Raw genomic sequence first — 56761 nt, forward strand, 5'->3', positions numbered from 1 at the left:
GGGGCCCCGGGCGGGGGGCGGCCCCCGGCCCCCCCCCCCCCGCCGCGGGGGGGGGGGGCCGCCCCCCCGGCCCCCCGGGGGGCGCGCGGGGGGGGGGGGGGGGGGGGGGGGCCGGGGGGGGCCGGCCCGGGCCCTCCTCGGTGATCCTCTGGGGCCCGCCCGGCATCGGCAAGACGACCCTCGCGTACGTCGTCAGCCAGGCCACCAACAAGCGCTTCGTCGAGCTCTCCGCGATCACGGCCGGGGTCAAGGAGGTGCGGGCCGTCATCGACGGAGCCCGCCGCGCGTCCGGCGGCTACGGCCAGGAGACCGTCCTCTTCCTCGACGAGATCCACCGCTTCAGCAAGGCCCAGCAGGATTCCCTCCTCCCGGCCGTCGAGAACCGCTGGGTCACCCTCATCGCGGCCACCACGGAGAACCCGTACTTCTCGGTGATCTCCCCGCTGCTCTCCCGCTCCCTCCTGCTCACCCTCCAGGCGCTCACCGACGACGACCTGCGCGGTCTGCTGCGCCGCGCGCTCACGGACGAGCGCGGTCTCGGCGGGGCCGTCGCGCTGTCCGAGGACGCGGAGGCGCACCTGCTGCGGATCGCCGGCGGCGACGCGCGGCGGGCGCTGACCGCCCTGGAGGCGGGCGCCGGGGCGGCGATCGCCAAGGGCGAGGCGGAGATCGGCCTGCAGACGCTGGAGGAGACGGTCGACCGGGCGGCGGTGAAGTACGACCGGGACGGGGACCAGCACTACGACGTGGCCAGTGCCCTGATCAAGTCGATCCGCGGCTCGGACGTCGACGCCACGCTGCACTATCTCGCCCGGATGATCGAGGCGGGGGAGGACCCGCGGTTCATCGCGCGGCGACTGATGATCTCGGCGAGCGAGGACATCGGGCTGGCGGATCCGACGGCCTTGACGACGGCGGTCGCCGGTGCGCAGGCGGTCGCGATGATCGGCTTCCCCGAGGCGCGGATCACGCTCTCCCAGGTCGCCATCGCCCTGGCGCTCGCGCCCAAGTCCAACGCGGCGTACCTCGCGATCGACGCGGCGCTGGCGGATGTGCGGGCGGGGCTGGCGGGGCCGGTGCCGGCGCATCTGCGGGACGGGCACTACAAGGGGGCGGAGAAGCTGGGGCATGCGCAGGGATATGTGTATCCGCACGATCTGCCGGGGGGCATCGCGCGGCAGCGGTATGCGCCGGAGGCGGTGCACGGGAAGGAGTATTACCGGCCTACGCGGTACGGGGCGGAGGCGCGGTACGCGGATGTGGTGGAGCGGGTGCGGCAGCGTTTGAAGGGGGAGTGAAGCCCCTGGCCAGCCCTTTCACTCTCGCCGCGCTCTGCGCGGGGCAACGCGGCCGCGCCGCGTCAGTCCTCAATCGCCGGACGGGCTGAATCAGCCCGTCCGGCGTGAACGGGGGGAGGGGCGCCTTCACTCCTCCGCCGCGTCGAAGAGGCGGTGCATCGCCCGGCGCAGGCCCACCACGTTCCGTACCGGCTCCGGGAATTCGAAGCGGGCGTCGAAGGAGCGGTCGGCCAGGGATCCCTCGCCGCGGCCGTGCGTGAAGCGGACCCGCAGGCCGAAGCGGTCCAGCGCCAGCGGCACGGCCCGGTCGTCCGGCCCCGCGGCCTCCCGGCGCTCGCCCAGCAGCCGCCACAGGGAGCGCACCTGGTCGCCGTGGCCGGAGTGCAGGTGCTGGAGCAGATCCGCCTCGTACTCGACCAGTGGATCCGGGTCGGCCTCGGCGAACGCTCCGGGTTCGACGCGCTCCGCGCCCCACAGGTCGTCCACGGACGCCTCGCCCAGCTCCAGCCGGAGCATCATGTGACCGGGCTCGGCGACGCCGGGCACGCAGGTGATCCAGCCCGAGAGCCAGGCCCGGCCGCGGATGCGGTTGGGGACGGAGACCGGGGCCACGTCGGTGATCTCCAGTACGGCCGGGAGGTCGTCGTCCTGGGCGTGGGTGGCCGTGCGGACGACCGGGGACGCGGCGGGGAACGCCAGGAACACGTCGCCGTCGCGGCCCACGCTGCGGGCCTCGGGGGAGAGCTGCTCCGGGCGGGCGGACTCCAGCCCGGGAACGAGCAGTACCGCGGAGCATGTACTCTGTACGAGAGTTCGTGTGCGCTCGGCTGCTGACGGCATCCGCGCGATTTCAAGTCCGCTGGGACGCGGCTGACCACGATCTGATCGGACCTCCGTCGCACCGACGCCATCAGGCGCGTCGGCCTTCTTCGTGTTGTCCGTGACGTGACTGGTGTTCCCCGGGCGAGACATGCGATCTCCTTGAGTAAGGTGAGCCTAACCTAACCTATTTCGGAGGTCTGGAGAACGTGCCTAACCAGTCGCGTCCCAAGGTCAAGAAGTCTCGTGCGCTCGGCATCGCGCTGACGCCGAAGGCCGTCAAGTACTTCGAGGCCCGCCCCTACCCGCCGGGCGAGCACGGCCGTGGCCGCAAGCAGAACTCGGACTACAAGGTCCGTCTGCTCGAGAAGCAGCGTCTGCGCGCCCAGTACGACATCAGCGAGCGCCAGATGGCGCGCGCCTACGACCGCGCCAAGAAGGCCGAGGGCAAGACGGGCGAGGCGCTGGTCATCGAGCTCGAGCGTCGTCTCGACGCCCTGGTTCTGCGTTCGGGCATCGCCCGCACCATCTACCAGGCCCGTCAGATGGTCGTCCACGGCCACATCGAGGTCAACGGCGGCAAGGTCGACAAGCCGTCCTTCCGCGTCCGTCCCGACGACGTCGTGATGGTCCGCGAGCGCAGCCGCTCCAAGACCCTCTTCGAGACGGCCCGCGCCGGTGGCTTCGCCGCCGAGGGTGAGACCCCGCGCTACCTCCAGGTCAACCTGGCCGCGCTGGCCTTCCGCCTGGACCGCGAGCCGAACCGCAAGGAGATCCCGGTGATCTGCGACGAGCAGCTCGTCGTCGAGTACTACGCCCGCTAATTCCGGACGTAGCACCTCTTTCTCCGGCCGGCCCGCCGCCTCCCGCCCCCGTGGCGCGCGAAGCGGCGGGCCGCCGTGCTTTTCCGGACGGGCACGGCTCCGAACGGGCACGGACGCCTCCGCCGGGGCCGAAACGGAGCGGGGCCGAAACGGAGTACGGGAGGTCACCCCCGGCGCGATAAGGTCGGTATCCGACGTTCTACGTATGTGACCAGCTGTGTGACCAGCGACGACGAGCAGGGAGCGGTGCAGTGTCCGGTGGAGAGGTGGCCGGGATCCTCGTGGCCGTCTTCTGGGCGATCCTGGTGTCCTTCATCGCCCTGGTCCTGGTCCGTCTGGCACAGGCCCTGAAGGCCGCCACCAAGCTGGTCGCCGACGTCACCGAACAGGCCGTCCCGCTCCTCGCCGACGCCTCGGCGACGGTCCGCTCCGCGAACACCCAGCTCGCCCGCGTCGACTCGATCGCCGCGGACGTCCAGGAGGTCACGGCCAACGCCTCCGCGCTGTCCTCGACCGTCTCCTCCGCCTTCGGCGGTCCCCTGGTCAAGGTCGCCGCCTTCGGCTACGGGGTGCGGCGGGCGATCGGCCGCAAGGGCGGCCCCGCGGAGCCCGAGCGGGTTGCGTTCACCGGTAGGACCGTCGGCAAGAAACTGCCGTCCGCCCGGCGCGGCGGCCGCCGTACCCGTGGGAAGGGTTGACCGAGAAATGTTCCGCCGTGCTTTTTGGTTCACGACCGGTGTGGCCGCCGGTGTGTGGGCCACCACCAAGGTCAACCGCACCCTGGACAAGCTCACGCCCGAGAGCCTGGCGCTCCAGGCCGCCGACCGTGCCGTGCTCGCCGGCCGGCGCGTCAAGCTCTTCGCCCTCGACATCCGCGACGGCATGGCACACCGCGAGGCGGCGCTCAAGGACGCGCTCGGCCTGGCGGCCGCGCCGGAGCCCGAGCCCCGGGCGCTCCCCGGGCAGCGGCCGCACCTCGTGGTCGTCGAACAACAGCATCCCCATCACTCGCTCACCCGGAAAGAGGACCACTGATGGAGTCCGCCGAAATCCGCCGCCGCTGGTTGCGCTTCTTCGAAGAGCGCGGTCACACCGTCGTGCCGTCGGCGTCGCTCATCGCGGACGACCCGACGCTGCTCCTGGTCCCCGCCGGCATGGTGCCCTTCAAGCCGTACTTCCTCGGTGAGGTCAAGCCGCCGTTCAGCCGTGCCACCAGCGTGCAGAAGTGCGTCCGTACGCCGGACATCGAGGAGGTCGGCAAGACCACCCGGCACGGCACGTTCTTCCAGATGTGCGGCAACTTCTCCTTCGGCGACTACTTCAAGGAGGGCGCGATCAAGCTCTCCTGGGAGCTGCTGACCACCCCGGTGGACGGGGGCGGCTTCGGGCTGGACCCCGAGAAGCTCTGGATCACCGTCTACCAGGACGACGACGAGGCCGAGCGGATCTGGCGCGACGTGGTCGGCGTCCCCGCCGAGCGCATCCAGCGCCTGGGCAAGAAGGACAACTTCTGGTCCATGGGCGTCCCCGGCCCCTGCGGCCCCTGCTCCGAGATCAACTACGACCGCGGCCCCGAGTTCGGCCCCGAGGGCGGCCCGGCCGTCAACGACGAGCGGTACGTGGAGATCTGGAACCTGGTCTTCATGCAGTACGAGCGGGGTGCCGGCGACGGCAAGGAGGACTTCCCGATCCTCGGCGACCTCCCCGCCAAGAACATCGACACCGGTCTCGGCCTCGAGCGCCTCGCCATGATCCTCCAGGGCGTGCGCAATATGTACGAGACCGACACCCTGCGCGTGGTCATCGACAAGGCCACCGAGCTGACCGGTGTCCGCTACGGCGCCGCCGACGCCTCCGACGTCTCGCTGCGCGTGGTCGCCGACCACATGCGCACCTCCGTGATGCTCATCGGCGACGGCGTCACCCCCGGCAACGAGGGCCGCGGCTACGTCCTGCGCCGCATCATGCGCCGAGCCATCCGCAACATGCGGATGCTGGGCGCCACCGGCCCCGTCGTCGCCGACCTGCTCGACGTGATCATCAACACGATGGGGCAGCAGTACCCGGAGCTCGTCTCGGACCGCAAGCGCATCGAGACCGTCGCGCTCGCCGAGGAGGCCGCCTTCCTCAAGACCCTGAAGGCCGGCACCAACATCCTCGACACCGCCGTCACCGAGACCAAGGCCACCGGCGGCAAGATCCTCGCCGGCGAGAAGGCGTTCCTGCTCCACGACACCTGGGGCTTCCCCATCGACCTCACCCTGGAGATGGCCGCCGAGCAGGGCCTCTCCGTGGACGAGGACGGCTTCCGCCGCCTGATGAAGGAGCAGCGGGAGCGCGCCAAGGCCGACGCCAAGGCCAAGAAGACCGGCCACGCCGACCTGTCCTCCTACCGCGAGGTCGCCGACGCCTCCGGCGCCACCGACTTCACCGGCTACCTCACCACCGAGGGCGAGTCGACGGTCGTCGGCCTGCTCGTGGACGGCGTGCCCTCGCCCGCCGCCACCGAGGGCGACGAGGTCGAGGTCGTCCTGGACCGCACCCCGTTCTACGCCGAGGGCGGCGGCCAGCAGGCCGACCAGGGCCGCATCAAGCTCGACACCGGCGCCGTGATCGAGGTCCGCGACGTGCAGAAGCCGGTCCCCGGCGTGCACGTGCACAAGGGCGTCGTCCAGGTCGGCGAGGTGACCGTGGGCGCCTCCGCCTACGCCGTCATCGACGTCCGGCGCCGCCGCGCCATCGCCCGCGCCCACAGCGCCACGCACCTCACCCACCAGGCGCTGCGCGATGCCCTGGGCCCGACCGCCGCCCAGGCCGGTTCGGAGAACGCCCCGGGCCGCTTCCGCTTCGACTTCGGCTCCCCGGCCGCCGTGCCGGGCAGCGTCCTCACGGACGTCGAGCAGCGGATCAACGAGGTCCTCTCGCGCGAGCTGGAGGTCCACGCCGAGATCATGAGCCTGGACGAGGCCAAGAAGGCCGGCGCCATCGCCGAGTTCGGCGAGAAATACGGCGAGCGGGTCCGCGTGGTGACCATCGGCGACTTCTCCAAGGAGCTCTGCGGCGGCACGCACGTCGCCAACACCGCCCAGCTGGGCCTGGTGAAGCTCCTCGGCGAGTCCTCGATCGGCTCCGGCGTGCGCCGTGTCGAGGCCCTCGTCGGCGCCGACGCGTACAACTTCCTGGCCAAGGAGCACACGGTCGTCGCCCAGCTCACCGAGCTGGTCAAGGGCCGTCCGGAGGAGCTGCCGGAGAAGATCTCCGGGATGCTCGCCAAGCTCAAGGACGCCGAGAAGGAGATCGAGCGCTTCCGCGCCGAGAAGGTGCTCCAGGCCGCCGCCGGGCTGGCCGAGGGCGCCAAGGACGTCCGCGGCGTCGCCCTGGTCACCGGCCGGGTGCCGGACGGCACGGGCGCCGACGACCTGCGCAAGCTGGTGCTCGACGTCCGCGGCCGGATCAACGGCGGCCGCCCGGCCGTCGTCGCCCTGTTCACCGTGGCGGGCGGCCGTCCGCTGACCGTCATCGCCACCAACGACGCCGCCCGCGAGCGCGGCCTCAAGGCCGGTGACCTGGTGCGCACCGCGGCCAAGACGCTCGGCGGCGGTGGCGGCGGCAAGCCGGACGTCGCCCAGGGCGGCGGCCAGAACCCGGAGGCCGTGGACGAGGCCATGGCCGCCGTCGAGCGCCTCGTCGGGGAAGCGGCCTGAGCGTGCGACGAGGCAGACGCATCTCCGTCGACGTCGGGGACGCCCGGATCGGGGTCGCCTCGTGCGACCCCGACGGGGTCCTCGCCACCCCGGTCGAGACCGTGCCGGGGCGGGACATCCCCGCCGCGCACAAGCGGCTGGTGGCGGTGATCGAGGAGTACGAGCCCATCGAGGTGGTCGTCGGCCTGCCCCGCTCGCTCAGCGGGCGGGAGGGGCCGGCGGCGGCCAAGGTGCGCACGTTCGCCAAGGAGCTGGCCCGGCGCGTCGCGCCGGTGCCGGTCCGGCTGGTGGACGAGCGGATGACCACGGTCACCGCGGCCCAGGGGCTGCGCGCCTCCGGCGTGAGCGCCAAGAAGGGGCGGTCCGTCGTCGACCAGGCGGCGGCCGTGATCATTCTGCAGAACGCGCTGGAGACCGAACGGGTGTCCGGCCACCCTCCGGGCGAACCCGTCGAAGTGGTCATCTAATCGCGATACGGTAACCTTCCGCGCGACATGGCAGCTGTTCGAACGCCATCCATTCCGGACCAGACGATCGGACCCGCGCCCCTTGGGGGGCGCCCGGCTGCCGCTGTGCGGCTCTAGGGGATTGATGACTGAGTACGGCCGGGGTTCCGGCTCCCAACCGTGGAATCCCGGCGACCCCCACTACGGGGACCAGGGATACGAGGGCGGGCAGTATCCCCCTCAGCAGGCTCAGCAGCAGCCCTATTACGGGCAGCAGCAGTACGCCGAGCAGCAGCAATACGGCTGGGACACGGCACAGGGCGGGGGCGGCCACGCGGGCGGCTCCGACGGCCAGGGCGGCTACTACGGCGCCGGGTACCCGCAGGCGTACGACACCGGTCAGCACCCCCACCTGCAGGGACAGCAGCCGTACGACACGGGGCAGCATCCGCACGTGCAGGGCGGGCAGCAGTACGACACCGGTCAGCATCCCCATCCGCAGGGCCAGTCGTCGTACGGCACCGGTCAGCAGCCCCACGTCCCGTACGACACGGGGCAGCAGCGGTTCCCGCAGCAGCCGGCCCCGGTCCAGGAACCGCCCGAGGACTGGTCGGACGGCTCCTCCACGGGCACGCAGCCCTTCCTCGCCAAGGAGGAGGCCCCGGCTCCCGCGGTGTCCTCCCCGGCCATAGACCTCCTGCCCGGCGGTGGCGCCGACGAGGGGGACGACGAGCCCCGGCGCGGCCGGCGCGGCGGCAAGGCCAAGAAGGCGCCCAAGCGCCGCAGCGGAACGGCCTGTCTGGTGGTCGCCGTCGTGCTCCTCGGCGCCGTCGGCGGCGGGGGCTACCTCGCCTACGACTACTGGCAGACCAACTACGGCCCCGCGCCCGACTACGAGGGCGAGGGCTCGGGCCAGGTGCAGGTGGAGGTCGCGAAGGGATCGGGCCTCACCCAGATCGGTGATGCTCTCCAGAGGAAGGGCGTCGTCAAGAGCTCCCGCGCCTTTACCGAGGCTGCCAACGGCAAGCTCATCCAGCCGGGCACGTACACCCTGAACAAGGAGATGTCCGCCGCCTCCGCCGTCACGATGATGACGGACGCCAAGAACCTGCTGACGCTGCGCGAGGGCATCCGCGCCTCCGCCGTCTACACCGCGATCGACCAGAAGCTGGAGCTCAAGCCGGGCACCACCAAGGAGGTCGCGCACAACCAGGTGAAGAACCTGGGCCTGCCGGCCTGGGCCACCGCCTCGTCCGAGGTCAAGGACCCGCTGGAGGGCTTCCTCTTCCCGTCGCAGTACAACGCGGGCAAGGGCACCAAGCCGGAGGAGATCCTGCGGCAGATGGTCGCCCGCGCGGTGAAGAACTACGGCGAGCAGGACCTGGAGGGCAAGGCCAAGGAGCTGGGCCTGAAGTCCCCGCTGGAGGTGATCACCGTCGCCAGCCTCGTCCAGGTCGAGGGCAAGTACAAGCACGACTTCGACAAGATCGCCCGGGTCATCTACAACCGGCTCAAGCCGGACAACAAGGAGACCAACGGCAAGCTGGACTTCGACTCCACGGTCAACTACGCCAAGAGCCAGTCCACCCTGGACATCGGCTCCGTCAACGACCTGCGCCAGTTCAAGCACCCGTACAACACCTACTACATCCAGGGCCTGCCGCCGGGGCCGATCAGCAACCCCGGCATGGACGCCCTGAAGTCCGCGCTCGAACCCGCCTCCGGTCCCTGGTACTACTTCGTCTCGATCAACGAGAACGAGACGCTCTTCGCGGTGAGCAACGCGGAGCACAACAAGAACCGGGATCGGTACAACCAGGAGCGCAAGAAGGCCGGCCAATGACCACACGCCAGCGCGCAGCCGTACTCGGCTCGCCCATCGTCCACTCGCTGTCCCCGGTCCTGCACCGGGCCGCCTACGCCGAACTGGGCCTGGGGGAGTGGACGTACGAACGATTCGAGATCGACGAGGCCGCGCTTCCCGGCTTCGTGGCCGGGCTCGGCCCCGAGTGGGCGGGCCTCTCGCTGACCATGCCGCTCAAGCGCGCGATCATCCCGCTGCTGGACGAGGTCAGCGCCACCGCGCGGTCCGTCGAGGCGGTCAACACGGTGGTGTTCACCGAGGACGGCCGCCGGGTCGGCGACAACACCGACATCCCCGGGCTGGTCGCGGCGCTGCGCGAGCGCGGCGTGGAGAAGACCGCCTCGGCCGCCGTCCTGGGCGCCGGCGCCACCGCCTCCTCGGCGCTCGCCGCCCTGGCCGGGATCTGCTCCGGCGAGGTGACCGCCTACGTCCGCAGCCCGGAGCGGGCCGCCGAGATGCGGCAGTGGGGCGAGCGGCTCGGGGCGGACGTGCGCGTCGCCGACTGGTCGCGGGCCGCCGAGGCGTTCGAGGCGCCGCTGGTGATCGCCACCACCCCCGCGGGGGCGACGGACGCCCTGGCCGACGCCGTCCCCGAGCACGCGGGCACTCTCTTCGACGTGCTCTACGAGCCCTGGCCGACGCCGCTGGCCGCGGCCTGGGCCCGGCGCGGCGGCACCGTCCTCGGCGGCCTCGACCTGCTCGTCCACCAGGCGGTGCTCCAGGTCGAGCGGATGACCGGGGTGCCGCGGGCGCCGCTGGCCGCGATGCGCGCGGCGGGAGAGGCGGCCCTGGCGGCGCGCTGACGTCCCGTCGGCCGCCCCGGTCCGGCGGGGAGCCGCATTCCCGTCCGGCGAAGATCGGCAGGAAAGCGCCAGAAAAGGACCGGCCTCCGGGAAACCGCCCGGGACATGGGAGGATCGGGGATGGCGGCCCGCACCGCGGGTCGGTCGTGCCGCCGCACGTTCGAAGGCGCGAGCAGGAGGAGTTCCGTTGAGCAGGTTGCGCTGGCTGACGGCCGGGGAGTCGCATGGCCCGGCACTGGTGGCGACGCTGGAGGGGCTGCCCGCAGGCGTTCCGGTGACCACCGAGATGGTGGCGGACGCGCTCGCGCGGCGTCGGCTGGGCTACGGCCGCGGCGCCCGGATGAAGTTCGAGAAGGACGCGGTGACGTTCCTCGGCGGCGTCCGCCACGGGCTGTCGATGGGCTCCCCGGTCGCGGTCATGGTGGGCAACACCGAGTGGCCCAAGTGGGAGAAGGTCATGTCGGCCGACCCGGTCGACCCGGCGGAGCTGGCCGACATGGCCCGCAACGCCCCGTTGACGCGGCCCCGTCCGGGCCACGCCGACCTGGCGGGCATGCAGAAGTACGGCTTCGACGAGGCCCGTCCGATTCTGGAGCGTGCCTCGGCGCGCGAGACCGCGGCGCGCGTCGCGCTGGGCGCGGTCGCCCGCTCCTTCCTGAAGGAGGCGGCCGGCATCGAGATCGTCTCGCACGTGGTGGAGCTGGCCTCGGCCAGGGCTCCCTACGGTCTCGTCCCCAAGCCCTCCGACGTCGAGCGGCTGGACGCCGACCCGGTGCGCTGCCTCGACCCGGACGCCAGCAAGGCGATGGTCGCCGAGATCGACCAGGCGCAGAAGAGCGGCGACACCCTCGGCGGCGTCGTCGAGGTCGTCGCCCACGGCGTCCCGGTGGGCCTGGGCTCGCACGTGCACTGGGACCGCCGGCTGGACGCCCGGCTGGCCGCGGCGCTCATGGGCATCCAGGCGATCAAGGGCGTCGAGCTCGGCGACGGCTTCGCGCTGGCCCGGGTGCCGGGTTCGCAGGCGCACGACGAGATCGTGGGCACCGAGGACGGCATCCGCCGCACGTCCGGCCGCTCCGGCGGCACCGAGGGCGGCCTGACCACCGGTGAACTGCTGCGCGTCCGCGCCGCGATGAAGCCGATCGCCACCGTCCCCCGGGCGCTGGCCACCGTCGACGTCGCCACCGGCGAGGCGGCCAAGGCGCACCACCAGCGCTCCGACGTGTGCGCCGTGCCGGCCGCCGGCATCGTCGCCGAGGCCATGGTGGCGCTCGTGCTGGCCGACGCCGTCGTGGAGAAGTTCGGCGGCGACAGTGTCGGCGAGACCCGCCGCAACGTGCGGAGCTACCTCGACAACCTGGCGATCAAGTGACCGGTCCCACCGGTCCCGTCGCCGTCCTGGTCGGCCCGCCCGGCGCGGGCAAGTCCACCATCGGCGCCCTGCTCGCCGAGCGGCTGGGCACCGGCTACCGGGACACCGACGCCGACATCGAGCGGACGGCCGGCAAGCCCATCCCGGAGATCTTCATCGACGAGGGCGAGCCGCACTTCCGCGCGCTGGAGCGGCAGGCCGTCCGCGCCGCCGTGGCCGAGCACTCCGGAGTGCTCGCCCTCGGCGGCGGGGCGGTCATGGACCCGGACACCCGGGCCCTGCTCAAGGGCCTGCCCGTGGTCTTCCTCGACGTCGAACTGGCGGACGCCGTCCGCCGGGTGGGCCTGGACAAGCCGCGCCCGCTGCTCGCCATCAACCCCCGTCAGCGGTGGCGGGAGCTGATGGAGGCGCGCCGCCCGCTCTACCACGAGGTCGCCCGCGCCGTCGTGGCCACCGGTGACCGGACGCCCGTCCAGGTCGCCGAGGCCGTGCTCGAGGCGCTGGGGCTGCCCCGCACCACCGGCACCACCGCACCGGACACCACGCAGTCTCCGGACACCACGCAGTGAGGAACGCATGACGGACGCCCCCACCCGTATCCAGGTCGCCGGCAGCGCGGGCACCGCGCCGTACGAGGTCCTGGTCGGCCACCGGCTGCTGGGCGAGCTGCCCGGCCTCATCGGCCGCGACGCCAAGCGCGTGGCCGTGCTGCACCCCGAGGCGCTCGCCGAGACCGGCGAGGTGCTGCGCTCGGACCTGGCCGCCCAGGGCTACGAGGCCATCGCCATCCAGGTGCCCAACGCCGAGGAGGCCAAGACCGCCGAGGTCGCCGCCTACTGCTGGAAGGCGCTCGGCCAGTCCGGCTTCACCCGTACCGACGTCGTCGTCGGCGTCGGCGGCGGGGCCACCACCGACCTGGCCGGTTTCGTGGCCGCCACCTGGCTGCGCGGGGTGCGCTGGATCGCGGTGCCCACCACCGTGCTGGCGATGGTGGACGCCGCGGTCGGCGGCAAGACGGGCATCAACACCGCCGAGGGCAAGAACCTCGTCGGTGCCTTCCACCCGCCGGCCGGGGTGCTGTGCGACCTGGCCGCGCTGGAGTCGCTGCCCGTCCACGACTACGTCAGCGGCCTGGCCGAGGTCATCAAGGCCGGCTTCATCGCCGACCCGCGGATCCTGGAGCTGATCGAGGCCGATCCCGAGGCCGCCCGCACCCCGGCCGGCCCGCACACGGCCGAGCTGATCGAGCGCGCGATCCGGGTCAAGGCCGAGGTCGTCTCGCAGGACCTCAAGGAGTCGGGCCTGCGCGAGATCCTCAACTACGGCCACACGCTGGCCCACGCCATCGAGAAGAACGAGCGCTACAACTGGCGGCACGGCGCGGCGGTCTCCGTCGGCATGGTCTTCGCCGCCGAACTCGGCCGGATCGCGGGGCGGCTGGACGACGCGACGGCGGACCGGCACCGCGCGGTGCTGGAGGCCGTGGGCCTGCCGGTGACCTACCGCGGCGACCAGTGGCCCAAGCTGCTGGAGACGATGAAGATCGACAAGAAGACCCGGGGCGACCGGCTGCGCTTCATCGTGCTGGACGGGCTGGCCAAGCCGGTGGTGCTGGAGGCTCCGGACCCGGCGATGCTGCTGGCCGCACACGCGGAGATCGCGGCGTGAGCGCGCGCAGGGTGCTGGTGCTGAACGGCCCCAACCTGGGCCGGCTCGGCTCCCGCGAGCCCGATGTCTACGGGGCCACGTCCTACGCCGGGCTGGTGGAGGAGTGCACGAAGCTGGGCGCCGAGCTCGGCTTCGCGGTCGAGGTCCGGGAGACCAACGACGAGGGCGAGATCATCCGCTGGCTGCACGAGGCGGCCGACGGGCGGCTGCCGGTCGTCATCAACCCCGGTGCGTTCACGCACTACTCGTACGGGATGCGGGACGCGGCGGCGCAGCGGACGGCTCCGCTGATCGAGGTGCACATCTCCAACCCGTACGCGCGGGAGGAGTTCCGGCACACGTCGGTCATCGCGCCTGTCGCCTCCGGCACGGTCGCCGGTTTCGGGATCGGTTCGTACCGCTTGGCGTTGCGGGCGCTGGCGGAGGAACTGGCGGGCTGAGGTTGGGCGTTGGGGGGATTGTGCCCCTGTCCCGCCCTTTCACCGTTTCTTCGCGCTCCGCGCGGGTGTCCTTCGCCCGAAGGGCGAATGGGGTCCGGGGTCTCCCCGGGAAACGGCGCAAGGGCGGGGCTGGGGCAAACTGACCCCCGACGGCCACCACCCGCACGAGACGGAGTACCACCGGATGCAGCACCCCCCGATGCCGGCCGTGCCGCCCCCGCCGAGCCCGAGCCCCGGCCCCCTCGTCGGACCTCCGCCCGTCGCCGTCCTCCTCATCGGCCCGGCCGGTGCCGGGAAGACCACCGTGGCCCGTCACTGGGCCGACAACCGTCACGCCCCCACCGCCCACATCAGCCTCGACGACGTCCGCGAATGGGTGCGCGCGGGCTTCGCCGACCCCCAGTCGGGCTGGAACGACCACTCCGAGGCCCAGTACCGCCTCGCCCGCCGCACCTGCGGCTTCGCCGCCCGCAACTTCGTCGCCAACGGGATCTCCTGCATCATCGACGACGCCGTCTTCCCCGACCTGCCCGCCGTCGGACTCGGCGGCTGGCAGCGGCACATCGGCCCGGGCCTGCTGCCCGTGGTGCTGCTGCCGGGCCTCCAGGTGGTCCTGGAGCGCAACGCCGAGCGCACCGGCAACCGCCGCCTCGGCGACGAGGAGGTCGCCCGTATCCACGGCCGGATGGCCGGCTGGTACGGCTCCGGGCTGCCCATCATCGACAACTCCCAGCAGGACGTCGCCGCCACGGCCCGCCTCCTGGACGAGATCGTCGCCCGCGCCCTGGCCGCCCCGCCCCGCTGGTAGCGGCCCGGGCGGATGCTCCGGAGAGGCCGGTTCCGGCCGCCGATCGTAGGCTCGGAGCTATGTCCGACGTGTACGCGGCGCGGCGCGCACGGCTGCTGGAGCGGTGCGTGGCCGGCGGCGGCGACGCCGCCCTGGTGACCGGCGGGGCCAATGTGCGCTACCTCGCGGGCCGGGTGCCGGCCGGATCGGCCCTGCTCGTCGGGCCCGGACACGACCTGCTGCTGTGCGTCTCGGATCCGTTCGACGACGGCTCGGGCGCCCGGCCGGCCGGGGACCTGCGGGTCTTCGTGCTGCCGAGCGTCGAGGGAGACCCGGCCGTGGCGGCCGCGGAGCGCGCGGAGGCAGCCGGAGCGCGGATCCTGGCAGTGGAGGAGCACCACCTGACCGTCCTGCGCCACCGCGCCCTGCGCTCGGTCGCCCCCGGACTGCGTCTGGAGGACCTGGGCCCGGCCGTGGAGCAGCAGCGGCTGGTCAAGGACGACGAGGAGATCTCCTGTCTGCGCATCGCCGCCGAGATCGCCGACCAGGCGCTGGGGGAGCTGCTGGAGTCGATCCTGGTGGGCCGCACCGAGCGCCATCTGGCGCTGGAGCTGGAGCGGCGGCTGGTGGACCACGGCGCGACCGGGGCCGCGTTCGCCACCTCGGTGGGGACGGGGCCGGACTCGGGGCTGATGGGCCACGTGCCCTGCGACCGCCGGGTCGAGGAGGGCGACTTCCTCACCGTCTGCCTGGGCGCCGATTACCACGGCTACCACAGCGAGGTCGCCCGTACCTTCGTCATCGGGACGTCCCCCGCGGACTGGCAGATCGAGCTGTACGAGCAGGTCTTCGCGGCCCAGCGGGCCGGGCGGGAGGCACTCGTGCCCGGCACGCCGTACCGTGAAGTGGACCGCGCGGTGCGCCGGGTGCTGGACGCCGCGGGCCATGCCGAACGGCTCGGTCCGTGGGTCGGTCACGGCGTGGGACTCGAAAACGGCGAGGACCCTCGGCTGGCGCCCTCGGCCATGGGTAAACTGGACGCTTGCGTGCCGGTCACCGTAGATCCGGGGGTACACCTCCCGGGGCGGGGCGGCGTCCGGATCGATGACACGCTCGTCGTCCGCCCCGAGGCGGACGGCGGTCCCGAGCTACTCACCATCACGACCAAGGAGCTGCTCGCGCTGTAGCGCGTGCCTCTTCGGGGTCGCAGCTTCAGTCCAGGAGATTCCGCAACCGTGGCTTCCACGAACGACCTCAAGAACGGCATGGTGCTCAAGCTCGAAGGCGGCCAGCTCTGGTCCGTCGTCGAGTTCCAGCACGTCAAGCCCGGCAAGGGCCCCGCCTTCGTGCGCACCAAGCTCAAGAACGTGCTGTCCGGCAAGGTCGTCGACAAGACCTTCAACGCCGGCGTCAAGGTCGAGACGGCCAACGTCGACAAGCGCGGTATGCAGTTCTCGTACATGGACGGCGACTACTTCGTCTTCATGGACATGGACACGTACGACCAGCTGCACATCGACCGCAAGACCGTCGGTGACGCCGCCAACTTCCTGATCGAGGGCTTCGAGGCCGTCGTCGCGCAGAACGAGGGCAGCGTCCTCTACGTCGAGCTCCCGGCCGCCGTCGAGCTCACCATCCAGCACACCGACCCGGGCGTCCAGGGCGACCGCTCCACCGGTGGCACCAAGCCCGCCAAGCTGGAGACCGGCTACGAGATCCAGGTCCCGCTGTTCATCAGCACGGGCGAGAAGATCAAGGTCGACACGCGCACCGGCGATTACCTCGGCCGGGTGAACAGCTAACCGTGGCCGCTCGCAGCAACTCCCGGAAGCGTGCCTTCCAGATCCTCTTCGAGGCCGACCAGCGCGGCGCGACCGTGCTGGACGTGCTCGCGGACTGGGTCCGGCACTCGCGCTCCGACGACCGGCAGCCGCCCGTCAACGAGTACACGATGCAGCTGGTCGAGGGGTACGCCGAGCACGTGACCCGGATCGACGAGCTGATCGCCACCTACGCGGTCGGCTGGGACCTCGACCGGATGCCGGTCGCCGACCGGAACATCGTCCGGCTCGGTGCCTACGAGCTCATCTGGGAGGACGGCACCCCGGACGCCGTGGCGATCGACGAGGCGGTGCAGCTCGCCAAGGAGTTCTCCACGGACGAGTCGCCGGCCTTCGTCAACGGTCTGCTCGGCCGCTTCAAGGAACTGAAGCCGGGCATCCGCCGCGCATGACGCCGAAACGCCGCTGGGCGGGAAACCGAAAGGTTTCCCGCCCAGCGGCGTTCGTATGAGGCAAGTGCGCCGAGCGCTATGCGTCCTCGTGCTGGACGGCGCGGCGCGCGTCCGCGTCGAGCACGCCCCAGCTGATGAGCTGCTCGGTGAGCACCGAGGGCGACTGGTCGTAGATCACGGCGAGGGTGCGCAGGTCGTCCTGGCGGATCGACAGCACCTTGCCGTTGTAGTCGCCGCGCTGGCTCTGGATGGTCGCCGCATAACGCTGGAGGGGGCCCGCCTTCTCGGCCGGGACGTGGGCGAGGCGCTCCAGGTCCAGGACCAGCTTCGGCGGGGGCTCCGCGGCGCCGCCGGGCGTCGTGCCGGGCAGCAGCTCCTGCACGGGCACCCCGTAGAAGTCGGCCAGCTCGGCCAGGCGCTGCACGGTCACGGCACGGTCGCCGCGCTCGTACGAGCCCACCACCACGGCCTTCCAACGACCCTGCGACTTCTCCTCCACGCCGTGGAGAGAGAGACCCTGCTGGGTGCGGATGGCGCGGAGCTTGGCCCCGAGCTGTTTGGCGTATTCGCTGGACATAAAGCTCCCGGACGCTGTATCGACGTGCGGCGGGTCTGTTGACTGCCGCGCGGCTGGTAACTCACTGTGAGGTTACGCAGCGTAATCTGGCTTCGTCAAGCCGAATGGTTCACCGCTTCCGCCGTCAGGGGGTGGGTCGGGGTGCTCCGACGGTGCTGGTAGGGTGGATCCCGCAATTCCGACGTCCTTTAATGTCCGTCCCGTGAGGCGGAGAAGGAGGTCCGTTTCTTATGGACACCACCGTATCCGCGGCTGGTCCCGCGCGCCCGGTGCTCGAAGCACCGGACATCGCCAGGGTCCTCACCCGCATCGCCCACGAAATCGTCGAACGCGCCAAGGGCGCCGATGACGTGGTCCTCCTCGGCATTCCCACCCGAGGCGTTTTCCTGGCCCACCGACTGGCCGTCAAGCTCGCCGAGATCACCGGCAGCACCGTGCCCGTGGGCTCCCTCGACATCACCATGTACCGGGACGACCTGCGCCTGCGCCCCGCCCGGGCGCTCGCCCGCACCGAGATCCCCGGCGAGGGCATCGACGGCCGGCTCGTGGTCCTGGTCGACGACGTGCTCTTCTCCGGCCGCACCATCCGCGCCGCGCTCGACGCCCTGAACGACATCGGGCGCCCCCGCGCCGTCCAGCTCGCGGTCCTCGTGGACCGCGGCCACCGCGAACTGCCGATCCGCGCCGACTACGTCGGCAAGAACCTCCCCACGTCGCTGCGGGAGACGGTCAAGGTCCAGCTCACCGAGGAGGACGGGCGCGACAGCGTGCTCCTCGGCGTGCGCGCGGCCGCCCCGGCCGACGGGCAGTAGCCCCCTTTTCGCGAGCCCTCGGGGCGAGGCGGCGGTTCCGCCTGCCCCGACCCGGCCTCCCGCACACCCTCACACCACGGAGCACCGGATGCTGCACCTCTCCGGGGGGAGCCCCCGTACCCGCGGCCACCTCGTCTCGGCCGCCGACCTCACCCGTGACGACGCCGTCCTGATCCTCGACACCGCCGAGGAGATGGCCCGGGTCGCGGACCGGCCGATCAAGAAGCTGCCGACCCTGCGCGGCCGTACGGTCGTCAACCTCTTCTTCGAGGACTCGACGCGGACCCGCATCTCCTTCGAGGCGGCCGCCAAGCGGCTGTCCGCCGACGTCATCAACTTCTCCGCGAAGGGCTCCTCGGTCTCCAAGGGCGAGTCCCTCAAGGACACCGCCCTGACCCTGGAGGCGATGGGCGCGGACGCCGTCGTCATCCGCCACCACGACTCGGGCGCGCCGCACCGGCTGGCCACCTCCGGCTGGATCAACGGCTCGGTGGTCAACGCTGGCGACGGCACCCACGAGCACCCCACCCAGGCCCTGCTGGACGCCTTCACCCTGCGCCGCCGCCTGGTCGGCCCCGACGCGGGCCTCGGCCGGGACCTGGCCGGGCGGCGGGTCACCGTCGTCGGCGACATCCTGCACAGCCGGGTCGCCCGCTCCAACGTCCACCTGCTGACCGCCCTGGGCGCCGAGGTCACCCTGGTCGCCCCGCCGACCCTGGTGCCCTTCGGCGTCGAGTACTGGCCCTGCGAGGTCTCCTACGACCTCGACGCCGTGCTGCCCAAGTCCGACGCGGTGATGATGCTGCGCGTCCAGCGCGAGCGCATGAACGCGGCCTTCTTCCCCACCGAGCGCGAGTACGCCCGCCGTTACGGCCTCGACGGGGAGCGCATGGCGCGGATGCCCGAGCACGCCATCGTCATGCACCCCGGCCCGATGAACCGCGGCATGGAGATCACCGCCGAGGTCGCCGACTCCGGCCGCTGCACGGCCGTCGAGCAGGTCACCAACGGCGTCTCCATCCGCATGGCCGTCCTCTACCTGCTGCTCGGCGGCTCCGAATCCGCCGTGACCAACTACCGCACCGAGGAGAGCAAGTAATGAAGACCCTGATCCGTGGTGCGAAGATCCTCGGCGGCGAGCCGCAGGACGTCCTCGTCGACGGCGAGACCATCACCGAGGTCGGCACGGGCCTGAGCGCCGAGGGCGCCCAGGTGATCGAGGCCGGCGGCAAGGTCCTCCTGCCGGGCCTGGTGGACCTCCACACCCACCTGCGCGAGCCCGGCCGCGAGGACTCCGAGACCGTCCTCACCGGCACCCGCGCCGCGGCCGTCGGCGGCTACACCGCCGTCCACGCCATGGCCAACACCTTCCCCGTCGCCGACACCGCCGGCGTCGTCGAGCAGGTCTGGCGGCTGGGCAAGGAGTCCGGCTACTGCGACGTCCAGCCCATCGGCGCCGTCACCGTCGGCCTGGAGGGCAAGAAGCTCGCCGAGCTCGGCGCGATGCACGACTCCGCCGCCGGCGTGCGGGTCTTCTCCGACGACGGCAAGTGCGTGGACGACGCCGTGATCATGCGGCGCGCGCTGGAGTACGTGAAGGCCTTCGACGGCGTCGTCGCCCAGCACGCCCAGGAGCCCCGGCTCACCGAGGGCGCCCAGATGAACGAGGGCATCGTCTCCGCCGAACTCGGCCTGGGCGGCTGGCCCGCCGTCGCCGAGGAGTCGATCATCGCCCGCGACGTCCTGCTCGCCGCGCACGTCGGCTCCCGGCTGCACGTCTGCCACCTCTCGACGGCCGGCTCCGTGGAGATCGTGCGCTGGGCCAAGTCCAAGGGCTGGAACGTCACCGCCGAGGTCACCCCGCACCACCTGCTGCTGACCGACGAAATGGTGCGTTCCTACAACCCCGTCTACAAGGTGAACCCGCCGCTGCGCACCGAGGCCGACGTCATGGCCCTGCGCGCCGCCCTCGCCGACGGCACCATCGACTGCGTGGCCACCGACCACGCCCCGCACCCGCATGAGGACAAGGACTGCGAGTGGGGCGCCGCCGCCATGGGCATGGTGGGCCTGGAGACCGCGCTCTCCGTCGTCCAGCACACGATGGTGGACACGGGCCTGCTGGACTGGGCGGGCGTCGCCGACCGGATGTCCTTCACCCCGGCCCGCATCGGGCGCCTCGCCGGCCACGGCCGTCCCGTCGCCCCCGGTGAGCCCGCCAACCTCACCCTGGTCGATTCCGCATACCGTGGACCCGTGGACCCCGCGGGCTTCGCCTCCCGCAGCCGCAACACGCCCTACGAGGGCCGCGAGCTGCCGGGTCGCGTCACCCACACCTTCCTGCGGGGCCGGGCGACGGTCGTGGACGGGAATCTGACGTGACACCTTTGATCACCACCCTGGCGGACGAGCAGAAGTCGGAGGCGGTCACCGACTGGGCGGCCAGGGCCGGCTGGGTCGTCGGACTGCTGCTCTTCGTCGCGCTCCTGTACTGGCTGATGCGCGAGGGCTGGAAGTGGCGCGGCACGCTCCAGGGCGACCTGCCCGAGCTGCCGGCCGTTCCGGACGAGCCGGGGGAGGCCCGCCTGACGATGGCCGGCCGCTACCACGGCTCCACCACCGCCGGCCAGTGGCTCGACCGCATCGTCGCCCGCGGCCTGGGCACCCGCAGCCGCGTGGAGCTCACCCTGACCGAGCAGGGCCTGGCCGTCGTCCGGCCCGGCGCCGAGGACTTCTTCGTCCCCGCCGCCGGCCTGCGCGGCGCCCGCCTGGACAAGGGCATCGCCGGCAAGGTCCTCGCCGAGGGCGGCCTGCTGGTCGTCACCTGGCGGCATGGCGACAAGGAGATCGACTCCGGTTTCCGCGCCGACCACCCGGCCGAGCACGCCGCCTGGGTCGAGGCCCTCACCTCCCTGAACAACAGCACTACGGAAGGCGCACGATGACGACCTCCACCCCGGGGAGCAGGATCCCCGCCGTACTCGTCCTGGAGGACGGCCGCACCTTCCGCGGCCGCGCCTACGGGGCCGTGGGGGCGACCTTCGGCGAGGCGGTGTTCTCCACCGGCATGACCGGCTACCAGGAGACCCTGACCGACCCGTCGTACCACCGCCAGGTGGTCGTCATGACCGCCCCGCACGTCGGCAACACCGGCGTCAACGACGAGGACCCGGAGTCCGCGCGGATCTGGGTCTCCGGCTACGTCGTCCGCGACCCCGCCCGCGTCCCGTCCAACTGGCGCTCGCGCCGCTCCCTCGACGAGGAGCTGCGCAAGCAGGGCGTCGTCGGCATCAGCGGGGTGGACACCCGGGCGCTCACCCGCCACTTGCGCGAGCGCGGCGCCATGCGCGTCGGCATCTTCTCCGGCAACGCGCTGCCCGACGAGGGCACCATGCTCGCCGAGGTCCGCCAGGCCCCGGAGATGGCCGGCGCCGACCTCTCCGCCGAGGTGGCCACCAAGGAGACGTACGTCGTCCCGGCCATCGGTGAGAAGAAGTTCACCGTCGCCGCGATCGATCTGGGCATCAAGGGCATGACCCCGCACCGGATGGCCGAGCGCGGCATAGAGGTCCACGTGCTGCCAGCGACGGCCACCGCCGAGGACGTCTACGCGGTCGCCCCCGACGGCGTGTTCTTCTCCAACGGCCCCGGCGACCCGGCGACCGCCGACCACCCGGTCGCGGTGATGCGCGAGGTGCTGGACCGCGGGACCCCGCTGTTCGGCATCTGCTTCGGCAACCAGATCCTCGGCCGCGCGCTGGGCTTCGGCACCTACAAGCTGAAGTACGGCCACCGGGGCATCAACCAGCCGGTGCAGGACCGCACCACCGGCAAGGTCGAGATCACCGCGCACAACCACGGCTTCGCCGTCGACGCCCCGCTCGACGGACCGGCCGAGACCCCCTACGGCCGCGTCGAGGTCTCCCACGTCTGTCTGAACGACGACGTGGTCGAGGGCCTCCGGCTGCTCGACCGGCCCGCCTTCAGCGTCCAGTACCACCCCGAAGCCGCAGCGGGACCGCACGACGCGGCCTACCTGTTCGATCGCTTCGTCTCCCTGATGGAGGGCCAGCGTGCCTAAGCGCACCGACATCCAGTCCGTCCTGGTCATCGGCTCCGGCCCGATCGTCATCGGCCAGGCCGCCGAGTTCGACTACTCGGGGACCCAGGCCTGCCGCGTCCTGAAGTCCGAGGGCCTGCGGGTCATCCTGGTCAACTCCAACCCGGCCACGATCATGACCGACCCCGAGATCGCCGACGCCACGTACGTCGAGCCGATCACCCCGGAGTTCGTCGAGAAGATCATCGCCAAGGAGCGCCCCGACGCGCTCCTGCCCACCCTCGGCGGCCAGACCGCGCTCAACACCGCCATCTCCATGCACGAGAACGGCGTGCTGGAGAAGTACGGCGTGGAACTCATCGGCGCCAACGTCGAGGCGATCCACAAGGGCGAGGACCGCGACCTGTTCAAGGGCGTCGTCGAGGCCGTCCGCGCCAAGACCGGCCACGGCGAGTCCGCCCGCTCGGTCATCTGCCACTCCATGGACGAGGTGCTGGCGGGCGTGGAGACGCTGGGCGGCTACCCCGTCGTCGTCCGCCCCTCCTTCACCATGGGCGGCGCCGGCTCCGGCTTCGCCCACGACGAGGACGAGCTGCGCCGTATCGCCGGCCAGGGCCTCACGCTCTCCCCGACCACCGAGGTGCTCCTGGAGGAGTCCATCCTCGGCTGGAAGGAGTACGAGCTGGAGCTGATGCGCGACAAGCACGACAACGTCGTGGTCGTCTGCTCCATCGAGAACTTCGACCCGATGGGCGTGCACACCGGCGACTCCATCACCGTCGCCCCGGCGATGACGCTGACCGACCGCGAGTACCAGATCCTGCGGGACGTCGGCATCGCGATCATCCGTGAGGTCGGCGTCGACACCGGCGGCTGCAACATCCAGTTCGCCGTCAACCCCGACGACGGCCGGGTCATCGTCATCGAGATGAACCCGCGCGTCTCCCGCTCCTCCGCGCTCGCCTCCAAGGCCACCGGCTTCCCGATCGCCAAGATCGCGGCCCGCCTCGCCGTCGGCTACACGCTGGACGAGATCCCCAACGACATCACCGAGCAGACCCCGGCGTCCTTCGAGCCCACGCTCGACTACGTCGTGGTCAAGGCGCCCCGCTTCGCGTTCGAGAAGTTCCCGGCCGCCGACGCCACGCTGACCACGACCATGAAGTCGGTCGGCGAGGCCATGGCCATCGGCCGCAACTTCACCGAGGCGCTGCAGAAAGCGCTGCGGTCGCTGGAGAAGAAGGGCTCGTCCTTCGACTTCGTCTCCGCGCCCGGCGACAAGGCGGCGCTGCTGGAGAAGGCGGCGGTCCCGACGGACGGGCGGATCAACACCGTCATGGCCGCCGTCCGGGCCGGCGCCACCCAGGAGGAGGTCTTCGAGGCCACCCGCATCGACCCCTGGTTCGTCGACCAGCTCTTCCTCCTGAACGAGATCGCCGAGGAGCTGCGCGCGGCGGCCGAGCTGGAGCCGGCCCTGCTGGCCGAGGCCAAGCGGCACGGCTTCTCCGACGCGCAGATCGCCGCCGTCCGCGGCCTGCGCGAGGAGGTCGTGCGCGAGGTCCGGCACGCCCTGGGCGTGCGCCCGGTCTACAAGACGGTGGACACCTGCGCCGCCGAGTTCGCCGCGAAGACCCCGTACTTCTACTCCTCCTACGACGAGGAGAGCGAGGTCGCCCCGCGCGAGAAGCCGGCCGTGATCATCCTCGGCTCGGGCCCCAACCGCATCGGCCAGGGCATCGAGTTCGACTACTCCTGCGTCCACGCCTCGTTCGCGCTCAGCGACGCCGGGTTCGAGACCGTGATGGTCAACTGCAACCCGGAGACCGTCTCCACCGACTACGACACCTCCGACCGGCTCTACTTCGAGCCGCTCACCCTGGAGGACGTCCTGGAGATCGTCCACGCCGAGCAGGCGGCCGGCCCGGTCGCGGGCGTCGTCGTCCAGCTCGGCGGGCAGACCCCGCTGGGCCTGGCCCAGGCGCTCAAGGACAACGGCGTGCCGATCGTCGGCACCTCGCCCGAGGCCATCGACCTGGCCGAGGAGCGCGGCGCGTTCGGCCGGGTGCTCACCGAGGCGGGGCTGCCGGCGCCCAAGTACGGCACGGCCTTCTCCTTCGAGGAGGCCAAGGACATCGCCGCCGAGATCGGCTACCCGGTCATGGTCCGCCCGTCCTACGTGCTCGGCGGCCGCGGCATGGAGATCGTCTACGACGAGCCCTCGCTCGCCGGCTACCTGGAGCGGCACGCCGGTCTGATCTCCGAGCACCCGGTCCTCATCGACCGCTTCCTCGACGACGCCATAGAGATCGACGTGGACGCCCTCTACGACGGCCACGAGCTCTACCTCGGCGGCGTCATGGAGCACATCGAGGAAGCCGGCATCCACTCCGGCGACTCCGCCTGCGCGCTGCCCCCCATCACCCTGGGCGGCCACGACATCAAGCGGCTGCGCACCTCGACCGAGGCGATCGCCGCGGGCGTGGGCGTCCGCGGCCTGATCAACATCCAGTTCGCGATGGCCGGGGACATCCTCTACGTCCTGGAGGCCAACCCGCGCGCCTCCCGCACGGTGCCCTTCACCTCCAAGGCGACCGCCGTACCGCTGGCCAAGGCCGCCGCGCGGATCTCGCTGGGCGCCACCATCGCCGAGCTGCGCGCGGAGGGCCTGCTCCCGGCGGAGGGCGACGGTGGCACGCTGCCGATGGACGCGCCGATCTCCGTCAAGGAGGCCGTGATGCCCTGGACGCGCTTCCGCGACCCGTCCGGGCGCGGCGTGGACACCGTCCTGGGCCCGGAGATGCGCTCCACCGGCGAGGTCATGGGCATCGACAACGTCTTCGGCACGGCGTACGCCAAGTCGCAGGCCGGCGCCTACGGCGCGCTGCCCACCAAGGGCCGGGCGTTCGTCTCGGTCGCCAACCGCGACAAGCGCGCGATGATCTTCCCGGCCCGCGAGCTGGCGGCCCAGGGCTTCGAGCTGCTGGCCACCTCCGGCACGGCCGAGGTCCTCAAGCGCAACGGCATCAACGCCACCGTGGTCCGCAAGCTGTCCGAGGGGCCGGGCCCCAACGGCGAGCGGACGATCGTCCAGCTCATCCACGACGGTGAGGTCGACCTGATCATCAACACCCCCTACGGCACCGGCGGCCGCCTCGACGGCTACGAGATCCGCACCGCCGCCGTCGCCCGGGCGGTGCCCTGCCTGACCACCGTCCAGGCCCTCGCCGCCGCGGTCCAGGGCATCGACGCCCTCACCCGCGACGAGGTGGGCGTCCGCTCCCTCCAGGAGCACGCGGAACAGCTCACCGCCGCCCGCCGGGCGTAACGGCACGAAGGACGAGGAGGGGGACACCGGGAGGTGTCCCCCTCTCCATGACCCCCGAAGGCTGGACATGTACCGACTCTTCTTCGACCTGATCTTCAAGCGCATGGACCCCGAGAAGGCCCACCACCTGGCCTTCGGCTGGATCCGCGCCCTCGCCCGGATCCCCGTCCTGCGCACCTTCGCCGCCGCCGTCCTCGCGCCGCGGCACAAGGAGCTGCGCACCGAGGCCCTCGGCCTGCGGATGCACGGGCCCTTCGGCCTGGCCGCCGGCTTCGACAAGAACGCCGCCGCGATCGACGGCATGGCGATGCTCGGCTTCGACCACGTCGAGATCGGCACCGTCACCGCCCAGCCGCAGCCCGGCAACCCCAAAAAGCGGCTCTTCCGGCTGGTCGCCGACCGGGCCCTGATCAACCGGATGGGGTTCAACAACGACGGCTCGGCCGCCGTCGCCGCGCGCCTCGCCGCCCGCGAGGCGGTCTTCCGGACCACCGTCGGCGTCAACATCGGCAAGACGAAGATCGTCCCCGAGGACGGGGCCGTCGCCGACTACGTCGCCTCCACCGAGCGCCTGGCCGCCCACGCCGACTACCTGGTCGTCAACGTCTCCTCGCCCAACACGCCGGGGCTGCGCGACCTCCAGGCCGTGGACCACCTGCGCCCGCTGCTGACCGCCGTCCGCGAGGCCGCCGACCGCACCGTCACCGGCCGCCGCGTGCCGCTGCTGGTCAAGATCGCACCCGACCTCGCCGACGAGGACGTGGACGCCGTCGCCGACCTCGCCGTGGAGCTCGGCCTCGACGGCATCATCGCCACCAACACCACCATCGCCCGCGACGGCCTCGGGCTGCGCACCCCCAAGCGCACCGTCGAGGCCATCGGCGCGGGCGGCCTGTCGGGCGCCCCCCTCAAGGAGCGCTCGCTGGAGGTCCTGCGCCGGCTGTACGCCCGCGTCGGCGACCGGATCACCCTCGTGGGCGTGGGCGGCGTCGAGACCGCCGACGACGCCTGGGAGCGCATCCTGGCCGGCGCCACCCTGGTCCAGGGCTACAGCGCCTTCATCTACGAGGGCCCCTTCTGGTGCCGCCGGATCCACCGCGGCCTCGCCGAGAAGCTGGCCGCCAGCCCGTACGCCACCCTCGCGGAGGCGGTGGGGGCCGCCGCCCGGGAGAAGTCGGCGTGACCCGGCCGGCCACGGGTGTGGGCAGTCGTTCCGCAGGGCGGAACGGGTGGGCACCCCCGACCACCGGCCCGCACCTGATCACCGCGCCCCAGACCACCGGAGGAACCCTGTGACCCACCCCGCCGAACCCTTCGGCGCCCGCCTGCGCCGCGCCATGGACGAGCGCGGACCGCTGTGCGTCGGCATCGACCCGCACGCCGCGCTGCTCGAAGCCTGGGGCCTCGGCGACGACATCGCCGGCCTGGAGCGCTTCGCGCACACCGTCGTGGAGGCGCTCGCCGACCGCGTGGCCGTCCTCAAGCCGCAGTCCGCCTTCTTCGAGCGGTTCGGCTCGCGCGGCGTCGCCGTCCTGGAGCGGACCGTGGCCGAGGCCCGCGCCGCCGGGGCCCTGGTGCTCATGGACGCCAAGCGCGGCGACATCGGCTCCACCATGGCCGCCTACGCCGCCACCTACCTCGACCCGGCCTCCCCGCTGTTCTCCGACGCCGTGACCGTCAGCCCGTACCTCGGCTACGGCTCGCTGCGCCCCGCGCTGGACCTGGCCCGCGAGAGCGGCACCGGCGTCTTCGTGCTCGCCCTGACCTCCAACCCGGAGGGCGCCGAGGTGCAGCACGCCGTGCGCGCCGACGGCGCGAGCGTCGCGGCGACGATGCTCGGCCACCTGCGCGCGGAGAACGCGGGGGCCGCGCCGATGGGCTCGTACGGCGCGGTCGTCGGGGCCACGCTGTCCGGCAGCCTCGCGGCGGCTCGGGCCGGTCTGGCCATCAACGGCCCGCTGCTCGCCCCCGGGATCGGCGCCCAGGGCGCCACCGCGGCCGATCTGCCGAAGGTCTTCGGCCCGGCCGTCCGCGACGTCGTCCCCAACGTCAGCCGCGGCGTGCTGCGGCACGGGCCCGACGCGGCGGCCCTGCGGGCGAGCGCGGAGCGGTTCGCCGACGAGGTCCGTGAGGCCGTGGCGGGGGCCGCCTGAGGACCTCCGAGGAGGGTCCTGCCGGGAAATTGATGGCCGGTATGTCTGGAAAAGTCCTGGTCGGGCAAGGCTGACCAGGACTTTTCCGCTGTTCTCGCTGACTGGAGCGGGATCGGCCGCTAGTCTCCGACAAGAGCGAACGTGCAAGCGCGTTGCTCGTTGCTCCCCAGGTGTGGGCCGACTAGGTTCTCACCGGTCCTTATCCGACAGTTCGACATCCGAGGTGACGTAGGCGTGGCTCTTCCGCCCCTTACCCCTGAACAGCGCGCAGCCGCGCTCGAAAAGGCCGCCGCGGCTCGCCGGGAGCGCGCCGAGGTCAAGAATCGGCTCAAGCACTCCGGCGCCTCGCTGCACGAGGTCATCAAGCAAGGCCAGGAGAACGACGTCATCGGCAAGATGAAGGTCAGCGCCCTCCTGGAGAGCCTCCCCGGTGTGGGCAAGGTCCGCGCCAAGCAGATCATGGAGCGGCTCGGAATCTCCGAGAGCCGCCGTGTGCGCGGTCTCGGCACCAACCAGATCGCCTCCCTGGAGCGGGAGTTCGGCAGCAGCGCGGCCTGATTTCCCAGGCACTCCCGGAAACCGGGATAATCGCTCCATGAGTACTGCAGTCTCCCGGGGGACGTCCCCCGTCCCCCCGGCCAGACGCCCGCGGCTGACCGTGCTCTCCGGCCCCTCCGGGGTCGGCAAGAGCACGGTCGTCGCCCACATGCGCAAGGCCCACCCCGAGGTATGGCTCTCGGTCTCCTGCACCACCCGCAAGCCGCGCCCCGGCGAGCAGGACGGTGTCCAGTACTTCTTCGTCAACGACGAGGAGTTCGACAAGCTGGTCGCCAACGGCGAGCTGCTGGAGTGGGCCGAGTTCGCGGGCAACCGCTACGGCACCCCGCGCCGGGCCGTCCTCGACCGCCTGGAGGCCGGGGAGCCGGTCCTCCTGGAGATCGACCTCCAGGGCGCCCGGCAGGTCCGCGCGTCCATGTCCGACGCGCAGCTGGTCTTCCTCGCCCCGCCCGGCTGGGACGAGCTGGTCCGCCGGCTGACCGGCCGGGGCACCGAGTCGCCCGAGGTCATCGAGCGGCGGCTGGCGGCGGCCCGCACGGAGCTGGCGGCGGAGTCGGAGTTCGACACCACGCTGGTCAACACCTCCGTCGAGGACGTGGCCCGTGAGCTGCTAGCCTTGCTGCGCTGAACATCTTTCTTCACCCCCATCGGAAGGCAGAGAGTGTCCTCTTCCATTACTGCGCCCGAGGGCATCATCAACCCGCCGATTGATGAGCTGCTCGAGGCAACCGACTCGAAGTACAGCCTCGTGATCTACGCCGCCAAGCGCGCGCGCCAGATCAACGCGTACTACTCGCAGCTCGGCGAGGGCCTGCTGGAGTACGTCGGCCCGCTGGTGGACACCCACGTCCACGAGAAGCCGCTCTCCATCGCGCTCCGCGAGATCAACGCGGGTCTGCTGACCTCCGAGGCCATCGAGGCCCCGGCGGCGTAAGCAGCGATCGTCTTCACCAAGGGCCCGGCAGCACGGCTGCCGGGCCCTTGGTGTGTCATAGAGCTTGTAGGGAACGAGAGTGCGGGGAGCAACCGGCATGGACAAGCCGAAGGTCGTCCTGGGGGTCAGCGGCGGGATCGCCGCCTACAAGGCGTGTGAGCTGCTGCGCAGACTGACGGAGTCCGGGCACGACGTACGCGTGGTGCCCACCGCGTCCGCCCTCAACTTCGTCGGCGAGGCCACCTGGTCCGCGCTGTCCGGCCACCCCGCGGTCACCCAGGTGTGGGAGTCGGTCCACGAGGTCCCGCACGTGCGGATCGGGCAGGAGGCCGACCTCGTCGTGGTCGCCCCGGCCACCGCCGACATGCTGGCCAAGGCCGCCCACGGACTGGCCGACGACCTGCTGACCAACACCCTGCTCACCGCCCGCTGCCCGGTCGTCTTCGCGCCCGCGATGCACACCGAGATGTGGGAGAACCAGGCCACCCGGGAGAACGTGGCCACGCTGCGCCGACGCGGCGCCGTGGTGATCGAGCCCGCCGTCGGCCGGCTCACCGGCGTGGACACCGGCAAGGGCCGGCTGCCCGACCCCGGCGAGATCTTCGAGGTCTGCCGCCGGGCGCTGGCGCGTGGGACGCACGCCGCCGACCTGGCCGGCCGCCACGTCGTCATCAGCGCGGGCGGCACCCGCGAGCCGCTGGACCCGGTGCGCTACCTGGGCAACCGCTCCTCGGGGCGGCAGGGGTACGCCCTGGCCCGGACGGCCGTCGCCCGGGGCGCGCGGGTGACGCTCGTCTCGGCCAACACCGAGCTGGCCGACCCGGCGGGGGCGGACGTGGTGCGCGTCGGCACCGCCGTCCAGCTGCGCGAGGCGGTGCTCAAGGCCGCCGAGGACGCGGACGCCGTGGTGATGGCGGCCGCCGTCGCCGATTTCCGGCCCGCCCACTACGCCACCGGGAAGATCAAGAAGAAGGACGGCGAGGAGCCGGCGCCCGTGGAGCTCATCCGCAACCCGGACGTCCTCGCCGAGCTGTCGGCCGAACGGGCGCGTCCCGGCCAGGTCGTCGTGGGTTTCGCCGCGGAGACCGACGACGTGCTGGCCAACGGCCGGGCCAAGCTCGCCCGCAAGGGCTGCGATCTGCTCGTGGTGAACGAGGTGGGGGAGGAGCGCACCTTCGGCTCGGCCGAGAACGAGGCCGTGGTGCTCGCCGCCGACGGGAGCGCCACCGAGGTCCCGTACGGCCCGAAGGAGGCCCTCGCCGACGTCGTCTGGGACCTGGTTTCGGAGCGCCTGGGCTGATGTGATCGCAAGTATTCCTGGGGCGGCAGTGGCAAGTGTCACAGGCTGTGGCGTCAGTGATCCGTGACGGGAGGTTCGCCTCGGCCCGAGGGCGGATAAACTGACACCGGTTCCGCGTCGAGCGCAGCTCTCGGCCCGGGCCGTCAAATGATCAGCCAGCAGCCGCTGCAACCCCAGGGAGCGATGTGTCCCGCCGCCTGTTCACCTCGGAGTCCGTCACCGAGGGTCACCCTGACAAGATCGCTGACCAGATCAGCGACACCATTCTCGACGCCCTCCTGAGGGAGGACCCGACGTCCCGCGTCGCCGTCGAGACCCTGATCACCACCGGCTTGGTGCACGTCGCCGGTGAGGTCACGACCAAGGCCTACGCGCCGATCGCGCAGCTGGTGCGCGACAAGATCCTCGAGATCGGTTACGACTCGTCGAAGAAGGGCTTCGACGGCGCCTCCTGCGGCGTCTCGGTGTCCATCGGCGCGCAGTCCCCGGACATCGCGCAGGGTGTCGACTCCGCCTACGAGACCCGCGTCGAGGGCGACGAGGACGAGCTCGACAAGCAGGGCGCCGGCGACCAGGGCCTGATGTTCGGCTTCGCCTGCGACGAGACGCCCGAGCTCATGCCGCTGCCCATCAGCCTGGCGCACCGGCTTTCCCGCCGTCTGACCGAGGTTCGCAAGAACGGGACCATCCCGTACCTGCGCCCCGACGGCAAGACCCAGGTCACCATCGAGTACGACGGCAACAAGGCCGTCCGCCTCGACACCGTGGTCGTCTCCTCGCAGCACGCGTCCGACATCGACCTGGACTCGCTGCTCGCGCCCGACATCCGCGAGTTCGTCGTCGAGCACGTGCTCAAGGAGCTCGTCGAGGACGGCACCAAGCTGGACACCGACGGCTACCGCCTGCTGGTGAACCCGACCGGCCGCTTCGAGATCGGCGGCCCGATGGGCGACGCCGGCCTCACCGGCCGCAAGATCATCATCGACACCTACGGCGGCATGTCCCGCCACGGCGGCGGCGCCTTCTCCGGCAAGGACCCGTCCAAGGTCGACCGCTCGGCCGCCTACGCGATGCGCTGGGTCGCGAAGAACGTCGTCGCGGCGGGGCTGGCTGCCCGCTGCGAGGTGCAGGTCGCGTACGCGATCGGCAAGGCGGAGCCGGTGGGTCTGTTCGTCGAGACCTTCGGCACGAACACGGTCGAGACCGAGAAGATCGAGTCCGCCGTCGCCGAGGTCTTCGACCTCCGCCCGGCCGCGATCATCCGCGACCTGGACCTGCTGCGTCCGATCTACGCGCAGACCGCCGCGTACGGCCACTTCGGCCGTGAGCTGCCCGACTTCACGTGGGAGCGCACGGACCGCGTGGACGCGCTGCGCAAGGCTGCGGGGCTGTAGTTTCTTGGGGTTGTGAACGGCCCGGGGTGCGTTTGGCGCCCCGGGCCGTTCGCGTTGTTGGAGTGCCCCGGCCCCGCCCTTTCGCCGTTTCCCGGGGAGACCCCGGACCCCGTCCGGCGCTTGAGGACCAACGCGGCGCAGCCGCGTCGCCCCCGCGCGGAGCGCGGTGAGAAACGGTGAAAGGGCGGGGCAGGGGCAAACCCCCTTCCGGGCACCCGGCCGCCACTGTCAGCGCCCTCTGCTAAGACTGGAGCCGTGAGCAGCGACAACGACCCGCAGGCCGAGCAGCTCGCCCTGATCAGGGAGAGCGTGCGCAAGGCCAAGGCGCCCCGTGCCAAGCCGCGCACCTGGCGTGGGGCCGAGCTCGCCAAGGAGCGGCCGGTCGCCCGCGTGCTGGTCGACAAGGGGCCGGTGCATCTGGACAAGCTGTGGGACTACGCCGTCCCGGCCGAGCTGGACGCCGACGCCCGACCCGGCGTCCGCGTCCGCGTCCGCTTCGGCGCGGGCACGCGGAACGTCAGGGACGGCCGGAGGGAAGGCGGCGGTCTCCTCGACGGCTTCATCGTGGACCGGGTGGACGAGTCGGAGTACCGCGGACCGCTCGCCGCCATCGCCCAGGTGCTGTCGCCCGAGCCTGTGCTCGGCCCGCAGCTGCTGAGCCTGTGCCGGGCCGTGGCCGACCGGTACGCGGGCTCCCTCGCCGACGTGCTGCAGCTGGCCGTGCCGCCCCGGCACGCCCGCATCGAGGCGGAGCCCCCACTGGCCCCGCTGCCGCCCCCGGCCGAGCCCGGGCCCGGCAGCTGGGAGCGCTACCCGACGGGCCGGGCCTATCTGGACGCGCTCGCCCGGGGCGACTCCCCGCGCGCGGTGTGGACGGCGCTGCCCGGCCCCCACTGGGCCGAGGAGCTCGCCCGCGCCGCCGCCGTGGCGCTCGCCTCGCGGCGCGGCGCGCTGATCGTCGTCCCCGACGGACGGGCCGCGGCCCGGGTGGACGCCGCGCTGACCGGGCTGCTCGGCGAGGGCCGGCACGTGCTGCTCACCGCCGACACCGGGCCCGAGGAGCGCTACCGGCGCTGGCTGGCGGTCAACCGCGGTGCCGTACGGGCCGTGGTCGGCACGCGCGCGGCGATGTTCGCCCCGGTGCGCGACCTCGGGTTCGTCGCGATCTGGGACGACGGCGACTCCAGCCACAGCGAGCAGCACGCGCCCCAGCCGCACGCCCGGGAGGTGCTGCTGCTGCGCGCGGCGCAGGAGAAGGCGGCGTTCCTGCTGGGCGCCTTCGGCTGCACGGTCGAGGCCGCGCAGCTGGTCCGCACCGGCTGGGCCCTGCCGCTCGCCGCGGACCGCGAGCGGATACGGGCCGTCGCTCCCCTGGTCCGCACGGTGGGCGACGGCGATCTCGCCCGGGACGAGGCGGCGCGGGCCGCCCGGCTGCCCTCGCTCGCCTGGCGGGCCGCCCGTGAGGGGCTCCGGGACGGACCGGTCCTGGTCCAGGTGCCGCGCCGCGGTTACGTCCCCCGCCTCGCCTGCGAGCGCTGCCGCGAGCCCGCACGCTGTGGACACTGCGCGGGTCCCCTGGAGGCGCGCGGCGACGACGGCGCCCTGCACTGCGGCTGGTGCGGGACCGAGGCCCGCGACTGGCACTGCCCGGAGTGCGGCGGCACCCGGCTGCGCGCCCAGGTCGTGGGTGCCCGGCGCACCGCCGAGGAGCTGGGCCGGGCGTTCCCCGCCGTGCCCGTGCGCACCTCCGGGCGCGATCACGTGCTGGACACCGTGCCGGGCACGCCCGCGCTGGTCGTCGCCACGCCCGGCGCCGAGCCGGTCGCCGAGGGCGGCTACGCGGCGGCCCTGCTGCTGGACGGCTGGGCCCTGCTCAACCTGCCGGACCTGCGGGCCGGGGAGGAGGCACTGCGCCGCTGGCTGGCGGCGGCCGCGCTGGTGCGGGGGCAGGAGTCGGGCGGCCGGGTCGTCGTCGTGGCCGAGCCCACGCTGCGTCCCGTGCAGGCGCTGGTGCGCTGGGATCCGGCGGGGCACGCGGTGCGCGAGCTGGCGGAGCGGGAGGAGCTCGGCTTCCCGCCCGTGTCGCGGATGGCGTCCGTCAGCGGTCCCGCGGAGGCCGTCGCGGAGTTCCTCGAGCTCGCGGAGCTGCCGGAGGGCGCCGATGTGCTCGGGCCCGTCCCGGTGCCCGCGGCGGTCGCGGGGCGGCCGCGCCGGGCCGGCGACGCCCCGGTGGGGGAGCGGTGGGAGCGCGCGCTGGTGCGGGTGCGCCCCGGCCGGGGAGCGGCCCTGGCCGCCGCGCTCAAGACCGCCCAGGCGGTGCGGCTGACACGGCGGGAGGGCGCCCCCGTGCGGCTGCGGATGGACCCGCCGGACATCGGCTGAGCCCGACGGCCAGGCCGTGTCCGATGGCTGTCGACACCGCCGCCTCGCCGGAACGGATGCTCCCTGTGAGGCAGTCGGCAGCTCACGAGGCCTGCCGCGTGACGCGGGCGGGCTCGCCCGGCGGCAGCTCAAGAGCCATCGGACAGGCCCTGGGCCGCCGGTGGCCTCAGCCGTTGCGCGGGCCGGGGAAGGCGCTGGGGCGGGGCTCCTCGCGGAGCGAGCCGGAAGGCTGGCCGGGGACCGAGCGGGCGGCCGGCACCACCGGCACCGCCCCCGCGGCGACCGGCGCGTTCTGCTCCGCCGCCGCGTTGTCCGCGGAGTTCTGGCCGTTCGCCCGGCGGGCCCCGTAACGGCGGTGCACCGCCTGCTTGGTGACGCCCAGCGCCGAACCCACCGCGTCCCACGAGAAGCCCAGCGAGCGGTCGAAGTCCACCGCCGCCGTGACCAGCGTCTCGACGCTGTCCCGCAGCTCCTGCGCCAGCCGGACGGTCGGCGCCGGGGCCCGGCCGTAGACCACGAAGCCCGCGGAGGGACCCGTACGGCGTGGACGGTAGACATTGCCCAGCTGAGCGGTCAGGGTACGCAGCGCGTCCACCTGTCGGCGGACCCGCTCGATGTCCCGGACCAGAAGATGCAGGCTGGCTCGCGCCTGGGCGTCATGGGTGGCGTGGTCGGGCATCAACAAGCCTCTCGGACCGGCGGTGAACGGGACGCGGGGGAAGGAGAGTTGACGACCGACGACAGCGGGCCGCGGCCGCGGCCCGCTGCTGTCCGGTCAATCTCTCTTGACCCAACGATTGACCCAACGCGCCAAGGCCGGACGGGTCACGGTATGGGGGCGCACATCCGCCGGAATGAGGCGTGCGCTGCCCCGCGCGCCCCTTGCGTACGGGCCCGCCCCTAGACTGGTGCGCCGTCCCGCTCGGCGCGTGAGAGGTAGTGTTCGCCACCCATGAGGCTTGTCTTCGCCGGTACCCCCGAGGTCGCCGTCCCGGCCCTCGACGCCCTGCTCGCCTCCGACCGCCACGAGGTCGTCGCCGTCGTCACCCGGCCCGACGCCCCCGCCGGACGCGGCCGCCGCATGGTCGCCAGCCCCGTCGCCGAGCGCGCGGAGGAGGCCGGCATCGAGGTGCTCAAGCCGAACCGCCCGCGTGACGAGGACTTCCTCGCCCGCCTCCGCGAGATCGCGCCCGACTGCTGCCCCGTCGTCGCCTACGGCGCCCTGCTGCCGAAGGCCGCCCTGGACATCCCCGTCCACGGCTGGGTCAACCTCCACTTCTCGCTGCTCCCGGCCTGGCGCGGTGCCGCCCCCGTGCAGCACGCGGTGCTGGCCGGCGACGAGGTCACCGGCGCCTCCACCTTCCGCATCGAGGAAGGGCTGGACTCCGGCCCGGTCTTCGGCGTCCTCACCGAGCAGGTCCGCCCCACCGACACCAGCGGTGACCTGCTGACGCGGCTGGCCTTCGCCGGCTCCGGGCTGCTCGCCGCCACTATGGACGGCATCGAGGACGGCACCCTCGAGGCCGTCCCGCAGCCCGCCGAGGGCGTCTCGCTCGCCCCCAAGATCAGCGTCGAGGACGCCCGCGTCGACTGGTCCGCGCCCGCCCTGCGCTGCGACCGCGTCGTCCGGGGCTGCGCCCCCGCGCCCGGCGCCTGGACGGTCTTCCGCGGCGAGCGGCTGAAGGTGATGTCGCTGGCGCTCACCGCGGACCGCACCGGTCTCGCGCCGGGCGAGCTCGTGGTCGGCAAGAACTCCGTCCACACGGGCACCGGTTCGCACGCCGTCGAGCTGCTGTGGGTGCAGCCGCAGGGCAAGAAGCCGATGAAGGCCGCCGACTGGGCCCGCGGCGTGCGCATCGCCCCGGGCGAGAAGCTCGGCGACGGGGCGGCCGCGTAGGCTGGAGCCCTTCGTCATCCCAGCTCCGGAGCACCTTTAGTGAACGATCAGCCGCCTCGTCGGAAAAACGGCCGTCCCGCGAAGCCGCACCGCCGGCCCAAGAAGGACCCGGTCCGGATCCTCGCCTTCGAGGCGCTGCGGGCCGTCGACGAGCGGGACGCGTACGCGAACCTGGTGCTCCCGCCCCTGCTCCGCAAGGCCCGGGAGAAGGACGGCTTCGACCACCGCGACGCGGCCCTCGCCACCGAGCTGGTCTACGGCACGCTGCGCCGCCAGGGCACCTACGACGCCGTCCTCGCCGCCTGTGTCGACCGCCCGCTGCGCGAGGTGGACCCGCCGGTGCTGGACGTGCTCAGCCTCGGCGCCCACCAGCTGCTCGGCACCCGGATCCCGCCGCACGCGGCCGTGTCCGCCACCGTCGAACTGGCCCGATGCGTCCTCGGCGACGGCCGGGCGAAGTTCGTCAACGCCGTGCTGCGCAAGGTCACCGCGCACGACCTCGACGGCTGGCTGGAGCGGGTCGCCCCGCCCTACGACGAGGACCCCGAGGAGCACCTCGCCGTCGTCCACTCCCACCCGCGCTGGATCGTCTCCGCCCTGTGGGACGCGCTCGGCGGCACCCGCGCCGGGATCGAGGACCTGCTGGAGGCGGACAACGAGCGCCCCGAGGTGACCCTGGTCGCCCGCCCCGGCCGGATCGGCACCGACGAGCTGCTGGCCGGGCTCGGCGCGGACCACGCGCTGCCCGGCCGCTGGTCGCCGCAGGCCGTGCGGCTCACCGAGGGCGGCGAGCCCGGCGCGATCGACGCCGTGCGCGAGGGCCGCGCCGGGGTCCAGGACGAGGGCAGCCAGCTCGTCGCCCTCGCCCTGGCCGCCGCCCCGGTGGACGGCCCGGACCGGCGCTGGCTCGACGGCTGCGCCGGCCCCGGCGGCAAGGCCGCCCTGCTCGGCGCCCTCGCCGCCCGGCGCGGCGCCGCCCTGCTGGCCGCCGAACGCCAGCCGCACCGCGCCCGCCTGGTCGGCCGCGCCCTGGCCGGCAACCCGGGCCCGTACCAGGTCGTCACCGCCGACGGCACCCGCCCGCCGTGGCGCGAGGGCGCCTTCGACCGCGTCCTCGTCGACGTGCCCTGCACGGGCCTCGGCGCCCTGCGCCGCCGTCCCGAGGCCCGCTGGCGGCGGCGTCCGGAGGACGTGGCCGCCTTCGGCCCCCTCCAGCGCGACCTGCTGCGCGAGGCGCTGCGCGCCGTCCGCGTCGGCGGCGTCGTCGGCTACGCGACCTGCTCCCCGCACCCGGCGGAGACCCGGGCCGTCGTGGACGACGTGCTCAAGCGGCAGGGGGTCGAGGCCGAGTGGATCGACGCCCGCCCGCTGATGCCCGGCGTCCCGGCCCTCGGGGACGGCCCCGACGTCCAGCTCTGGCCCCACCTGCACGGTACCGACGCCATGTACCTGGCACTTCTGCGCCGTACGGCCTGACGGCGGGGCCTCGTCGCAGCCGGGGGCCGTGCGAGGCGCGGCCCCCGGACATGGCAGGCTTGGGGCATGACCGTCCAGATCAACCCCAGCATCCTGAGCGCGGACTTCGCCCGCCTCGCCGCCGAGGCGGAGGCCGTCAAGGGCGCCGACTGGCTCCATGTCGACGTCATGGACAACCACTTCGTCCCGAACCTCACGCTCGGGGTGCCGGTCGTCGAGTCGCTCAGCAGGGCCACCGACACTCCGCTGGACTGCCACCTGATGATCGAGGACCCGGACCGCTGGGCCCCGCAGTACGTCGAGGCGGGCGCCGGGTCCGTCACCTTCCACGCCGAGGCCGCCGCCGCCCCGGTGCGGCTCGCGCGGGAGATCCGGGCCAAGGGGGCACGGGCGTCCATGGCGCTGAAGCCCGCGACGCCCATAGAGCCCTACGAGGACCTGCTCCCCGAGCTCGACATGCTGCTGATCATGACCGTCGAGCCCGGCTTCGGCGGCCAGAAGTTCCTCGACATCATGCTGCCCAAGATCCGCCGCACCCGGCAGCTGATCGACCGGCACGGGCTGGAGCTCTGGCTCCAGGTGGACGGCGGCGTCTCGGCCGAGACCATCGAGCGCTGCGCCGACGCCGGTGCCGATGTGTTCGTGGCGGGATCGGCCGTTTACGGTACCGATGACCCGGCGGCCGCCGTACGCTCACTGCGTGAGCTCGCGGAGACGGCCACCGCGGCCGCGCCCTGGGCCTGCGCACACTGAGGCCTCCCGGCCCCGGGGCCGGGGCGAGATCGAGGACCCGCCGTTTCTGACAGGATGACGGTCGAGTCCACAGCGGAAGACAGCAGTGAGGAGAACGCGGTGTCGACGGGCCGTTCAGTGACGCCGATGGGGCCCGCCGAGCTCGTGCAGGCGGCGGCCATGGCCCGCCGCTTCTACCTGGAGGGCAAGTCCAAGATCCAGATCGCCGAGGAGTTCGGCGTCAGCCGCTTCAAGGTGGCCCGGGTCCTGGAGACGGCACTCGAACGCGACCTGGTGCGCATCGAGATCCGGGTGCCCGCCGAGCTGGACGCGGAGCGCTCCGACGCGCTGCGCTCCCGCTACGGGCTGCGGCACGCGGTCGTCGTCGAGTCCCCGGCCGACGCGGCCGACGACGCGCCCGACCCGGAGAACCTCGGCGAGGTGGCGGCCGGCCTGCTCGGCGAGCTGGTGCACGAGGGCGACGTCCTCGGCCTGGCCTGGGGCCGCTCCACCATCCACATGGCGGCCGCCCTGCACCGGCTGCCGCCGTGCACGGTCGTCCAGCTGACGGGCGTCTACGACGCGGGCACCGCCGAGCGCGGCTCGGTGGAGGCCGTCCGCCGGGCGGCCCAGGTCTCCGGCGGCGAGGCGCACCCGATCTACGCCCCGATGCTGCTGCCCGACCCGGCCACGGCGGCCGCGCTGCGCGGCCAGACGGGCATCGCGCGGGCCTTCGACTACTTCGACAAGGTCACCGTCGCGGCCGTCTCCATCGGCTCCTGGGAGCCGGGCATCTCGACGGTGTACGACATGCTGTCCGACGAGGAGCGCGCGCACTACGCGTCGCTGGGCGCCGCCGCGGAGATGTCGGCCCACCTCTTCGACGCGGAGGGCCGGCGGATCGGCCGTGACCTGGGGGAGCGCTGCATCACGGTCGAGGCGGACCGGCTGCGGCGCATACCGGAGGTCGTGGCGATCGCGGGTGGGCAGCGGAAGGCCGCCGCGATCGGGGCGGTGCTGCGGTCGGGGCTGGTGACCAGTCTGGTCACGGACACCGCTGCGGCGGACTTTTTGCTGAACGAGTTCGAGCCGGCGCCGCGGCCTGCTTTGGACCGGGCCGACCCGGACGTCTGACGATTCGGGGAGGGTTCGTGCCCCTGGTCCTCCCCCAGAGGGGGCACCCCCATTTCACCGTTTCTTCCGGGGAGACCCCGGACCCCATTCGCCCTTCGGGCGAAGCGGAGCGCCAGGAAACGGTGAAAGGGCGGGCCAGGGGCAACCCCCCTCGGCGGAAACCACAGCCGCCCCGCACAACACTCTGGCCAAAGCAACAGAATGCGCAGATCATTCGCCATCAGCCCACTTCATCGTGGATGATGGGTCCAGGAACCTCAGCCCGATCCGGCGCTGGTTCGAGCTGACTCCCCACCCGCTCTGTAGATCAATTTCGCAGGTGAGAGAGCCAGTATGCGTTTCCTCAACGATCAGAAGCCGCCGTACGACCTGACGTACGACGACGTCTTCATGGTGCCCAGCCGCTCCGCGGTCGGTTCGCGCCAGGGCGTCGACCTCTCCTCGCCCGACGGCACGGGCACCACCATCCCGCTCGTGGTCGCGAACATGACCGCGATCGCCGGCCGCCGCATGGCGGAGACCGTCGCCCGCCGCGGTGGCATCGTCGTCATCCCCCAGGACATCCCGATCGAGGTCGTCACCGAGGTCATCTCCTGGGTCAAGGGCCGCCACCACGTGCTCGACACCCCGATCGTCCTCGCCCCCACCCAGACCGTCGCCGACGCGCTCAGCCTCCTGCCCAAGCGGGCCCACGGCGCCGGCGTCGTGGTCGACGCGGACCACCGCCCCGTCGGCGTCGTCACCGAGCACGACCTGACCGGCGTGGACCGCTTCACCCAGCTGTCCGAGGTCATGTCCAAGGAGCTGTTGCTCCTCGACGCCGGCATCGACCCGCGCGAGGCGTTCAACCAGCTCGACGCCGCGCACCGCAAGCTCGCCCCCGCCGTGGACAAGGACGGCAAGCTCGCCGGCATCCTCACCCGCAGGGGCGCCCTGCGCGCGACGCTGTACACCCCGGCCGTGGACAAGGACGGCAAGCTGCGCATCGCCGCCGCCGTCGGCATCAACGGCGACTTCGTGGCCAAGGCCGAGCAGCTGCTCGAGGCGGGCGTGGACACGCTCGTCATCGACACCGCGCACGGCCACCAGGAGACGATGATCGCTGCGATCAAGGCCGTCCGCGCGCTCGACCCGCAGGTCCCGATCGTCGCCGGCAACATCGTCGCCGCCGAGGGCGTGCGCGACCTCATCGAGGCCGGCGCCGACATCATCAAGGTCGGTGTGGGTCCGGGCGCCATGTGCACCACCCGCATGATGACCGGTGTGGGCCGCCCGCAGTTCTCCGCGGTGCTCGAGTGCGCCGCCGAGGCCAAGAAGTACGGCAAGCACGTCTGGGCCGACGGTGGCGTCCGTCACCCGCGCGACGTCGCCATGGCCCTGGCCGCGGGCGCGTCCAACGTCATGATCGGCTCCTGGTTCGCCGGCACGTACGAGTCGCCGGGCGACCTGCAGCAGACCGCCGACGGGCGCTTCTACAAGGAGTCCTTCGGCATGGCCTCGGCCCGCGCGGTGCAGAACCGCACCTCGGAGGAGTCCGCCTACGACCGCGCCCGCAAGGGCCTGTTCGAGGAGGGCATCTCCACCTCGCGGATGTTCCTCGACCCGTCCCGTCCGGGCGTCGAGGACCTGATCGACTCGATCATCGCGGGTGTCCGTTCATCCTGCACCTACGCGGGTGCCGGCTCCCTCGCGGAGTTCCACGAGCGGGCCGTCGTCGGCGTCCAGAGCGCCGCCGGTTATGCGGAGGGCAAGCCGCTGCACGCCAGCTGGCAGTAGTTTCACAGCAGCCCGGAAAAGGGGCGCGGCCGTCATGGCCGCGCCCCTTTTCGTCGCTCCGGCACCAGCTGTGGTTGACGCCTACATGTACCGATTCGTAAGGTGACATGCAACGAACGTCCATTCTTGGCATGCAGACGCAACGATCGTACGGGCATGCGCAAGAATGGTGCATTACGAGCGCGGGCCCTCACCTCGTAGGGTTCCGCGCAGTACGTGGAGTGGCGGGTACCGCTTGCTCGCGGTCCCCCTCCTTCCCGGGTTGCTCATCCTGCCGACGCGCCCGCGGGTGACCGCTGCGGTACCGGTGTGTCCACCGGCAGCGATGAACGGAGCGACCTCAGTGTTGGATCAAGGCACAGCGCCCCCCGCCGCCGGCAACGGCAAGCGAAACCCGCAGCCGCCTGCCGGACTGGGCTCCCGCCTCATGCGGCGCAAGCCGGTCGAACGCCTGGTCGCCGAGAGCGGCCAGGGTGAGGGCGGCACCCTGCGCCGTTCGCTCGGCATGTGGCAGCTGACGATGATCAGCATCGGTGCCACGCTGGGCACCGGCATCTTCGTGGTGCTCGGTACGGCCGTGCCGAAGGCCGGGCCCGCCGTGGTGATCTCGTTCGTCCTCGCCGGTCTCACCGCGCTCTTCTCCGCGCTGTCCTACGCCGAGCTGGCCGGCACGATCCCGGTCTCCGGCTCCTCGTACTCCTACGCCTACGCCACGCTCGGCGAGGCCATCGCCTGGATCTGCGGCTGGTGCCTGATCCTCGAGTACGGCGTCTCGGTCGCGGCCGTCGCCGTCGGCTGGGGCCAGTACCTCAACGAGCTGCTCGACGGGACCATCGGCGTCACCATCCCCGCGTCCCTGGCCAACCCGCCGGGCGACGGTGGCATCTTCAACGTGCCGGCGCTGCTCGTGGTGCTGCTGTGCATGGCGTTCCTGCTCGGCGGCGCCAAGGAGAGTGCCCGGGCCAACGCGATCATGGTCGGTGTGAAGATCGCCGCGCTGCTGCTCTTCTGCGCCGTCGCCTTCATCGGCATCCGGGCGGGCAACTACTCGCCCTTCATGCCGCTGGGCCTGGCCGGCGTCAGCACCGCCGGTGCCACGCTGTTCTTCTCCTACATCGGCTTCGACGCCGCCTCCACCGCGGGCGAGGAGGCCAAGAACCCCAAGCGGGACCTTCCGAAGGCGATCATGCTGTCGCTGCTGATCGTCACCGTGCTCTACGTGCTGGTGGCCGCGGTCGCCGTCGGTGCCCTGCCGTGGGGCGAGTTCGAGGGATCCGAGGCCGCCCTCGCCGGGATCATGGAGGACGTCACCGGCCAGAGCTTCTGGGCCGTGCTGCTGGCGGCCGGCGCCGTGATCGCCATCGCGAGCGTCGTGCTGACCGTGCTCTACGGACAGACCCGCGTCCTCTTCGCGATGGCCCGCGACGGCCTGGTGCCGAAGACCTTCGCCAAGGTCAGCCGCAAGGGCGTGCCCGTCGCCAACACCGTCATCGTCTGCCTCTTCTGCGGCGTCCTGGCCGCCGCCGTCCCGCTGGCCGAGCTGGCCGACGCCACCAGCATCGGCACGCTCTTCGCGTTCGCCCTGGTCAACGTCGCGGTCATCGTGCTGGGGATCAAGCGGCCGGACATGAAGCGGACCTTCCGGGTGCCGCTCTCCGGGGTGCGCGTCCCGCTCGGGGGCGGCCGGTCGGTGGCTCTGTCCGCGGTCTTCCCGGCCATCGGTTTCGCCCTGTGTGTGTTCATGATGACCCAGCTCTCGTTCATCACCTGGGAGGTCTTCGGCGGCTGGATGGTCGTCGGGTTCCTGGTCTACTTCCTCTATGGGATGCGGAACTCGCGCCTGGCCAAGGAGGGCAAGGAAGCCGTCGAGGCCCCCGCGGAGGCCTGATCCGTACCCGCGGGTCGGGGTGACTCCCGGGTACGTGATCTACTGCTCGTAGCAGAGCAGGTACCCGAGAAAAGTGATCCACCCGCAGTGCGACTCAACGAGCTCGACGAACGTATCGTCCACGCCCTGGCCGAGGACGCCCGGCGTTCCTACGCCGACATCGGCGCCGAGGTCGGCCTGTCCGCGCCCGCGGTGAAGCGGCGCGTGGACAGGCTCCGGGCCGAGGGGGCCATCACCGGGTTCACCGTACGGGTGGACCCGGGGGCGCTCGGCTGGGAGACCGAAGGTTTCATCGAGCTCTACTGCCGCCGCAACACCTCGCCGGAGGCGATCCACCGGGGACTCTCGCGGTATCCGGAAGTGGCGTCGGCCTCCACCGTGACCGGGGAGGCCGACGCCATCGTGCAGATCTTCGCCTCCGACATGCGGCACTTCGAGCGGGTGCTGGAACGGATCGCGGGGGAGCCGTTCGTCGAGCGGACGAAGTCGGTGCTGGTGCTGTCGCCGCTGCTGCGCCGCTTCACCTCGGGAGCGCCGTCGTAGGGCGTCCGCCCCTCAGGCCTTGCGCAGGAAGTCCAGGAGGACGCCCGTGAGTTCGGCCGGTGCGTCCTCCTGCACCAGGTGGCCCGCTCCGGGGACGGTCTCGAGAACCGCCCCGGGGATCCGCGCGGCCAGCTCGTGCCCCCGCTCCAGCGGGATCCACGCGTCGTCCGCGCCCCAGCAGACGCGCACCGGCACGCGTATCTCCCCGTACCGCTCCTGGATCTCGTCCGTCCAGCGCTGGTCCGCCTGCGCGATCTGCCGGTAGAACGCCGGCTGCCCGGCGTCGCCGAGCCAGGGCTCGACGAGCCGGTCGAGGACGGCGGGGTGCAGCCCGGGGCTGCTGGCCGAGGAGACGTACTCCCGGACCAGCGCCTCGTGCAGGGCGGGCGGCAACTGCTCGAAGACCGCGGCGTGTTCGCCCACGAGGCGGAAGAACGGCGAGCCCCACGGCGCCAGCGCGACCGGGTCGACGAGGGCGAGCGCCCGGTAGCGCGCCCCGTGCAGCAGGTGGGCCCGCAGGGCGACCGCGCCACCGAAGTCGTGGGCGACGACGAGTGGTCCGGCCAGCTCCCAGTGGGCGAGGAGCTCGGTGAAGGCACGTCCCTGGGCGTCCAGGGACACGTCCTGGCCCTCGGCCTTCTCCGACTGTCCGTAGCCGGGCATGTCCCAGACGTACACCTGGTGGTCGCGGGCGAGCGACCGGGCCACCGCGCGCCAGACGAAGGACGAGAACGGCGTGCCGTGTAGCAGCACGACCGGGGGCCGGTCGGCCCTGCCGAGCCGGTCCCAGCGGATCTCGCCGTTCGGGCCGGCGAAAGTCCTGGTCAGTTGCCAGTCGTTCATGATGCTGCCTCCTGGTCGGGTGTCCGATCACGAGGTGTCGATCCTGCCCGGCTCATGCCCCCGTCGTCGAGCCGGGGCGGATGATCATGAGTACCGTCACCACCGCCCAGGCCAGGGAGAACAGCCCGGTGATGATGCCCAGCCGGGGCAGGCCCGAGGCGAGCGCGGTGACCTCGGCGGGGTCGCGGTCCTTGTCGTCGAGGGCGTCGATGATGGCGTCCTGGGAGAAGACCGCGAACGCCAGCAGGATCGCCGCCACGACGGTGATCACGATCGAGACGGTCAGCCAGGTGTCCCCGAGGGCTCCCATCGCCATGGCGGTCGCGAGCCCGAGGAGGGGGACGGCGGCGGAGACGCCCGCGTAGACCCGGGTGACCCGGTGGAGCAGCCGCAGGGCGGAGGTGCCCTTCGGCGTGCGGTCGCCGTCCGGGGCCAGTACCTGCCGCGCATAGCGGGGGAACAGGCTGGCGGCCACCGTCGACGGCCCTATGAGGATGATCGCTCCCAGGACGTGCAGGCTGAGCAGGAGTTTGGTCATGACGGAATCCGCTCTTCGGAGTTTCAGTCGGACTTAAACATGGTGACGGCACGCTAGCATCCCTCCGGGGTGCGCAGATCGAAGGGTGAGGAGGCATGGGCATGAGCGAGGACGAGCCGGCGGCGTCCCTTCCGCTGTCCCTGCTGCTCATCGGCGCGGGCCGGTTCACCCAGGACGCGGCCAACCGCGCCCTCGCCGAGCGGGGCGACCGCTCACTGCGCCTGATGGGCGCGCTCGGTCACCTGGTCCATGAACCCGGCCTGTCCTACAGCGAGTTGGCCCGCCGGGCCGGGGTGACGGCGCAGAGCATGCAGGCCACCGTCGTGCAACTGGAGCGGGTCGGCGCGGTGGCCCGGGCCACCCCCGCCGGGCGGGGGCGCACCGCCGCCCTCCACGTCACCGACGAGGGGCACCGGATGCTGGGCGAGATGCGGCAGGCCCTGGCCGGGCTGGAGGAACCGCTGACCGAGGGGCTCTCCGCGGAGGAGCGGGCCGTGCTGACCGCGGCCCTGCTGCGGGTGGCGGCCAACGCGAAGGCCGCCTCCGCCCGCTGAGCGACGCCGGGAGCGGTGCGCAACGAATCGCCGCTCTCCCGGGAAAAGGCGCAACGAATCATCCGGAACCGCGCAACATTCGTCCCTTGTCGCATGGAGTTACCGGGCCGTACCGTCAAGGCGTTTAACGAAACCTTGTCTGAAAGCTCCTTGAACATCCCCCACTCCGACCTCAAGAGGACGCATGAACCCGCTGCGTATCGCGCTGTACCAAGGCCCCGGCGGCGTTCCCTCCTCCACGGCGGAGTCCCTCGACGCGCTGGAGACGGCGGCCCGGCGGGCCGCGGAGGCCGGTGCCCGGCTGCTGCTCACCAATGAGCTGTACCTGACCGGCTACGCGCTGGGCGCCTCCGTCGTGGACCGGGCCGAGCCCGCCGACGGCCCCGGTGCCGAGGCCGTGGCCCGGATCGCGGCCGCGTACGGACTGGCCGTCGGCTACGGCTACCCCGAGCGCGACGGCGCCCGGATCTTCAACTCCCTCCAGCTGATGGGCCCGCAGGGCACCCCGCTCGCCCACTACCGCAAGACGCACCTCTTCGGCGACTTCGAGACGACGTACTTCACGCCCGGCGACGAGGCCGTCGTACAGACCGAGCTCGACGGCGTCCGGCTCGGACTGCTGGTCTGCTACGACGTCGAGTTCCCGGAGACCGTGCGGGCGCACGCCCTCGCGGGTACCGAGCTGCTGCTCGCGCCGACCGCCCTGATGCGGCCCTACGAGATCGTCCCGCAGACGATCGTCCCGGCCCGGGCCTGGGAGAGCCAGCTCTACATCGCCTACGTCAACCGGTGCGGCAGCGAAGGGGAGTTCGCCTTCGCCGGGCTGTCGTGCCTCGCAGCCCCGGACGGGACCGTACGGGCCCGGGCCGGCGCGGGCGAGGACCTGCTGGTCACCGAGGCCGACCCCGCCCTGCTCCGGCGCTCGCGCGCCGAGAACACCTATCTCGCCGACCGGCGCCCCGAGCTCTACACCCGGCTCGTCTGAGCCCGCACCACCTTTCTTCTTCACTGTCAGCCCCCCGCGACCAGGAGAGTCCCGCCGATGACGTCCACGGTGCCCACCGCCGTCCACGACGAGCAGGTCCCCCAGAACGAGCCGCCGATCACCATGTTCGGCCCGGACTTCCCGTTCGCCTACGACGACTTCCTCGCGCACCCCGCGGGCCTGGGCCAGATACCGGCCACCGAGCACGGCGCCGAGGTCGCGATCATCGGCGGCGGGCTCTCGGGCATCGTGGCCGCCTACGAGCTGATGAAGATGGGCCTCAAGCCCGTCGTCTACGAGGCCGACCAGATCGGCGGGCGCCTGCGCACCGTGGGCTTCGAGGGCTGCGATGGCGATCTCACCGCCGAGATGGGCGCGATGCGCTTCCCGCCGTCCTCCACCGCCTTCCAGCACTACATCGACCTGGTGGGGCTGGAGACCCGGCCGTTCCCCAACCCGCTGGCGCCCGGCACCCCGTCCACCGTCGTGGACCTCAAGGGCGAGTCCCACTACGCGGAGACGATCGAGGATCTGCCGCAGGTCTACCGCGACGTGGCCGACGCGTGGAACGCCTGCCTGGAGGAGGGTGCCGACTTCTCCGACATGAACCGCGCCATGCGCGAGCGCGACGTGCCGCGCATCCGCGAGATCTGGGCGAAGCTGGTCGAGAAGCTCGACAACCAGACCTTCTACGGCTTCCTCTGCGAGTCGGAGTCCTTCAAGTCCTTCCGGCAGCGGGAGATCTTCGGCCAGGTCGGCTTCGGCACCGGCGGCTGGGACACCGACTTCCCCAACTCCATCCTGGAGATCCTCCGCGTCGTCTACACCGAGGCCGACGACCACCACCGCGGGATCGTCGGCGGCAGCCAGCAGCTGCCGCTGCGCCTGTGGGAGCGCGAGCCGCAGAAGCTCGTCCACTGGGCGCCGGGGACCTCGCTTTCCTCCCTGCACGACGGCGCGCCGCGGCCGGCCGTCACCCGGCTGCACCGCACGGCGGGCAACCGGATCACGGTCACCGACGCGAGCGGCGACATCCGCACCTACGCGGCCGCCGTCTTCACCGCGCAGTCGTGGATGCTGCTGTCGAAGATCGAGTGCGACGACGAGCTCTTCCCCATCGACCACTGGACGGCGGTCGAGCGCACCCACTACATGGAGTCGTCCAAGCTCTTCGTCCCGGTGGACCGGCCCTTCTGGCTGGACAAGGACGAGAACGGCCGCGACGTGATGTCGATGACGCTCACCGACCGGATGACGCGCGGCACTTACCTCCTGGACGACGGGCCGGACAAGCCCGCCGTGATCTGCCTCTCGTACACCTGGTGCGACGACAGCCTCAAGTGGCTTCCGCTGTCGGCCAACGAGCGGTTGGAGGTCATGCTCAAGTCGCTCGGCGAGATCTACCCGGGCGTCGACATCCGCAAGCACATCATCGGCAACCCGGTGACGATCTCCTGGGAGAACGAGCCCTACTTCATGGGCGCGTTCAAGGCGAACCTGCCCGGTCACTACCGTTACCAGCGGCGGCTGTTCACCCACTTCATGCAGGACCGTCTGCCCGAGGACAAGCGCGGCATCTTCCTCGCGGGCGACGACATCTCCTGGACGGCGGGCTGGGCCGAGGGCGCCGTGCAGACCGCGCTCAACGCGGTGTGGGGTGTGATGCGCCACTTCGGCGGGGCGACGGACCCGGTCAACCCGGGCCCGGGCGACGTCTACGACGAGATCGCCCCCGTCGAGCTGCCGGAGGACTGACCGCCGCACGGCCGGGCGCGGGCGCGGCGGGACGGGGCGGTGCTCCGCTCCCCGCCGCGCCTCCTGCGTCATCCCAGTGGAGTGAGCAGACATCGCCCCACCAGCCCCACGCTCGCGTCCACCCGGTCCTCGAACTCGGCCGCCACCTCCGGTCGTTCGCGCAGTGCCCACAGGGCGCGGAAGGCGGCCCAGGCGGCGGCGCGGGCCGCCTCCAGGGTCCACGACCCCAGCAGGTGGGTGAGCGGATCGGCGACGTCCAGCGCGTCCGGCCCCGGCATCAGGGTCTCGCGGATCCGCTCCTCCAGGGAGACGAGCAGCTCGCCGATCCGGTGGAAGTCCCCTTCCAGCTCCCGCGGTTCGGCGCCCGTGTCCCGGCAGGTGTCGGCCAGGGCGAGCGGAAGGTCGTGCCCGATGTGGGCGTTGATGCCCGCGAGGGCGAACTGCACGGGCCGGACGGCCGGATGGCCGCGGAGCTGGAACAACGGCCGCCAGCAAGCGGGCGGTCTTCGCCCCGCCGCCGCCTCGTCCACCGCGGTCAGATAGCGGCCGGCGAACAGGACGTCCAGCGTGGTGGTGGCCGTGCGGTCCCGGAAGGCGCCGGCGGTCACCCGGCGCCCTACCTCCTCGGTGACCGTCAGATATACGCGGTTGAAGACCGCCACCCCGTCCCGCGGCGGCAGTCCGGCCGCCAGGCCGCGCATGCGGGCGAGCACTCCGTCGATGCCGGCGGGAGCCGCCGGCCGCATCCCAGTCGTCGTCATGTACGCAGAGTGACACGCGAATACGGAGAGTAGGGAGAATCTCCGTCGGGTTCACCGGAACGGGTGACGGAGCGTGACGACGCTGCTTACGTGACGACGATGCTTATGTGACGACGCTGCTTACGGGAGACGATGCTTGCGGGACGGCGCCGCTCAGGCTCGGGGCGTCCGCCGCTCGCCGTCCCGCTCGGCGTCCTCCCGCTCCGCGAGGCTGTCGTAGCCGCTGGTCCCTTCGTCCAGCAGCGGCTCCTGCTTCTTCAGGTGGGCGGGCGCCAGGAAGCGCAGGGCGTGGTAGCCGGTGAGGACCACGATCGTGCCGAGGGCGATGCCGTTCAGCTCGAAGTTCTTGCTGATCTTGAGGCTGACGCCGCCGATGCCGATGATGATGCCCGCCGCGACCGGCACCAGGTTCAGCGGATTGCGCAGGTCGACCTTGTTGTGCACCCAGATCTGCGCGCCGAGCAGGCCGATCATGCCGTAGAGGATGACGGTGATGCCGCCCAGGACGCCGCCCGGAATGGCCGCGACCACCGCGCCGAACTTGGGACAGACGCCGAACAGCAGGGCGAAGACGGCCGCCGCCCAGTACGCGGCGGTGGAGTAGACGCGCGTGGCCGCCATGACGCCGATGTTCTCGGAGTAGGTGGTGTTGGCGGGTCCGCCGACCGCCGTGGAGAGCATCGTCGCCGCGCCGTCGGCGGAGATCGCCGTGCCCAATCGGTCGTCCAGGTTGTCGCCGGTCATCTCGCCGACCGCCTTGACGTGCCCCGCGTTCTCGGCGATCAGCGCGATGACCACGGGCAGTGCCACGAGCGCCGCCGACCAGCCGAACGACGGGGTGTGCAGCGAGGGCAGGCCGATCCAGTCGGCTTTGCCGACGCCGGAGAAGTCCAGTCGCCAGTGGTCGACGGCCTCGGTGCCGCCGTTCACCGAGTGGATCTTCCCGAAGACCCGGTCGAGGACCCAGGAGAGCGCGTAGCCGAAGACCAGTCCGAGGAAGATCGCCACGCGGGACCAGAAGCCGCGCAGGCAGACCACCGCGAGCCCGGTGAAGAGCATGGTCAGCAGCGCCGTCCACTGGTCCTGGGGCCAGTACGTGGAGGCCGTCACCGGGGCCAGGTTGAAGCCGATGAGCATGACCACCGCGCCCGTCACCACGGGCGGCATCGCCGCGTGGATGATGCGCGCGCCGAACCGGCGCACCGCCAGGCCGCTGAGGAACAGCGCACCGCCGACGACGAAGATCGCCCCCGTGACGGCCGCGCTGTCACCGCCCTGGGCGCGGATGACCGCCGCCACCCCGACGAAGGAGAGGCTGCACCCCAGATAGCTGGGGATCCGGCCGCGGGTGGCCAGCAGGAAGAGGATCGTCGCGACGCCCGACATCATGATGGCGAGGTTGGGGTCCAGGCCCATGAGGACCGGACTGACGAATGTGGCTCCGAGAGTACATCACTGGACTTGAGGGGCAGCCACTCCCCAGTGGAGACATCGCCCAGGCGCTCTTCCGCGTCGTTGGCGAGGGCGTCGAGCAGGCGCATCGCGGTAGGGCTGGCGTCGTCTGCCAGGAGCCTGGCAACCAGCTCGAACTCCTTCGGAGTGAAGCGAGCAGCGACCTCTTCCGAGGCGCCCGCAGACGGTTCCCGCGCTCCTTCTGCCGCGCGCCAAGAGGCGATGTTGGCGAGCGTGTTCGCGAGGAACTTCGCGGCGGTGTCCGGCTCGGGGATGGGGCGTACGGGCGCGCGGTTGCCGACGGTCTTGCACTCACCAAGTTCCATGATCGCGATAGTAGTGATCTTGTTCGCATGCGGGAACCGGTGTGCGAATCGCTGCTGGGTGGCCGCTCGATTAATTCATTCAAGAGACGGCGCCGAGGGGCCGCACGGGGCGACACGGCTGTTCGGTTTGTTCCTTGCTGAAGCGATCGACTATGAATCCCCTTGGCCTCCGCGACGTGCGGGGCGTGGCGAAGGAGAAGGATCATGGCGGGCTTCGGGTGGAAACTGCATGGTGATGGCAAAAGCCTGAAGCCTGGGGACGTGGTCAAACCGGGCGAACGCTTGTCGTGGGGGCGGACCATCGGGCTTGGCGCACAGCACGTGGTCTCAATGATCGGGGCGTGCTTCGTCGCTCCGATTCTTATGGGCCTGGACCCGAATCTCGCTTTGATGGCGTCGGGCGTTGCGACCATTCTGTTCCTGCTGATGACCCGTGGGCGCATCCCCAGCTACCTGGGGTCTTCCCTCTCCTTCGTGGGCGTGGCCGCGGCTATCGCCAGCCAAGGGGGCGATGCCGGCACCTTGACCGGCGCCATGCTCGTGGTGGGGGCCGTCCTCGTGGCCTGTGGCGTCGTGATCCAGGTCCTCGGGGCCCGGGTGATTCATGCGGTGCTGCCCCCGGTGGTGACGGGCGCGGTCGTCATGCTGATCGGCTTCAACCTTGCCCCCGTGACGGCACGTACGTACTGGCCGCAGGATCAGTGGGCTGCGCTCGCCACGATGCTGTTCACCGGGCTGGCGCTCGTGTGCCTGCGGGGATTCTGGTCGCGCATCGCGATCTTCGTCGGCCTGGTCTTCGGGTACACGCTGTCCTGGGTTCTCGACCGGACCACAGGCAAGATCCATTCCGCTGACGGGTCCGGCAAGATCACGGACCACTGGCGCATCGATTTCTCCGGCGTCGCCAACGCGGATTGGATCGGCGTTCCGACCTTCCACTCCCCGAACTTCTCGGCTTCGGCGATCCTGGTGGCGCTGCCCGTGCTGGTCGCGCTCATCGCGGAGAACGCGGGGCACGTCAAGGCCGTCGGCGAGATGACCGGCGACCGCCTGGACGACAAGATGGGCACGGCCATCGTCGCGGACGGCAGCGCAACCGTACTCTCGACCGTAGTGGGCGGGCCGGCCACCACCACGTACGCCGAGAACATCGGCGTCATGGCGGCCACCCGGGTCTACTCGACCGCCGCGTACTGGGCCGCAGCCGGCTTTGCGATCCTGTTCGGCCTCTGCCCGAAGTTCGGCGCGGTCGTTGCCGCGATCCCCGGCGGGGTCCTTGGCGGCATCACGGTCATCCTGTACGGCATGATCGGCCTGCTCGGCGCGCAGATCTGGGTGCGGAACAAGGTTGATTTCGCGAGGCCGCTCAACCTCGTGCCGGTTGCGGCGGGCGTCATCGTCGGTATCGGTGGCGTCTCACTGAAGTTCACCGACAACTTCGAGCTCAGCGGCATCGCCCTCGGCACCCTCGTCGTACTCACGGGCTATCACGCCCTGCACTGGCTTTCACGGGCTGCCAACCGTCAGGAGCCCTCGATCCTGGACGGCGGCACGACTGAGTACGACGAGGGGTTGGGACGTCCCTCAGAGGCCACTGGGCGCGGTGCGTAGGGCGGTCAGCCTATGAGGCGTAGGCGCCGAGGAGTTCACGCACTCCGGCGTGGTCTTGGTGCTGCCGGAACCTGTCGAGCGTCCCGTTCACCCAGTCGTTGAGGCGAGGCGACGCCGTGTGGAAGCTGAGGGAAGCAGCTCGCTCAGCGGAGGCGGTCGCCTCATCCAGGGCGCCGGCATCCAGGTAGGACCCGGCCAGCCAGCAGGCATAGAGGCCGACCTCGCGTGCGTGGGTGTCGTCGTACGGGGTCGTCAGCCCCTCGAGGATGGGTACCGCCTTCTTCGGTTGGCGCAGTTCTGCCCAGCACCGTCCGGCCATGATCTGGGTCTCTTCCCGGTTGATCCAGTAGACCGTGTCCGGCTCTTCCACTCGGGAGGTGTCGCGCTTGTCGTGAGCCGTCTCCGACAACCCGAGGGCACGATCGACCCCTGCCGAGTCCCCGGTGCGGGCGCATGCCCATGCCAGCCGGTCCGACAAGACGACGGACACGGCTGGAAGGACGTCCTTGGGTGCGTTCGCCAGCGATGCCTCAGCCATGGCCACGCCTTCACGGGGATTGCCCGTGGATGCTGTCAGGTACGACAGCTCGGACAAGGCTGTCGCTCCCAAAGTGAAGTTACTGGCCTGATTCGCAGCGCTGGCCGCGGCCTGCGCCAGCTTCCTGGCATGGGGGATACGGCCGGCGTCGAACGCGGTCCATGACGCGAACTGGTACAGCTCGGCAAGAGCAGAGAGCAGCTTGCGCCCCACGGAGTCGGAGTACGTGCCGTGCGCGGCCATCCCTGCGAGGGTGTCGATCTCGGCGATCACCTTCGGGTAGACGGAAACGCCGCCGCTGTAGTCATCAAGGCGCCGCAGCGCTGACAGACGTTGGCCGGCGCGGACTACGTCGGCATGGCCGATGCGGCGGCCCCGCGCCGAAGCTGAGGGGGCGGACAGTGCGATGCCGGCGACAGCCCCGGCTCCAAGGAAAGCCCGACGGTCCACAGGAGGTACCAGCCCTTCCACGTCAAGAACAACCGCATCGGGTACGGGAGTTTCACCGTAACCGGTGAGATCGGCCTCTAGCACCTGTTCGAGGTAGGGCAGCCAGTCCTCTGGGTGCCTGATGCCCTTCTCCCACCGGTACACGTAGTGGCCGGTGCACGTGCCCTTCCTCGCAGCCGCGTCGTCTCCCCACCGGGCGATGTTCAGTAAGCGCGCGAGGCCGTCTTGGGTGAGGCGCCGCGCTGTGCGCAGTTCACGGATCTTGTCGCCGACAGCCATGGGCCTCCCCTTTGGGTTCTCCTGGCATACAAGAGGCATAGCAGTGGCCTACAGCCTGGCATCTATCCCCATGCCCCCGCGCGCCGTTGACTGAACATCAGCCTTCGTGATCGTGATGTTGAGGGAGGACGGCAGTGACGTACCGCACCGGGGCTTTGGTGATGGACACCCGCAACGACAAGCTCGGCGAGGTCATGGAGGAGTGCGCGTCGGTGGTGTGGCTCCGTCCGCCTGGCGGCGGCCGTGAGTGGGAGTGCCCGCGCAGGAACCTGAGGCTGGCCGACCACCAGGAGCTCGCTGCGGCCGGGCGGCAGGCGTGAGCCGTAGCCGCTACCGGTTTGCCGACTGGACGACGACCCAGGATATGAGCACCGCTGCCGAGTACTCCGCCGAGTGCAGGACTCCGGAATGCGACGCGGAGTTCAGCATCCTGGACGACCGCGGGGCTGCCGAGTCGTGGATGTACGCCCACATGCAGAGGACCGGGCACAACAGCTTCTGGCAGACCCACGGGCACCCCGTGATCATCAGCGCGCCGCCGGGCTCCATCCTCGCGGACCATGTTGTCGAGCACGGCAGGGTGGCCGAGCCCGAGAGGTGTCGATGGTGAGGGCGGCTGGACGACTTAACCGGGCTGGAGGGATGCCGCCGGCTGGCCTTCAGATCGGCATGGCCGTCTACGACAGCGCGGCCCAGATGCCCGGAACCCTGACCTCGTTCGAGGGACGGCTCATCCGTATCACGCGCCCTACCGGGTTCAGCTGGGACGCCCACCCGCATCGGGTACGGCGCGCCACTCCGTGGGAGAGGCGGCAGCTCCAGGCGATCGCCAGGCTGCACGAGCAGCGCCAGCGCGCGGCACGAGCCTCCCCGTAGATCCCTGCCCCTCCGCCCTCCCCCTCGGGAGGGGCAGGAAAGGCGCCCGCCCGGCCGTCATGGAAACAGGGCTGTGATCGCCGGGCGGGCCCCCAGTGGACCAACAGCGTGGAGGCGGTCTCCGCGCTGGCACGGTGACGCACTTCTGACTAGAGGAGCAGACTATGCCCGTCCACCGCCCCGCTGTCAGGAACTTCCTTGCCGGTCCTGCCTTGACCCCGGCAGACTTGTCCTTGGTGCTCCTCGTGCGGGAGGACGACGCCCCGGCGAACCACCCCATGCCGACCATTACCCTCAGGGAGATCCCGAAGGTGGTCCGAGAGGCGGCGTCTCTCGGGATTCGGTCGGTGAAGCTCTTCGCCGGAAGCCGCCTGCGCGACGATCAAGCGTCTCAAGCGGCTTCTCCCCACAGCTTGATGGCGCGCTCGATCAGGTCTGCCAAGGACGAGGTCCCCGACGTCGCGATCATGACGGAAACCTGTGTCTGCTCCTACATCAGCAGCGGAGAGTGCTACATCTCGAACCGCGGCGTTGTTGATGTGGAGGCGACGAAGTCGGTGCTAGCCGCCCAGGCGATCACACAGGCCGAAGCTGGCGCCGACATCGTGGGGCCGGCTGCGATGATCCCGGGGAGCACCCGAGCCGTACGAGCGGCGCTGGACGAGGCAGGACACCCTGACGTGTCGATCATGCCCCATCTGATCTTCGACTCGTCCCTGTACGAGGGATACCGGCTCACCATGCGCGCCGTGCCAGCGTCGGGTGCCAGGGCGTTCCAGATCGCTCCGCGGCGAGCCGACCAGGCCGTACGGACTGGGCTCGCCATGGTCGCCGAAGGTGCCGACATGATCTTGTTGGAGCCGGCACTCTTCACGGTGGACACGCTCATCCGGCTGCGCGAGGCGTGCCCGGCCCCGTTGATGCCCTTTTCGGTCAGCGGTGAGTACAACCGACTCGCCCCGGTCGCTGAGGACAGTTCCCGAGACGTTCGGCCTCTGATGGAAGCCCTCACCATGCTCAAGCGGTCGGGGGCCGAGCGCGTGATCACGTACGGCGCGATGGAGATCGCCCGCGAGCTCTAGCTGCGGATCGCGGCCAGGATGCCGTCCGCGCCCCGTTCAAGCAGTTCCCCAGCTACCGCCTGTCCCAGTTCCTCAGGGTTGTCCAAGGGGCCGCTGGCGGTAGCGCGGACCTGCTCTTTACCATCGAGGGAGGTCACCGTGCCGGACAGGCGCAGAACGTCCGCGTCCACTGTGGCGTGGGCCCCCACGGGCACCGAGCACCCGCCGTGCAGCGCGTTGAGCATCGACCGCTCCGCGCGCACGGTCGCGTCTACGACTGCGTCGCCGATACCGGCCAGCAGCTCCCGCAGGCTCTCGTCTCCTTCCCGGACCTGGATTGCGAGCGCTCCCTGGCCGGGCGACGGCGGGAAGGTCTCGACGTCTAGGTGTTCGGAGACTTCGGCGCCGATGCCGAGCCGACCGAGTCCAGCAGCGGCTAGGAGAACAGCGTCAACGGCGCCGGGGCCTTTGAGCCTGCCCAGCCGCGGGGGGACGTTCCCCCTGATTGGCACGGTGACGACGTCGGGGCGCAGGGAGAGCAGCTGGGCGATGCGACGTTGGGCGCCCGTGCCGACGCGGGCTCCAGTCGGCAGCGTGGCCAGGGTGTGGCCGCACAGCACGTCCCGTACGTCTTCCCGGGGGCCGGGCACCGGCAGAACCACCAGGCCCGGTGTCGGTTCGGTGGGCAGGTCCTTAAAGGAATGCACGACGACATCGACGTCTCCCGCGAGCAAGGCGCGCTGCTGCTTGCCGGAGAAGGCGTTCCCGCTCTCCGTCTTCGCTGCGACCTCGGCGAGCGAAGACGTCCGACGGTCCTCGTCGCCGCCTTCCAGGACCACACGCTGCTTGAACGTGACGTGCGGGAACCGCTTGCGCATCGGCCCCAGCCATTCCCTGACCTGCGCTCGGGCTAGACGGCTGGCCCGCGATCCGACAATCACAGTTGTCATGAGATCAACTCCCGCAAGCATGTGCGTTGTTGGACGCATGCTACTGCCGTTGCACGATGCCTTTTTCCGACTAAATGTCGGAGTGTTTTCCGACTCCTTGTCGGCGTTTGCGGATGGAGACCAGACGTGACCGAACGCGTCCCTCGCCCTGAGTTCGAAGCATCCCTCCCACACGCGACGGCGTGGGCCGCCACGCTGATACGTGACCACCTCGGACGCGTGCTGCTGCTGCACAAGACCGGGGCCAGCCCGCGCTCCTGGCACCTCCCTGGCGGCCACCTCGACCACGGCGAGCACCCCATGCAGGCCGCGCTCCGCGAACTGGGTGAAGAAGCCGGCATCGCGCCGGGCCACCACCCGCTGCGACTCATCGGCATGGACTTCTCCCTCCCGGTGCACGGCTGGACCGGTAACCGCATCGCGTACTTCTTCGACGGCGGCCGACTCGAAGTCGAGTACATGGATGCCTGCGTCGAACTGTCCGAGGAACACGACGACTGGGGCCTGAGGGCCATGACCGAATGGGAAACGATGATGAAACCCCCTGATTCCCAGCGCATTCACCTGCTGGTCAAGGCCGCCG

General features: G+C 71.6%; 54 protein-coding genes and 2 pseudogenes (1 of these 56 only partly in view). 46 read left to right on the forward strand and 10 right to left on the reverse strand.

Translation table 11 applies throughout. From position 1 onward, the window contains the following. Positions 1 to 128: 128 nt before the first annotated feature. Positions 129 to 1298 (forward strand): annotated as a pseudogene (locus tag I5Q34_RS21675) (replication-associated recombination protein A); the annotation flags it as partial. Between the two features lie 126 nt (positions 1299 to 1424). Here the strand turns inward: I5Q34_RS21675 and I5Q34_RS21680 are convergent. Then, entirely contained in the window at positions 1425 to 2138 is a 714-nt protein-coding gene (locus I5Q34_RS21680) for a DUF2470 domain-containing protein (RefSeq protein ID WP_199893960.1), read from the reverse strand. A gap of 188 nt (positions 2139 to 2326) precedes the next feature. On the opposite strand from I5Q34_RS21680, the gene rpsD reads away from it, so the two are divergent. From rpsD to nusB, 15 genes are all read left to right on the forward strand, one after another. Next, positions 2327 to 2941: a 30S ribosomal protein S4 gene (gene rpsD / locus I5Q34_RS21685; protein WP_199893961.1), complete on the forward strand. Its 615-nt coding sequence runs from the start codon at positions 2327 to 2329 to the stop codon at positions 2939 to 2941. 251 nt (positions 2942 to 3192) lie between these two features. Further along, positions 3193 to 3639, forward strand: coding sequence for a DUF948 domain-containing protein (locus tag I5Q34_RS21690; RefSeq protein ID WP_199893962.1), 447 nt, complete (start codon positions 3193 to 3195; stop codon positions 3637 to 3639). Positions 3640 to 3646: 7 nt separating this feature from the next. Continuing rightward, a complete protein-coding gene (locus tag I5Q34_RS21695) occupies positions 3647 to 3976 on the forward strand; it encodes a DUF6167 family protein (RefSeq protein WP_199893963.1) in 330 nt (109 codons plus the stop codon). Next, complete coding sequence (gene alaS / locus I5Q34_RS21700) at positions 3976 to 6645, forward strand: alanine--tRNA ligase (RefSeq protein ID WP_199893964.1); 2670 nt, start codon at positions 3976 to 3978, stop codon at positions 6643 to 6645. Before I5Q34_RS21695 ends, alaS begins: the two co-directional genes overlap by 1 nt. After that, the gene (gene ruvX, locus I5Q34_RS21705; RefSeq protein WP_199894310.1) at positions 6642 to 7112 is read left to right on the forward strand and encodes a Holliday junction resolvase RuvX; all 471 of its coding nucleotides are present in this window, start codon (positions 6642 to 6644) and stop codon (positions 7110 to 7112) included. Before alaS ends, ruvX begins: the two co-directional genes overlap by 4 nt. A gap of 124 nt (positions 7113 to 7236) precedes the next feature. After that, positions 7237 to 8934 carry an endolytic transglycosylase MltG gene (gene mltG / locus I5Q34_RS21710; protein ID WP_199893965.1) on the forward strand — a complete coding sequence of 566 codons (1698 nt, stop codon included), beginning with the start codon at positions 7237 to 7239 and terminating at the stop codon, positions 8932 to 8934. Beyond that, positions 8931 to 9758 carry a shikimate dehydrogenase gene (locus I5Q34_RS21715; protein WP_199893966.1) on the forward strand — a complete coding sequence of 276 codons (828 nt, stop codon included), beginning with the start codon at positions 8931 to 8933 and terminating at the stop codon, positions 9756 to 9758. Before mltG ends, I5Q34_RS21715 begins: the two co-directional genes overlap by 4 nt. Before the next feature lie 187 nt (positions 9759 to 9945). Beyond that, positions 9946 to 11130 (forward strand): chorismate synthase, encoded by a 1185-nt coding sequence (gene aroC, locus I5Q34_RS21720; RefSeq protein ID WP_199893967.1) that lies wholly within the window; start codon positions 9946 to 9948, stop codon positions 11128 to 11130. After that, on the forward strand, positions 11127 to 11699 hold the full coding sequence (locus I5Q34_RS21725; protein WP_199893968.1) for a shikimate kinase: 573 nt from the start codon (positions 11127 to 11129) through the stop codon (positions 11697 to 11699). Before aroC ends, I5Q34_RS21725 begins: the two co-directional genes overlap by 4 nt. A 7-nt stretch (positions 11700 to 11706) precedes the next feature. Then, positions 11707 to 12798: a 3-dehydroquinate synthase gene (gene aroB, locus I5Q34_RS21730; protein ID WP_199893969.1), complete on the forward strand. Its 1092-nt coding sequence runs from the start codon at positions 11707 to 11709 to the stop codon at positions 12796 to 12798. Continuing rightward, positions 12795 to 13238, forward strand: coding sequence for a type II 3-dehydroquinate dehydratase (gene aroQ / locus I5Q34_RS21735; protein ID WP_199893970.1), 444 nt, complete (start codon positions 12795 to 12797; stop codon positions 13236 to 13238). Before aroB ends, aroQ begins: the two co-directional genes overlap by 4 nt. Positions 13239 to 13422: 184 nt before the next feature. Further along, entirely contained in the window at positions 13423 to 14046 is a 624-nt protein-coding gene (locus I5Q34_RS21740) for an AAA family ATPase (protein WP_199893971.1), read from the forward strand. Positions 14047 to 14105: 59 nt separating this feature from the next. Then, positions 14106 to 15212 carry an aminopeptidase P family protein gene (locus I5Q34_RS21745; RefSeq protein ID WP_199893972.1) on the forward strand — a complete coding sequence of 369 codons (1107 nt, stop codon included), beginning with the start codon at positions 14106 to 14108 and terminating at the stop codon, positions 15210 to 15212. Between the two features lie 48 nt (positions 15213 to 15260). Then, positions 15261 to 15827 (forward strand): elongation factor P, encoded by a 567-nt coding sequence (gene efp / locus I5Q34_RS21750; RefSeq protein ID WP_199893973.1) that lies wholly within the window; start codon positions 15261 to 15263, stop codon positions 15825 to 15827. Between the two features lie 2 nt (positions 15828 to 15829). Next, the gene (gene nusB, locus I5Q34_RS21755; protein ID WP_199893974.1) at positions 15830 to 16258 is read left to right on the forward strand and encodes a transcription antitermination factor NusB; all 429 of its coding nucleotides are present in this window, start codon (positions 15830 to 15832) and stop codon (positions 16256 to 16258) included. Between the two features lie 76 nt (positions 16259 to 16334). Here nusB and bldD read toward each other — a convergent pair whose 3' ends face one another. Beyond that, a complete protein-coding gene (gene bldD / locus I5Q34_RS21760) occupies positions 16335 to 16835 on the reverse strand; it encodes a transcriptional regulator BldD (protein WP_004948690.1) in 501 nt (166 codons plus the stop codon). A 230-nt stretch (positions 16836 to 17065) separates the two neighbouring features. On the opposite strand from bldD, the gene pyrR reads away from it, so the two are divergent. The 14 genes from pyrR (at position 17066) to I5Q34_RS21830 (ending at position 33753) form a co-directional block, all read left to right on the forward strand. Beyond that, positions 17066 to 17647, forward strand: a complete 582-nt coding sequence (pyrR, locus tag I5Q34_RS21765; RefSeq protein WP_199893975.1) for a bifunctional pyr operon transcriptional regulator/uracil phosphoribosyltransferase PyrR — start codon at positions 17066 to 17068, stop codon at positions 17645 to 17647. A gap of 88 nt (positions 17648 to 17735) precedes the next feature. Beyond that, positions 17736 to 18746 (forward strand): aspartate carbamoyltransferase catalytic subunit, encoded by a 1011-nt coding sequence (locus I5Q34_RS21770; protein ID WP_199893976.1) that lies wholly within the window; start codon positions 17736 to 17738, stop codon positions 18744 to 18746. Next, positions 18746 to 20029 carry a dihydroorotase gene (locus I5Q34_RS21775; protein ID WP_199893977.1) on the forward strand — a complete coding sequence of 428 codons (1284 nt, stop codon included), beginning with the start codon at positions 18746 to 18748 and terminating at the stop codon, positions 20027 to 20029. Before I5Q34_RS21770 ends, I5Q34_RS21775 begins: the two co-directional genes overlap by 1 nt. Further along, a complete protein-coding gene (locus I5Q34_RS21780; protein ID WP_199893978.1) occupies positions 20026 to 20592 on the forward strand; it encodes a hypothetical protein in 567 nt (188 codons plus the stop codon). Before I5Q34_RS21775 ends, I5Q34_RS21780 begins: the two co-directional genes overlap by 4 nt. Beyond that, positions 20589 to 21728 carry a glutamine-hydrolyzing carbamoyl-phosphate synthase small subunit gene (carA, locus tag I5Q34_RS21785; protein WP_199893979.1) on the forward strand — a complete coding sequence of 380 codons (1140 nt, stop codon included), beginning with the start codon at positions 20589 to 20591 and terminating at the stop codon, positions 21726 to 21728. The genes I5Q34_RS21780 and carA overlap by 4 nt, the downstream gene beginning before the upstream one ends. After that, entirely contained in the window at positions 21721 to 25032 is a 3312-nt protein-coding gene (carB, locus tag I5Q34_RS21790; RefSeq protein WP_199893980.1) for a carbamoyl-phosphate synthase large subunit, read from the forward strand. Before carA ends, carB begins: the two co-directional genes overlap by 8 nt. A 67-nt stretch (positions 25033 to 25099) precedes the next feature. Further along, a complete protein-coding gene (locus I5Q34_RS21795; RefSeq protein ID WP_199893981.1) occupies positions 25100 to 26215 on the forward strand; it encodes a quinone-dependent dihydroorotate dehydrogenase in 1116 nt (371 codons plus the stop codon). 109 nt (positions 26216 to 26324) lie between these two features. Continuing rightward, a complete protein-coding gene (gene pyrF, locus I5Q34_RS21800; protein WP_199893982.1) occupies positions 26325 to 27185 on the forward strand; it encodes an orotidine-5'-phosphate decarboxylase in 861 nt (286 codons plus the stop codon). 234 nt (positions 27186 to 27419) lie between these two features. Then, positions 27420 to 27743, forward strand: a complete 324-nt coding sequence (locus I5Q34_RS21805; RefSeq protein ID WP_199893983.1) for an integration host factor, actinobacterial type — start codon at positions 27420 to 27422, stop codon at positions 27741 to 27743. A 37-nt stretch (positions 27744 to 27780) separates the two neighbouring features. After that, on the forward strand, positions 27781 to 28371 hold the full coding sequence (gene gmk / locus I5Q34_RS21810; RefSeq protein ID WP_199893984.1) for a guanylate kinase: 591 nt from the start codon (positions 27781 to 27783) through the stop codon (positions 28369 to 28371). 33 nt (positions 28372 to 28404) lie between these two features. Further along, positions 28405 to 28677 carry a DNA-directed RNA polymerase subunit omega gene (rpoZ, locus tag I5Q34_RS21815; protein WP_049718421.1) on the forward strand — a complete coding sequence of 91 codons (273 nt, stop codon included), beginning with the start codon at positions 28405 to 28407 and terminating at the stop codon, positions 28675 to 28677. A gap of 97 nt (positions 28678 to 28774) precedes the next feature. Continuing rightward, the gene (gene coaBC, locus I5Q34_RS21820) at positions 28775 to 29977 is read left to right on the forward strand and encodes a bifunctional phosphopantothenoylcysteine decarboxylase/phosphopantothenate--cysteine ligase CoaBC (RefSeq protein WP_199893985.1); all 1203 of its coding nucleotides are present in this window, start codon (positions 28775 to 28777) and stop codon (positions 29975 to 29977) included. 185 nt (positions 29978 to 30162) lie between these two features. Further along, the gene (metK, locus tag I5Q34_RS21825; RefSeq protein WP_199893986.1) at positions 30163 to 31371 is read left to right on the forward strand and encodes a methionine adenosyltransferase; all 1209 of its coding nucleotides are present in this window, start codon (positions 30163 to 30165) and stop codon (positions 31369 to 31371) included. A 255-nt stretch (positions 31372 to 31626) separates the two neighbouring features. Next, positions 31627 to 33753, forward strand: a complete 2127-nt coding sequence (locus tag I5Q34_RS21830; RefSeq protein WP_277965387.1) for a primosomal protein N' — start codon at positions 31627 to 31629, stop codon at positions 33751 to 33753. Positions 33754 to 33919: 166 nt separating this feature from the next. On the opposite strand, the gene I5Q34_RS21835 is transcribed toward I5Q34_RS21830, so the two are convergent. Beyond that, a complete protein-coding gene (locus I5Q34_RS21835) occupies positions 33920 to 34432 on the reverse strand; it encodes a hypothetical protein (protein WP_199893987.1) in 513 nt (170 codons plus the stop codon). Between the two features lie 273 nt (positions 34433 to 34705). On the opposite strand from I5Q34_RS21835, the gene fmt reads away from it, so the two are divergent. The 7 genes from fmt to I5Q34_RS21870 all read left to right on the forward strand — a co-directional run bounded on the left by fmt (position 34706) and on the right by I5Q34_RS21870 (position 43199). Beyond that, on the forward strand, positions 34706 to 35650 hold the full coding sequence (fmt, locus tag I5Q34_RS21840) for a methionyl-tRNA formyltransferase (protein ID WP_199893988.1): 945 nt from the start codon (positions 34706 to 34708) through the stop codon (positions 35648 to 35650). Between the two features lie 39 nt (positions 35651 to 35689). Continuing rightward, a complete protein-coding gene (locus I5Q34_RS21845) occupies positions 35690 to 37126 on the forward strand; it encodes an RsmB/NOP family class I SAM-dependent RNA methyltransferase (RefSeq protein ID WP_199893989.1) in 1437 nt (478 codons plus the stop codon). 66 nt (positions 37127 to 37192) lie between these two features. Beyond that, positions 37193 to 37879 carry a ribulose-phosphate 3-epimerase gene (gene rpe / locus I5Q34_RS21850; RefSeq protein ID WP_199893990.1) on the forward strand — a complete coding sequence of 229 codons (687 nt, stop codon included), beginning with the start codon at positions 37193 to 37195 and terminating at the stop codon, positions 37877 to 37879. Positions 37880 to 38005: 126 nt separating this feature from the next. Then, on the forward strand, positions 38006 to 38992 hold the full coding sequence (locus tag I5Q34_RS21855; RefSeq protein ID WP_199893991.1) for a sugar-binding transcriptional regulator: 987 nt from the start codon (positions 38006 to 38008) through the stop codon (positions 38990 to 38992). Positions 38993 to 39325: 333 nt separating this feature from the next. After that, a complete protein-coding gene (locus I5Q34_RS21860; RefSeq protein ID WP_199893992.1) occupies positions 39326 to 40768 on the forward strand; it encodes a GuaB1 family IMP dehydrogenase-related protein in 1443 nt (480 codons plus the stop codon). Between the two features lie 343 nt (positions 40769 to 41111). Further along, positions 41112 to 42656, forward strand: a complete 1545-nt coding sequence (locus I5Q34_RS21865; RefSeq protein ID WP_199893993.1) for an amino acid permease — start codon at positions 41112 to 41114, stop codon at positions 42654 to 42656. 87 nt (positions 42657 to 42743) lie between these two features. Next, positions 42744 to 43199 carry an Lrp/AsnC family transcriptional regulator gene (locus I5Q34_RS21870; protein WP_199893994.1) on the forward strand — a complete coding sequence of 152 codons (456 nt, stop codon included), beginning with the start codon at positions 42744 to 42746 and terminating at the stop codon, positions 43197 to 43199. Between the two features lie 12 nt (positions 43200 to 43211). Here the strand turns inward: I5Q34_RS21870 and I5Q34_RS21875 are convergent, their stop codons facing one another. Both I5Q34_RS21875 and I5Q34_RS21880 read right to left on the reverse strand, forming a co-directional pair. Then, complete coding sequence (locus I5Q34_RS21875; protein ID WP_199893995.1) at positions 43212 to 44042, reverse strand: alpha/beta fold hydrolase; 831 nt, start codon at positions 44040 to 44042, stop codon at positions 43212 to 43214. Between the two features lie 52 nt (positions 44043 to 44094). Continuing rightward, on the reverse strand, positions 44095 to 44580 hold the full coding sequence (locus tag I5Q34_RS21880; protein WP_199893996.1) for a DUF2269 family protein: 486 nt from the start codon (positions 44578 to 44580) through the stop codon (positions 44095 to 44097). Between the two features lie 101 nt (positions 44581 to 44681). Here I5Q34_RS21880 and I5Q34_RS21885 point away from each other — a divergent pair, with 101 nt between their 5' ends. The 3 genes from I5Q34_RS21885 to I5Q34_RS21895 all read left to right on the forward strand — a co-directional run bounded on the left by I5Q34_RS21885 (position 44682) and on the right by I5Q34_RS21895 (position 47874). Continuing rightward, positions 44682 to 45134, forward strand: coding sequence for a MarR family winged helix-turn-helix transcriptional regulator (locus I5Q34_RS21885; RefSeq protein ID WP_199893997.1), 453 nt, complete (start codon positions 44682 to 44684; stop codon positions 45132 to 45134). Between the two features lie 184 nt (positions 45135 to 45318). Continuing rightward, positions 45319 to 46119 carry a carbon-nitrogen hydrolase family protein gene (locus I5Q34_RS21890; protein ID WP_199893998.1) on the forward strand — a complete coding sequence of 267 codons (801 nt, stop codon included), beginning with the start codon at positions 45319 to 45321 and terminating at the stop codon, positions 46117 to 46119. Positions 46120 to 46176: 57 nt separating this feature from the next. Further along, on the forward strand, positions 46177 to 47874 hold the full coding sequence (locus I5Q34_RS21895) for an NAD(P)/FAD-dependent oxidoreductase (RefSeq protein ID WP_199893999.1): 1698 nt from the start codon (positions 46177 to 46179) through the stop codon (positions 47872 to 47874). A gap of 68 nt (positions 47875 to 47942) precedes the next feature. On the opposite strand, the gene I5Q34_RS21900 is transcribed toward I5Q34_RS21895, so the two are convergent. From I5Q34_RS21900 to I5Q34_RS21910, 3 genes and pseudogenes are all read right to left on the reverse strand, one after another. Continuing rightward, entirely contained in the window at positions 47943 to 48635 is a 693-nt protein-coding gene (locus I5Q34_RS21900; RefSeq protein WP_199894000.1) for a DUF5995 family protein, read from the reverse strand. Positions 48636 to 48788: 153 nt separating this feature from the next. Then, positions 48789 to 50078 (reverse strand): annotated as a pseudogene (locus I5Q34_RS21905) (uracil-xanthine permease family protein); the annotation flags it as partial. Beyond that, positions 50021 to 50413: a hypothetical protein gene (locus tag I5Q34_RS21910; protein WP_199894001.1), complete on the reverse strand. Its 393-nt coding sequence runs from the start codon at positions 50411 to 50413 to the stop codon at positions 50021 to 50023. The gene I5Q34_RS21910 and the pseudogene I5Q34_RS21905, both read right to left, overlap by 58 nt. Before the next feature lie 204 nt (positions 50414 to 50617). On the opposite strand from I5Q34_RS21910, the gene I5Q34_RS21915 reads away from it, so the two are divergent. Continuing rightward, positions 50618 to 52024: a uracil-xanthine permease family protein gene (locus tag I5Q34_RS21915; protein ID WP_199894002.1), complete on the forward strand. Its 1407-nt coding sequence runs from the start codon at positions 50618 to 50620 to the stop codon at positions 52022 to 52024. A gap of 10 nt (positions 52025 to 52034) precedes the next feature. Here I5Q34_RS21915 and I5Q34_RS21920 read toward each other — a convergent pair whose 3' ends face one another. After that, positions 52035 to 53291, reverse strand: a complete 1257-nt coding sequence (locus I5Q34_RS21920) for a helix-turn-helix transcriptional regulator (RefSeq protein ID WP_199894003.1) — start codon at positions 53289 to 53291, stop codon at positions 52035 to 52037. Between the two features lie 134 nt (positions 53292 to 53425). On the opposite strand from I5Q34_RS21920, the gene I5Q34_RS21925 reads away from it, so the two are divergent. The 4 genes from I5Q34_RS21925 to I5Q34_RS21940 all read left to right on the forward strand — a co-directional run bounded on the left by I5Q34_RS21925 (position 53426) and on the right by I5Q34_RS21940 (position 55249). Further along, positions 53426 to 53611 (forward strand): hypothetical protein, encoded by a 186-nt coding sequence (locus I5Q34_RS21925; RefSeq protein WP_199894004.1) that lies wholly within the window; start codon positions 53426 to 53428, stop codon positions 53609 to 53611. 44 nt (positions 53612 to 53655) lie between these two features. Beyond that, a complete protein-coding gene (locus I5Q34_RS21930) occupies positions 53656 to 53901 on the forward strand; it encodes a hypothetical protein (protein ID WP_199894005.1) in 246 nt (81 codons plus the stop codon). A 32-nt stretch (positions 53902 to 53933) separates the two neighbouring features. Then, on the forward strand, positions 53934 to 54167 hold the full coding sequence (locus I5Q34_RS21935) for a hypothetical protein (protein ID WP_199894006.1): 234 nt from the start codon (positions 53934 to 53936) through the stop codon (positions 54165 to 54167). A 164-nt stretch (positions 54168 to 54331) separates the two neighbouring features. Further along, positions 54332 to 55249 carry a hypothetical protein gene (locus I5Q34_RS21940; protein ID WP_199894007.1) on the forward strand — a complete coding sequence of 306 codons (918 nt, stop codon included), beginning with the start codon at positions 54332 to 54334 and terminating at the stop codon, positions 55247 to 55249. Here I5Q34_RS21940 and hemC read toward each other — a convergent pair. Beyond that, a complete protein-coding gene (hemC, locus tag I5Q34_RS21945; RefSeq protein ID WP_307811709.1) occupies positions 55246 to 56217 on the reverse strand; it encodes a hydroxymethylbilane synthase in 972 nt (323 codons plus the stop codon). The two genes, I5Q34_RS21940 and hemC, sit on opposite strands and share 4 nt — an antisense overlap. 87 nt (positions 56218 to 56304) lie before the next feature. On the opposite strand from hemC, the gene I5Q34_RS21950 reads away from it, so the two are divergent. Further along, positions 56305 to 56761, forward strand: partial view of an NUDIX hydrolase gene (locus I5Q34_RS21950; protein ID WP_199894009.1) — the 5' portion only. 47 nt of this gene lie beyond the right edge of the window; the window shows 457 of its 504 coding nt (coding positions 1-457); the start codon lies at positions 56305 to 56307; its stop codon lies beyond the right edge, outside the window.

It is taken from the genome of Streptomyces sp. AV19, from assembly GCF_015999245.1.
Classification (GTDB): domain Bacteria; phylum Actinomycetota; class Actinomycetes; order Streptomycetales; family Streptomycetaceae; genus Streptomyces.

Excerpts from the sequence above, each read along its gene's own strand:
- mltG (WP_199893965.1), top strand. The coding sequence starts at position 7,237 with ATGACTGAGTACGGCCGGGGTTCCGGCTCCCAACCGTGGAATCCCGGC.
- rpe (WP_199893990.1), top strand. The coding sequence starts at position 37,193 with ATGACCGTCCAGATCAACCCCAGCATCCTGAGCGCGGACTTCGCCCGC.
- I5Q34_RS21680 (WP_199893960.1), bottom strand. The coding sequence starts at position 2,138 with ATGCCGTCAGCAGCCGAGCGCACACGAACTCTCGTACAGAGTACATGC.
- I5Q34_RS21745 (WP_199893972.1), top strand. The coding sequence starts at position 14,106 with ATGTCCGACGTGTACGCGGCGCGGCGCGCACGGCTGCTGGAGCGGTGC.
- I5Q34_RS21715 (WP_199893966.1), top strand. The coding sequence starts at position 8,931 with ATGACCACACGCCAGCGCGCAGCCGTACTCGGCTCGCCCATCGTCCAC.
- aroB (WP_199893969.1), top strand. The coding sequence starts at position 11,707 with ATGACGGACGCCCCCACCCGTATCCAGGTCGCCGGCAGCGCGGGCACC.
- I5Q34_RS21740 (WP_199893971.1), top strand. The coding sequence starts at position 13,423 with ATGCAGCACCCCCCGATGCCGGCCGTGCCGCCCCCGCCGAGCCCGAGC.
- I5Q34_RS21770 (WP_199893976.1), top strand. The coding sequence starts at position 17,736 with ATGCTGCACCTCTCCGGGGGGAGCCCCCGTACCCGCGGCCACCTCGTC.
- I5Q34_RS21895 (WP_199893999.1), top strand. The coding sequence starts at position 46,177 with ATGACGTCCACGGTGCCCACCGCCGTCCACGACGAGCAGGTCCCCCAG.
- I5Q34_RS21875 (WP_199893995.1), bottom strand. The coding sequence starts at position 44,042 with ATGAACGACTGGCAACTGACCAGGACTTTCGCCGGCCCGAACGGCGAG.
- alaS (WP_199893964.1), top strand. The coding sequence starts at position 3,976 with ATGGAGTCCGCCGAAATCCGCCGCCGCTGGTTGCGCTTCTTCGAAGAG.
- I5Q34_RS21920 (WP_199894003.1), bottom strand. The coding sequence starts at position 53,291 with ATGGCTGTCGGCGACAAGATCCGTGAACTGCGCACAGCGCGGCGCCTC.
- I5Q34_RS21795 (WP_199893981.1), top strand. The coding sequence starts at position 25,100 with ATGTACCGACTCTTCTTCGACCTGATCTTCAAGCGCATGGACCCCGAG.
- I5Q34_RS21900 (WP_199894000.1), bottom strand. The coding sequence starts at position 48,635 with ATGACGACGACTGGGATGCGGCCGGCGGCTCCCGCCGGCATCGACGGA.
- I5Q34_RS21880 (WP_199893996.1), bottom strand. The coding sequence starts at position 44,580 with ATGACCAAACTCCTGCTCAGCCTGCACGTCCTGGGAGCGATCATCCTC.
- hemC (WP_307811709.1), bottom strand. The coding sequence starts at position 56,217 with ATGCGTCCAACAACGCACATGCTTGCGGGAGTTGATCTCATGACAACT.
- I5Q34_RS21855 (WP_199893991.1), top strand. The coding sequence starts at position 38,006 with ATGGGGCCCGCCGAGCTCGTGCAGGCGGCGGCCATGGCCCGCCGCTTC.
- fmt (WP_199893988.1), top strand. The coding sequence starts at position 34,706 with ATGAGGCTTGTCTTCGCCGGTACCCCCGAGGTCGCCGTCCCGGCCCTC.
- pyrR (WP_199893975.1), top strand. The coding sequence starts at position 17,066 with ATGGACACCACCGTATCCGCGGCTGGTCCCGCGCGCCCGGTGCTCGAA.
- I5Q34_RS21775 (WP_199893977.1), top strand. The coding sequence starts at position 18,746 with ATGAAGACCCTGATCCGTGGTGCGAAGATCCTCGGCGGCGAGCCGCAG.
- I5Q34_RS21940 (WP_199894007.1), top strand. The coding sequence starts at position 54,332 with ATGCCCGTCCACCGCCCCGCTGTCAGGAACTTCCTTGCCGGTCCTGCC.
- I5Q34_RS21860 (WP_199893992.1), top strand. The coding sequence starts at position 39,326 with ATGCGTTTCCTCAACGATCAGAAGCCGCCGTACGACCTGACGTACGAC.
- I5Q34_RS21890 (WP_199893998.1), top strand. The coding sequence starts at position 45,319 with ATGAACCCGCTGCGTATCGCGCTGTACCAAGGCCCCGGCGGCGTTCCC.
- carA (WP_199893979.1), top strand. The coding sequence starts at position 20,589 with ATGACGACCTCCACCCCGGGGAGCAGGATCCCCGCCGTACTCGTCCTG.
- I5Q34_RS21835 (WP_199893987.1), bottom strand. The coding sequence starts at position 34,432 with ATGCCCGACCACGCCACCCATGACGCCCAGGCGCGAGCCAGCCTGCAT.
- coaBC (WP_199893985.1), top strand. The coding sequence starts at position 28,775 with ATGGACAAGCCGAAGGTCGTCCTGGGGGTCAGCGGCGGGATCGCCGCC.
- I5Q34_RS21885 (WP_199893997.1), top strand. The coding sequence starts at position 44,682 with ATGAGCGAGGACGAGCCGGCGGCGTCCCTTCCGCTGTCCCTGCTGCTC.
- I5Q34_RS21930 (WP_199894005.1), top strand. The coding sequence starts at position 53,656 with ATGAGCACCGCTGCCGAGTACTCCGCCGAGTGCAGGACTCCGGAATGC.
- I5Q34_RS21910 (WP_199894001.1), bottom strand. The coding sequence starts at position 50,413 with ATGGAACTTGGTGAGTGCAAGACCGTCGGCAACCGCGCGCCCGTACGC.
- gmk (WP_199893984.1), top strand. The coding sequence starts at position 27,781 with ATGAGTACTGCAGTCTCCCGGGGGACGTCCCCCGTCCCCCCGGCCAGA.
- I5Q34_RS21915 (WP_199894002.1), top strand. The coding sequence starts at position 50,618 with ATGGCGGGCTTCGGGTGGAAACTGCATGGTGATGGCAAAAGCCTGAAG.
- bldD (WP_004948690.1), bottom strand. The coding sequence starts at position 16,835 with ATGTCCAGCGAATACGCCAAACAGCTCGGGGCCAAGCTCCGCGCCATC.
- I5Q34_RS21695 (WP_199893963.1), top strand. The coding sequence starts at position 3,647 with ATGTTCCGCCGTGCTTTTTGGTTCACGACCGGTGTGGCCGCCGGTGTG.
- I5Q34_RS21935 (WP_199894006.1), top strand. The coding sequence starts at position 53,934 with ATGCCGCCGGCTGGCCTTCAGATCGGCATGGCCGTCTACGACAGCGCG.